This window comes from Ruegeria sp. YTSC192, from assembly GCF_059609705.1.
The window spans coordinates 1-57,421 of sequence record NZ_JBXWMG010000007.1 but is presented as its reverse complement, the minus strand read 5'-3'; the positions used below and the strand labels follow the sequence as shown (position 1 = coordinate 57,421).

Here is a 57,421-nt window from a genome sequence, read left to right as displayed (position 1 = left end):
AACAACGATGACAAAGCCAGACTCGAAACCAAGGGCCGTGTTCACCTGATTGAGCGCCCGCACGACCGGCACACCCAGGCCGTCAGCACCGACCAGAGCGGCGATCACAACCATCGACAGCGACAGCATGATAGTCTGGTTCAGACCGGTCATGATCTGAGGCAGCGCATAGGGCAGTTCGACCTTCCACAGGGTCTGGGATTTGGTCGCGCCAAAGGCCTCGGCCGCTTCAAGCAACGGGGTCGGCGTCGATGACACACCCAGATGCGTCAAACGGATCGGAGCAGGTAAAACGAAAATCACGGTTGCAATCAGGCCCGGTACCATGCCGATACCAAAGAACACGATCGCGGGGATCAGATAGACGAAAGTCGGCAGGGTCTGCATCAGGTCCAGCACCGGCCGCATGGCGACATAGAGCCTGGGCCTATGCGCCGCTGCAATACCAATGGGCATGCCAATGGCCATGCAGACCAGACAGGAGGAAAGAACCAAAGTCAGGCTTTCTGTCGTTTCTTCCCAATATCCCTGATTGAGAATGAACAGGAATCCCAGCGCCACAAACAGGCAAACTTTCCAATTGCGTTGCAACAGCCACGTGATGCCCACGAAGACGCCCACAACGATCAAAGGATGCGGGGTTTGCAACACCCATAAAATGCCATCAATCAGCGCCTCAAGAACCCAGGACAACCAATCAAAAAATGGCTCCCCTATCTCTTGAAGCCATTCAAAGACCGCTCGGGCCGTCTTGCCGACGGGTATCTTGTTGTCGGTCAGCCAATCCATCTGTCCGCCTTTCAGAGTATTCCGGGCCTGAGATCAGGCCACAAAAAAGCCCTCCGCCACTGACACGTGGCGAAGGGCGTTATAGGTTATTGACCCAGTGCTGCGTTTACTGCGGCAGCTGCGTCACCGCCATCAATGGTGGTCACGCCATCCAGCCATGCGGTGTAAGCGTCCGGGTTGGCCTTCAGCCACGCACTGGCCGCGTCTGCGGGATCTTCACTATCATCGAGGATCGAGGCCATGATCTCGTTTTCCATCGCCAGCGAGAATTCCAGATTGTTCAGCAGCGCGCCAACATTCGGGCACTCTTCGGCATAGCCTTGGCGGGTGTTGGTAAACACGGTCGCGCCGCCGAAATTGGGGCCAAAGAATTCATCGCCACCGGTCAGGTAGGACATCTCGAAATTGGCGTTCATCGGATGCGGTTCCCAGCCCAGGAACACGATCGGATCGCCCTTGCGCGAGGCACGATCGACCTGCGCCAGCATGCCTTGTTCAGAGCTTTCTGCGACTTCAAAACCAGAGAGGCCAAACGAATCGCCGTCGATCATGGATTGAATCAGGCGGTTGCCGTCATTGCCCGGCTCGATTCCGAAGATTTTGCCGTCCAAAGCATCGGAATGCTTTGTGATATCCGCGAAATCCTTGATGCCCAGCTCGGCTGCTGCGGCGTTGACAGCCAGCGTGTACTTGGCGCCTTCAAGGTTCGCGCGCACGGTTTCAACCGTTCCCGCCTCGCGATACGGTGCGATATCGCCTTCCATCGTCGGCATCCAGTTGCCCAGGAACACGTCGATATCGCCTTCGGCCATCGAGGTGTAAGTCACTGGAACCGAAAGGATCTTGATATCGGTATCGTACCCCAGAGCGTCAAGAATCGTTGTCGTTGCGGCAGTGGTCGCGGTGATATCGGTCCAGCCGACATCCGAGAATACGACCTCGTCGCAATTGGCCAATGCCGCCCCGGCAGATGCCAGAATGGCAAGGGTTGAAATGGTTGTTAGGGCTTTCACTGTAGCCTCCCTGTTTTTTTGATTGACTGGTTAGTTAGGAAAAATAAATGACATATAGTCAAGTCCAATTGTTCACATGCAACCGGATTCAGGCAACAGTTTCTGTCGCGCGCTGAACAATTCACGGATTACTTGGCATGGATTTCAGTTTGGCTACGTGCGGATTGCAGCGCAGGTTTGAGTTGCAGATGCCCCTGGGGACAGGCATGTCCTAGTTCAATATGACACGCGAATGCAATCCGTTAGCAGGTCGCCCAGGAAACCTTTGGGAGCAGCTGATCCGGTGCTACGACACCATCGAAAGATGGAACCGTCGAGAGGGTTCAGCCCCCAGACTTGCTTATTTGCCTTTCCAGACAGGATCACGTTTTTCCGCAAACGCGCGCGCGCCTTCCAGCTGGTCCTCGCTGGCATAGAGAGTATCGACTGTGCGCAGCTGGCGTTTCGTAATACGGTTCATGGCGTCCTGAAATTTGCTGTCTTCGGCATCGCGTACGACCTCTTTGATCGCGGCATAGACCAGCGGCGGGCCCGAGGCCAACAGGCGGGCGAGTTCCCATGCGCGGTCCATCAGCTGATCGGCGGCCACGATCTCATTCACCAAGCCCCAACGGTTGGCTTCCTCCGCGTCGAACCAGCGGCCCGTCAGCAGCAGCTCCATCGCGATGTGATACGGGATGCGTTTGGGCAGTTTGACGCTGGCCGCATCCGCCACGGTGCCCGAGCGGATTTCCGGCAGGGCAAAACTCGCATGGTCCGCGGCGAGGATCATGTCGGCGGACAGCGCAAGCTCCAACCCTCCGCCACAAGCAATGCCGTTTACAGCTGCGATGACGGGCTTGTTCATGTCCCGCAATTCCTGCAGGCCGCCAAAGCCGCCAACGCCGTAGTCCCCATCGACCGCATCACCATCGGCTGCGGCTTTCAGGTCCCATCCGGGGCAAAAGAACTTCTCTCCCGCACCTGTCAGGATCGCGACGCGCAGGTCCGGGTCGTCGCGGAACTCGGCAAAGACTTCTCCCATGACGCGGCTGGTGGCCAGATCAATGGCATTGGCCTTGGGCCGGTCCAATGTGACCTCAAGAATCGCGCCGTCGCGGCGGGTTTTGATCGGGTCCATATCTCAGGCCTTTCTGATGAGGGCATCCACAGCCACCGCCTTTTCGGGCGTGCAGAGGAGCGGGTTAATTTCGACCTCGCCAAGCGTGTCGGCGTTTTGCATGACATAGGCCTGAACGGCCTCAACAGCGGCAACAATGGCATCCATATCAGCCGCCGGTTGGCCGCGATAGCCTGCCAAAAGCGGTGCAATCTTCAATTTGCCCAAGGCGTTGCGGATGCCGTCGGCAGAACTGGGCACCAGCAGGGATACGGTATCGCGCAGCACTTCGGTCAGAACACCGCCTGCGCCCAGGGTCAGGACAAACCCATGCGCCGGATCGCGCACCACGCCCACAAGAAGCTCGGCCACTGTTCCGGTGATCATCTCTTCGATCAGAATTTCAGGGGTCCCAATATCCGTGGCGACATCGGCCACGTCTTCGGCGAGAACACCCAAACGTACAGCCGCGTGCTCGGATTTATGCGCAAGCCCAACACCCTTAACCGCAAAGGGCGCGTCCATGTCCTTGGCGGCGGCGCGTGCCTGATCAGCACCTGTGGCTGTACGGTTCTGCGGGATGCGCAGTCCGCACTGGGCCAGAACGCATTTGGACTCGCCTTCGGTGAGTGTCCTTTTGGCCTCGGCTGTTCCGGGCAGCGTGATCGGTTTAGCCGAGGGCGCTGTGATCTGGCCTGCCGCTTCGGTTGCCGCAAGGGCTTCGCGCAGCCCCATGAAGGGCACCACACCGCCATCCATAAGCCCCTGCGCCACATCTTCGGGAAGCAATTCCGGCAGTGTCGCGGCAACAGCAAATCGCGCGCCCGTTTCCGCGCGCACTTGCATCGCCGCACGAGAGGCGTAGGCCCAGTCGCTCGCATCCGTGGTGGGATAGTCGAGGATCGAAAAAGTCAGATCGATGCCATTGCCCGTCATCCCGGCCCAGGCCTTTGCCATCGCCGCTTCATCGCGCCAGATATAAGTGTGGTAGTCCAGCGGGTTATTCAGCGCCACCATCGGACCGAGTGCCTGTCGCAGGTGGTCAAGCTGACCGTCGCTTAGGCGCGGGAAAGATAACCCGGTTCCAACGGCCATGTCCGCAATCAGGCTCGCCTCGCCCCCGGAACAACTGATCGACGCTATGTTGCTGCCCGGAAGCGGGCCATAGCAATGCAGCAGTTTTAGCGTCTCCAAAAAATCAGGCAAGGCCGAAAGGCGCGGAATGCCGAGCCGCTCCAAAAGGGCCTGCGCACCTGCGTCGCTTCCGGCCAGAGAGGCGGTATGCGACACGGTTGCGGCCTGCGCCTGCTCGGACGCGCCGATCTTGAGCGCCACCAGAGGGACACCTTTGGAATGCGCTTTGGCTGCCAGAGCCTCCCATTCGCGGATGTTTTTGAAACCTTCGATATGCAGGCCTACAGCCGTCACACGCGGATCGTCCAGCAAGGCCGAGGCGATCTGCGCCTGACTGGTTTGCGCCATGTTCCCGCAGGCCACCATATAGGCGATGGGCAGCGCGCGTTTCTGCATGGTCAAGTTGATCGAGATATTCGAGCTTTGCGTAAGGATCGCAACGCCGGACTCGACCGGCTTGGCCCCGTGCTGATCGGGCCACAACAAAGCCCCATCCAACGCGTTGATGAAACCATAGCAATTGGGGCCAAGAATGGGCATGTCGCCCGCAGCTGCGACCAGTTGTGCCTGTAGATCGCCGCCTGTGTCATCCTCCGCCACGGCCTCGGAAAAGCCTGACGCAAAACACACTGCACCGCCTGCGCCAGTGGCGGAAAGGGTGCGAACCGCCTCAATCGTGGCATGGCGGTTGATGCCGATGAAAACGGCATCCGGCGATGCTGGCAGGTCTTCGAGACTGGCATAGGCCCTATGGCCAGCGATTTCGGTCGCTTTGGGGTGAACAGGCCAGATCTGACCCGCATAGCCCATACGTTCAGATTGCAGAATGACCTGCTGACACCAAGCACCACCGCCGATCACGGCGATGGATTTCGGGCGCAAAAGCCGGGTGAGGTCTTTGGTCATCGTCAGGCGCCCAACGGACGCAGGAGATCACGGCTGATGATGTGACGCTGGATTTCGCTGGTGCCATCCCAGATCCGCTCAACCCGCGCGTCGCGCCAGAAACGCTCGATCGGGAAGTCGTCCATCAGACCCATGCCGCCATAGATTTGCAGTGTCGTGTCGGTGACCCGCGCCAACATTTCCGAGGCATAGAGCTTGGCCGAAGCGATCTCGCGGTTCGAAGGCAGGTTTTCGTCCAGGCGCCAGGCCGCCGACAGGGTCAGCCAGTCGGCGGCATCAATCTCGGTGATCATGTCGGCGATCTGGAAGCCCACGCCCTGGAACTTGCCGATGGGCTGGCCGAACTGCTTGCGCTCGGCAGCATAGTTCAGCGCGTAATCGAAACAACGCCGCGCCCGACCAACCGAGAAGGCCGCAACCGTCAGACGGGTCGCATAGAGCCACTCGTTCATGACCGCGAAACCACCATCAACCTCGCCCAGAACCTGCGCGTCCGGCAAGCGGCAATTGTCGAAGTAGAGGATGTAGTTCTTGTAGCCCTTGTGACTGACCGAGCTATAGCCCTCGCGCACCTCAAACCCCGGAGTTCCGCGATCCACCAGAAAGGTTGTGATCCGCTTTTTGGGCCCTTTCGGCGTCTCATCCACGCCGGTTGCAATGAAGACGATGAAGAAATCCGCGTGTTCTGCGCCCGAAATGAAGTGTTTGGAGCCGTTGATGACCCAATCGCCACCATCCTTCACAGCCTGACACTTCATCCCCCGGACGTCCGAGCCCGCATCCGGTTCGGTCATCGCCAGCGCATCCATCCTTTCGCCACGCACAGCGGGCAGCAGATAGCGTTCGCGCTGTTCTTCGTTGCAGGCCATCAGGATGTTTTGCGGCCGGCCAAAGAAATGCGTCAGAGCCATGGACCCCCGGCCCAGCTCACGCTCGACCAGAGTGAAATCGAGATGCGAAAGGCCTGCGCCGCCGACCTCTTCGGGGAAGTTGCAGGCATAAAAGCCCAGGTCGATGCATTTCTGTTTGATCTCTTCGCCCAGCTCATGCGGCACCTGACCGGTGCGTTCGACCTCGGCCTCATGCGGGTAGATTTCGTTTTCGACAAAACTACGGACTGTCGAGACGATCATGTCCTGTTCTTCGGTCAGACCAAACTGCATGGTGCGATATCCTTGAATAGGTGATTGACGCAGGAAACGAGATTTATCATGGTCATGTTGTGCGAAGTTCGGTCATGATCGTGCAGAATTGGAAATTTATTGCGCCACAGGTTTAACATTCTGCTGTTCGATGGATTCTCGAACCACTGCCTTGCCAACATGGTCGAACCCCTGCGGGCAGCAAATACGCTGTCTCGGCAGTCTTTGTATGAGTGGCGGTTCTGCTCTGTGGACGGAGAACCCGTCCACAGCTCCAGCGGGCTGGCGGTGACGCCTGATGCCGCGCTGACCGACCAGCGAGGGGATATGCTCGTTGTGATGCCCTCCTACGGGTTTTTGCAATTGGGCACGCCTGCAACCCTGCGCGCCCTGTTGACGACTGCCAAGAAGCACGCACAAGTGGCCGGGTTGGATACAGGTAGCTGGCTTATGGCGCGGGCGGGATTGTTGGATGGACACCGCGCAACCATTCACTGGGATGAGCTTTCCCGGTTTGAAGAAGCCTTTCCCGCCGTGGACGTCGTGCAAGAACGTTACGTTATCGACGGACCCCGCCTGACCTGCTCCGGGGCGATGGCGGCGTTTGATCTGGCTTTGGCTCTTGTCCGCAAAGACCACGGCCCGCTTTTGTCGATGGAGGTTGCCCATCTGTTTATGAGCCGCGGTCGGAGCGACACTTATGCGCTGCCGATGAAATCCGAAGACACTCTGGTCAACCGCGCCTTGGCCATCATGCAGACGAGCCTTGAGACGCCTCTATCGATCACGCAAGTGGCGCGCAAAGTGGGTTGCACACAGAAACGGCTGGAAATGCGTGTTCAGGCGGATCTGGAAACCACACCGCAGGCGCTCTATCGTCGGTTGCGCCTGAACCTTGCGCGCAGGCTGACCGAAGAAACCGAGCAATCCATTGCCGAGATCGCCAGCCGGTCGGGGTACGAAAACGCCAGCGCCATGACCCGCGCCTTCAAGGCCGAGTTTGGGCAGACCCCCTCGGCCTTTCGCAAAAAGGTGTAACCGGACGGCCCCGCCCTAGTGGCACGACCATGGTGAGGTTTGCGGGTTCAAATGCTTCAAGGCGTCCCGGTCTGACCGAGGCGTCCTTTGTCAGTTACCGCTATTGCGGCGCTCCAGCCGCTCAAGGTTGACCACGGTCGACAGCATAAGCCGGTCATGGCTCCACCCTTCGGTCTGGCGCAAAGTGGCCGAGCCCCAGGCAAGGACAATCGCAAAAATCAAACTGAAAGACAGGACCATCACATGCAGCGGATGCCCCCTTACGGGATCGTCCGCCAAAGCGATCACGCGCTGTCGCAGCACCCGCTTCGCCTTGTTCCCCTTGACCAGCGCAACATTCAGCACCTGAGGACCCCCGCGCGAGACGGTGCGGGCACAATAGTCCAGTAGGCATTTGGCGTAGTCCACCGTATCCAGCCTGCGTCTGGCAACAATGGCCTGATCACAGCCAAGTTCGCGCAGCCGCTCGAACTGATAGCGCAGGATGTGATAGGCCGGGTTCCAGAAAAACAGCGGACGCAGAAACTCCAGCACCAATTCCCATTCAACATCGCCGGTGCGGACATGCTGAAACTCATGCGCGATTGCGAACCGCAATTCGTGTCGATCATTCAGCAGGTTGCTGGGCAGGATCACGTGGCGCCGCCGCAAGCCGCGCACGGCAAAGGGCACGACGATGTGATCCGACAGACGGACATCCACCTTGGCCGAGCGTTTCCACAGGAAGCTGTCCAGAACCGTCTGACGGATTTGCAGCGCGGCCCAGATTACGCGGATGACCAGCAGAGTCGAAACCAGCGCCAAAGCCGCAAGTGCCGCGATCGCCCAAACCGAACTGCCATCCAAAGCGGCCTCGACCCAGCGCTGGCGCGTATTCAGCAGCGTCTCAAACTGGGTTGCGGGTAGAGCAATCTCACCTCTCAGATAGGCTGCAACGGCCACGTCGCCGATAGCCATTGGCTGACCGGGCCAGATAATTTCGAACAGATGCGCCACCCCAAAGGCCAGCACGGGGCTGAGCATAAGGCAAAGTACCAGAGCCCTGAGCAGGCGAAACTGATCGGAAAAGGACAGTCGCATCGAGGTTCGCGACAGGACAAATCGGGCTGCGAACCACAACACGACCGATAGGATCAGAACAAAATTCAGTTCGAGATAGGCATCGAGAACCGGCTTAACCGCTGTCATTTTGCAGTCTCCTTTCTACCAATGCCCGAATATCCTCAAGATCCGCCTCGCTCAGACCCGCATCATCGACCAAACGCGCCACCAGCGAGGCTGGTGTGTTGTCAAACAACGTCCGCGAGAGGTTCTGAAGCGAGCGGGCCTGATACCGGTCCTTGTCCAGAAGCGGGCTGTAGATCAGGGTTTTTCCGCCCTTGCGGCTTTCGACAAAACCTTTTTCGTCGAGAATACGCAGGATCGTTGCCCCTGAAGTATAGGCCAGATTCCGTTCCGGTGGCAGGCGGTCCAATACATCACGCACCGAGCCTTCGCCTAGGGCCCAAAGCTCGTTCATGAACTCCAGTTCAACCTCGGTCAGCAGATTTGTCGTCTTTTTCTTTCGCATCGCTCTTGGTGTCGTCATGATTGGTGTGCCTGTCAGACAAGCATCCTTTCGTGTTTTGTCAAAGCCTAAACTTTCCAGAAAACGAAGAAACCCCAGCCAATGGACAGAAACAGCGGTGTCCAGACCGGTTGGCCCACGAAACCGAGCCACGCCAGAAAGATATAGGCCGCGCCCAGCAGCGTGATGAACAGGCGGTCGCCCAGCGTAGTGGTCAGGCCAAGCACACCTTTGCGTTCAATGCCGTCTCGGAACTTGAACCCCTCCAGAACGCCGATCAGTGCAATGGCCGAGAAGATGCCGACGAACAAAGCCAGTGTGGCGGGCGTCCAAGCCATCCAGAAATCAGGCCACAGCGGATCGGTCCACGAAAAGCCTTTTTCCTCTTGCTGGCCTACGCTGCCCCAACCCGCCTGCTGGGCAAATGCCACAGAGGGCAGGAAGGGAAGGATGATAAGAAGTTTGCGCATATCGAACCTCATACACGTCCCATCGCGAAACCACGCGCGATGTAGTTGCGGACAAACCAGATGACGATGGCGCCGGGGATGATGGTCAATGTTCCGGCGGCGGCCAGCAGACCCAACTCATACCCCGCGCTAGAGGCGGTGCGGGTCATCACGGCGGCGATGGGTTTGGCCTCAACCGCCGTAAGCGTCTTGGCCAGCAGCATTTCCACCCACGAGAACATGAAGCAGAAGAACGCCGCCACACCCACGCCTGCCTTGATGTTGGGCAGAAAGATCGTCACGAAGAAGCGCGGGAAGGAATAGCCGTCGACATAGGCGGTCTCGTCCAACTCCTTCGGGATGCCGCGCATGAAACCTTCCAAAATCCACACCGCCAAAGGCACATTGAACAGCGTATGCGCCAGTGCCACCGCCAGATGGGTGTCAAACAATCCGATGGACGAATAGAGCTGAAAGAACGGCAGGGCGAACACGGCCGCCGGGGCCATCCGGTTGGTCAGCAGCCAAAAGAACAGCTGTTTGTCGCCCAGAAACCGATAACGCGAGAACGCATAAGCCGCAGGCAAGGCCACACAGACCGACAGCACCGTGTTGATCGTCACATAGAGGATCGAGTTGATATAGCCCCAGTACCACGTCGGATCGGTGAGGATGGTGGTGTAGTTCTCCAGCGTAAAGGTCTGGGGGAACAGGGAAAAGCCCGACAGGATTTCGTTCGTGGTCTTGAAGGACATCGCCACCAGCCAATAGATCGGCAGCATCAGGAACGCGATATAGAGGATAGGGATAATGGAGCGCTTCTTCATTGCGCGTCATCCTTTGTCATCAGAGTGTAGAAGACCCAGCTGACCAGCAGCGTGATAGCGAAGTAGATCAGGCTCATCGCGGCTGCGGGGCCAAGGTCGAACTGTCCCAGCGCGATCTTCACAAGGTCGATCGACAGCAAGGTGGTTGAATTGCCGGGGCCACCGCCGGTCAGAACGAAGGGCTCGGTATAGATGTTGAAACTGTCCATGAAGCGCAGCAGAACGGCGATGGTCAGGACGGTTTTCATCTTGGGCAGCTGGATATAGCGGAACACCGACCATGGGCTGGCACCGTCGATCTTTGCGGCCTGATAATAGGCATCGGGGATCGACACGAGGCCCGCATAGCACAGCAGCACGACCAGCGAAGTCCAGTGCCAGACATCCATGACAACGACGGTGATCCACGCTGACAAGGGCTGTTGCGTCATGTCATAGTTGATGCCCAGAACATCATTCAGGAAATAGCCCAGCAGGCCGATTTTCGGCAGCGTGAAGATGTTCCACATCGAGCCGACCACGTTCCACGGGATCAGCATCGGCAGGGCCATCAGGACCAGACAGACCGGCACCCAGAAGCCTTTGCGCGGCATAGACAGCGCGACGATGATGCCTAGGGGCACCTCGATCAGAAGGATCAGGAAGGTGAACAGGAACTGCCGTCCCAGCGCGGCCTGAAAGCGGTCCGAGCGCAGGATTTGTTCGAACCAGCCCAGCCCTTCCCAGAAGAACTGGTTGTTGCCGAAGGTTTCCTGCACCGAGTAGTTGACCACCGTCATCATCGGCACCAGCGCGTTGAACGCGACCAATGCCAGCACCGGCAGGACAAAGAACCATGCTTTTTGGTTTTCTGTTCTCATCAGCTGCGCTCCTCGGTTGCGATCCAGCCGTCGCGGTAAACGCGGGATTGTTCTGGTTTGAATTGCAGGAAGACCTGTGAGCCCGGTTCAGGCACACTATGTTCGGTCACGGCCTTGAGGGCCGTGTTGCCGACCATCGCGCTGACCACATAGTGGCGGCCGATATCGGACACTTTGGTCACATGCGCCGGAATGCCGGTATCGCCGAAGCCCACATATTCCGGGCGGATACCCAGATCGGTGCGGCCACCGTCGCCATGGGTTGGGCCTTCCAGCATCACTTCATGGCCCTCAAACACGGCCCGGTCGCCTTTGGCGTCGCAAGGCAGAACATTCATGCCGGGGGAGCCGATGAAGTGGCCGACAAAAGTGTGCTGAGGGCGCTCGAACAGCTCAACAGGCGTGCCTATCTGCACAACCTCGCCGTCCTGCATCACGACCACCTCATCCGCAAAGGTCAGCGCCTCGGTCTGGTCGTGGGTCACATAGATCATGGTTGCCTGCACTTTCTGGTGCAGCTCTTTCAGCTTCGAGCGTAGCTTCCATTTCAGATGCGGGTCGATCACGGTCAGCGGCTCGTCAAACATCACCGCGTTTACATCATCGCGCACCAGCCCTCGCCCCATCGAGATTTTCTGCTTGTTGTCCGGGCTGAGGCCGCTGGCACGGGTGTTCAGCATATCTGTGACGTCCAGCATCTCGGCGATCTCATCTACGCGCCGCTTGATTTTGGCGGGGTCGACGCCTCGGTTCTTCAAGGGAAAGGCCAGGTTTTCACCCACGGTCATCGTGTCGTAGATCACCGGAAACTGGAAGACCTGCGCAATGTTGCGCTGATCGGGCGGCAAGGCCGTAACATCTTGATCATCAAACAGAATTTGCCCCTCGGACGGTGTCAGCAGGCCCGAGATGATATTCAGCAGAGTGGACTTGCCGCAGCCCGACGGCCCCAGCAGCGCATAGGCCCCACCGTCGCGCCACGTGACATCGACTTCTTTCAGCGCATAGTCCTCGGGGCCTTTCGGCGCGGGCATATAGCTGTGTCGCAGGTTGGAAAGCTTGATCTGTGCCATGTCAGGCCACCCTTTGGCCGTCTTGGCCGAAATACCGGCAATGCGCCGGGTTCATGTAGAAACTGTGATCCTCGCCGACCTGATAGGGATGAACCCCTGCCGCCAAGGACACCCAGTCGTCCGATCCATGTCGGAAATGCGCGCTGGAGTCCGATCCCGACAACTCGGTCACGATCACACGGCCTGTCAGTTCAACGTCAGCCTCGGATGTCCGGATCGGAGTGACGCGATGCGGACGCACAGCGACCATGTATTCGCCATCGGCCATGTTCTGAACCGCCCAGCCGCCACCTCCGGCAAGTTGCGCCTGTGTGCCCGATACTGTGATGCGGGCGACGTTGATCGGGGGGTCCGAGAATACGCGGGCCGCAGCCAGATTTTCGGGATTGCGGTAGATATCAGCCGTCGGGCCGAACTGCGTCACATACCCGTCTTCCATCAATGCGGTATGTCCACCCAGCAACAGCGCCTCTTCGGGTTCCGAGGTGGCGTAGACCACTACCGCTCCGCGTCCGGCAAACAAATCAGGCAATTGCTCACGCAGTTCTTCGCGCAGCTTGTAATCGAGGTTGGCCAGCGGCTCATCCAGGAATACGGCGCGGCTTTCTTTCGCAATCGCACGCGCCAAGGCAGTACGCTGTTGCTGCCCGCCGGACAGCTCGTGCGGGCGGCGATGTAGCATTGGGCGCAGTTGCAGCAGATCGGCGGCCTCTTCCACGCGCCCTTCGATTTCGGATTTCGCCATGCCAGCTACGCGCAGTGGCGAAGCGATGTTGTCGAAAACGGTCATATGGGGGTAGTTCACGAAGAACTGGTGGACCAGGCTGATCTGCCGCTTCTGCGTGTTCAGCTTTGTCACATCCTGCCCATCCATGAAGACCTTGCCCGAGGCGATCGGGTCCAGCCCGGCCATCATCTTGATCAGAGAGGTCTTGCCTGATCCCGTCGCGCCCAGCAGCACATTGAAATGGCCGGTCTGCAGCGTCAGGGATGTGGGTTTGATATGGATGACGTTCCCGACCCTTTTGGTCGCGTCTTTAAGTTCGATCATGTCCGTGAATTCCGATCCCGCAGCGCGATGCGCTGTCTTGGTCTTGGGATGGGGATGCCGCAATCGGCACCCCCGGTTTCAATCGCTTACTGAGACTGCCAGCGCTGAACCAGTTCGTCATAGTTGACGGTCTGGCCTTGCGGCTTTTCGTTCTCAAGCTTGGCCTTAGGCGAGCCTTCTTTCTCCAGCCAGAACGAGGCGTCCTGCGGCTCGTTCAGACGGGGACCACAGCCACCATAGACGTTGGCGGCCTCATCCGCGGCCTGCATGCGGGCCATGGTGATGTCCATTTCCTCGGCCAGACGGTCCATCGCCTCTTGCGGGGTGAAGGCGCCCGAGTTCACGTCACCGATCTGCTGCCACCAGATCTGGGCCAGCTTCGGATAATCCGGCACGTTGATGCCGGTCGGCGACCATGCCACACGGTCGGGCGAGCGATAGAACTCGACCAGACCACCCAGCTTGGGTGCGCGTTCGGTGAACGACTCGTGATTGACCGAGCTGTCGCGGATGAAGGTCAGACCCACATGGGACTTCTTCACATCAACAGTCTTCGACGTCACGAACTGAGCGTATAGCCACGCCGCCTGAGCACGATCCTCGGGGGTCGATTTAAGGAACGTCCAGGACCCCACGTCTTGGTAGCCGACCTTCTGGCCTTCTTCCCAATATGGGCCGTGCGGGCTGGGTGCCATCCGCCATAGCGGCGTGCCTTCGTCATCCACGGTGTTGTTGCCTTCGGACTTCGGCTTCACCATGTCAGCGGTAAAGGCGGTGTACCAGAAGATCTGCTGGGCCACGTTGCCTTGGCTAAGCGCTGGTAGCGACTGGTAGAAGTCATAAGACGCCGCACCCGGAGGCGCATAGGCCCGCAGCCACTCATCCCACTTGCGGATCGCATAGACCGCAGCCGGACCGTTGGCCGCACCACCGCGCGAGACGGAAGCACCTACAGGGTTACAGGTGCCCGCTTCCATGCGGATGCCCCATTCGTCAACGGGTATACCGTTCGGCTCACCCACGTCACCGGCACCAGCCATCGACAGCCAGGCGTCGGTCATACGCCAGCCAAGGTCAGGCGCGCGCTTGCCGTAATCCATGTGACCATAGATCGCGACACCATCGACTTCTTTCACGTCATTGGTGAAGAACTCGGCAATGTCTTCATATGCCGACCAGTTGACCGGAACGCCCAGATCATAGCCGTACTTTTCCTTGAACGCGGCCTTGTTGGCCTCGTCATCGAACCAGTCCTTACGGAACCAATAGAGGTTCGCGAATTGCTGATCGGGCAGCTGGTACAGCTTGCCATCCGGGCCGGTGGTGAACTGAATGCCCATGAAGTCATCCAGATCCAGCGTCGGCGAGGTTGTCGCCGCCCAGTCACCGCCCATCATGTCAGTCAGAGGATAAGCCAGTTGCAGGCGCGAGTGCGTCCCGATCAGGTCGCTGTCATTGACGTAACCGTCATAGAGGTTACGACCCGTCTGCAGCTGGGTCTGAACGGCCTGAACCACTTCGCCCTCGCCGAGGATCTGGTGGTTGACCTTGATCCCGGTGATCTCTTCGAACGCCTTGGTCAGCACCTCGGATTCATACGAGTGCGTAGGAATGCCTTCTGACAGAACGTTGATTTCCATGCCGGCATAAGGCTGTGCAGCTTCGATGAACCACTTCATCTCGCCCATCTGTTCGTCTTTCGACAAGGTCGATGGCTGGAATTCGTCGTCGATCCAACGTTGTGCTGCGGCTTCGTCGGCCCAAACGGGACCGTGCCCCGCAATGACGGCAGCCGCCGCCACTGCGGAAAGTAGATGTCTCCGCATCTGTTTCCTCCCAAAAACTATAGATTCCGGCGCAAACCGGATGGCAACCAACATCAGCGATTTATCGCGCGTCTGTCAAACTAAATTTTTAGTAATTGACGCAAAGGCAGAAATATTTCGCCTTATACCCTGTTATCGTTAAGTTTTCCCACCCTCTCGCAGGACCGCGGCTTCAAAACCTTGGCGGCAAAAGACCGGATTGAAACCACGTCACGAAGCTGACAATCGAGAAAACAGGCAACCCCGTCGCGCTTTGGATATCGGCCGCATAAGGGCACATATTGGTGCATTCCAGAACGATTGCGCCTAGTTCAGGATGGTTCTCTTGCAACCGCAGAGCCGCTTCGACATTGTCAGCGCACGCCTTCTCGACATCCAGAGACTCCTCATTCCCCAGAATTGCGCGCGTGAATTCCTGCCCCCCTTCCGTCGTCCCGATCGGCGTTCCTTGGGGCACCTGCGCTTTTCGCAAGTGGTCCTCCGTCAGAGTCGAGGCCGAGATGGTCAGGACCCCAGCACGCTTTCCGGCTGGCAGAGTGCGATTAACCATCTCAACCTGCATCAGCGACGAGGTTACGACCGGAACCGGAACGGCCTCGGACAATTCTTGCTGGAACAAGGACAGAAAACCGCAATTCGTGGTGATGCCATCCGCCCCATCGCGGACAAGGTCACGGGCCGCATCGACAAACCTGCCCAGCATACCTTCGGCCCCGCGTCGCACAACAAGATCGGGCGAGGCATCGCGCACGATCCGATACAGCACTGGAAACGGCCAGGTCGTTGCGTTGCCCATGTCGCCCGGAATGCGCGGAAAGCGCGCGTCGAGCATCAAGATACCCACCGACGCCCCGTAAATGGATTTCCCCCCTTGTGCGATCATCTGCCCCTCCTCCTGCGGTTCTGAACGTCGAGTCAGCCCGACAGTTTCACATCCCCATGCGGCTTGCCAACAGCGTTAACGGCGCGTCTGCTGCTCGACTGCCTTTGCAAACGCTTCAATCGAGGCCATCAACTGCGTTAGAAATTCTTGCGCAATGATGGACAATGGGCGGCCCTTGGCGGTGATGACCGCAAGATCCAACATCACGGGTGGCTGAAAGGGCCGGGTTTGATAGCCTGTTTCGCCATCGAATGAGACGGTGAACGGGTCTATCATGGCCACGCCCATGCCCTGCTTGACGAAGCTGAGCAGGTTTTCCGACAGGTGCGTGTGGATCTTGGTCCGCCAGTTGCACCCGGCCTTCTGAAACACTTCGCGGGTTCGACGGTGGGTTTGATGTTCGGGTCCCATCACGATGAAGGGTTCATTTTCAAGCAACTGTGGGGTGAGGACCTCGTGTATAGCCAACGGGCTGTCATCGGGGAAAGTCGCCAGGGTTTCGAACTGGAACACCCGTGCATTCAGGGTGTCGTGCAGTACAGGCATCTCGATAATGCCGATCTCGAACAGGCCCGACGTTACCCATTCCTGAATTTTCGACGAATATTGCGATTGAAAGCTGACCGACAGATTGGGGCGGGATTGCGAGAACCGCGCAATCTCGCGCGGCATGAAGCCGAAGGACAACATATGCGGGGCGGCGACCTGCAACTGGCCGGGGTGTTTGTTCTGCAAATCCGTAACCGCCTGCGCCACGTGATCCAACCCGCGCACCACAGTATCGACCTCACGATACAGCAGCTCGGCTTCGGGCGTCGGCAGCAAGCGCCCTTTGGTCCGCTCGAACAACGGCAAGCGTGCTTCACGTTCTAGCTGAGACAAAAGGTTGCTGATGCCCGGCTGCGAAATGCCAAGCACTGACGCGGCGCCGGTGACCGTTCCGGTCTCCATGATCGCGTGAAAGGCCTGCAGCTGGCGAAATCTGAGGGACATTAGATCATCATTTTTTCTGATAGTATAAGCAAGATATAGTATTTGAAATGATATTCGGGTCAAGGCAGGCTGCGTCCTGACCGGAGGTGGGATGTCTGATCTACAACAGAAAATTACGGGCTACGATCTGTGGCACCTTGCGCTGCCAGTGAGGTCACGGCGGGATCACGGCATCGGCTCGGTCGAAGGCGCGTGTGAGGTCGTCATCCTCAGACTAACCGCTGAGGACGGTACGCAGGGCTTTGGTGAGGCCTCGCCCTGGTCGGTTTTCACCGGCACGCCCGAGGCCACGTTTGCCGCGCTGGACCGTTATCTGCGCCCGCTGGTTCTGGGCGCGCGCCTGTCCGACCGGGCGGCCATCATGGCGCAGGCGGTCCACGTCGTCGCCCATTGCACCGAGGCCAAGGCCGCGCTGGAGGCCGCGCTGCTGGACCTGACTGGCTGTGTCTCCTCACTGCCGGTTTGGGCTTTGCTGGGCGGCAAGTGCCGCGATGCGATCCCGCTGAGCTGCTCTATCGCCAACCCGGACTTCGCGCAGGATATCGACCTGTTGGCGCGGTTGCGCGAAGACGGCATTCGAATCGTGAAGCTCAAGACCGGGTTCAAGGATCATGCGTTCGACATCATGCGGCTTGAATATCTGGCCCAGAACCACCCGGAAATGGCGGTCCGGGTGGACTACAATCAGGGGCTCAGCATCGAAGACGCCCCGGCGCAGGTGCGCGACGTGGCGCAGTTTCAACCCGGCTTCATCGAGCAACCCGTGCGGGCCCATCATTTTGGTATGATGGCGCAGCTGAGACAGATGACCCGCGTTCCTCTGCTGGCCGATGAAAGCGTCTTTGGTCCCGAGGAAATGGAGCGCGCCGCACGTGAGGGGATCTGCGACGGCGTCTCGGTCAAGATCATGAAATCCGGTGGCCTGACACGGGGCCAGACGGTTGCCCGCATGGCTGCCGCCCATGGGCTGAGCGCCTATGGCGGTGACATGTTCGAAGCGGGCTTGGCCCATCTCGCCGGAACCCACATGATCGCGGCAACGCCTGAGATCACATTGGGCTGCGAATTCTATCAGGCCAGTTATTTTCTGACCGAAGATATCCTCGAAACCCCTTTCGAGGTGCAGGATGGTCAGGTCATCGTGCCCGAGGGTCCCGGGCTGGGTGGCAGGCCGGATCTGGCCAAGCTCAACCACTATGCGGTTGCGAAATCGGGGGCAGCATGAGCGACAAGAAAACCATTGCCATCATTGGTGCCGGGATTGTCGGCGTCTCGGCCGCGGTCTGGCTGCAGCGGGACGGGCATGACGTGATCCTGATAGACAAGGCAGGCCCTGCCGAAGGGACGTCTCATGGCAATGGCGGGGTACTTGCGTCCTGCTCGATCGTGCCTGTGACTGTGCCGGGCCTGCTGCGCAAAGCCCCCCGCATGCTGTTCAGCCCATCTGAACCGCTATTCATGAAATGGGGCTACTTCCCCAGGCTTGTGCCTTGGCTGACCCGCTACCTGAGCCATGCAAAAGCCGAGGAGGTGGACCGGATCGCCGCCGCCCTGACCCCGATCATTGGCGACAGTTTGAACGACCACAAAGCCTTGGCCGAAGGGACCGGGGCGGAAAAATGGCTGGCCCCCTCAGATTATCTGTTCCTCTACCGTGACCGGGCACATTTCGAAGGGGACGCGTTTGGCTGGAACATTCGGCGCAAGAATGGCTTTACATGGGATGAATTGGCCGGGGAGGCCTTTTACAACTATGATCCGGTCTTCAGTCGCGACATCTCATTTGCGACCCGGTTGGCGGATCATGGGCATATCACCGACCCCGGTCGCTATGTGAAAGACCTTGCCGCCCATGTCGAGGCCAATGGCGGGCGCATTGTCCGCGCCGAAGTCGAAGATATTGCTCGCGACGCTGGCAAGGTCACCGGCGTGCGCGCCGGGGGCGAGACCATTGCCTGCGACACGGCCATCGTCAGTGCAGGTATCTGGTCCGGGCCTCTGGCCAAACGGCTGGGCATCTCGGTTCCGCTGGAAAGCGAGAGGGGCTACCATCTTGAGCTTGTCGCGCCGTCGGCGATGCCCCGCAGCCCGGCTATGGTCGTATCCGGTAAATTTGTTGCCACACCGATGGATGGGCGCATACGGTTGGCGGGTATAGTCGAATTTGGTGGGCTGGACGCTCCGCCCTCGCGCGCGCCATTTGATTTAATGCGCAAAAACGCCCGGGCCGCCTTTCCCGGTCTGACATGGAAGGAGGAAATCGAATGGATGGGGCACCGACCTGCCCCTGCGGACTCGATCCCGATCATCGGTGAGGTTCCCGGTATTTCCGGGGCCTATATGGGCTTTGGCCACCACCATATCGGCCTGACCGGCGGCCCCAAGACCGGCCGTTTGCTGGCTCAGATGATCGCGGGGCGCACACCGAACACGGATACCAGCGTCTACGCGCCAGCGCGGTTCGCAATCTGACCGAATTCGGCAAAAAGGCCGGACAAATGCATAACAATAGGGAGACTATCATGAAGAAACTTACCAGCCTTCTCGCGGCCACCGCATTAACCGCCGCTGCGGCCGCCCCGGCGATGGCCGAAAAATGGGACATGCCGATGGCCTATTCGGCCTCGAACTTCCATTCGGCCACAGGCGCTGAATTTGCCAAATGCGTAACAACCGGAACCGGCGGCGAGATCGAGATCGTGACCCACCCCTCCGGCTCGCTGTTCAAAGGCGCCGATATCAAGCGCGCAATCCAGACAGGACAGGCCCCGATTGGCGAGCGCCTGTTGTCCGGCCACCAGAACGAAAACGCGCTGTTTGGGTTTGATTCAATCCCGTTCCTTGCCACATCCTTTGATGACAGCGCCAAGCTGTGGGACGCCGCCAAGCCTTCGATCGAGAACCTGCTGGCGGAACAGAACCTGACGCTGCTTTATGCCGTGCCGTGGCCGCCGCAGGGGTTGTATTTCAAGAATGAGGTCAACTCGGTCGCCGATATGAAAGGCATCAAGTTCCGTTCGTACAATAACGCCACCTCGCGTCTGGCGGAACTGACCGGCATGCTGCCGGTAACGATTGAAGCGGCTGAGATCAGCCAGGCCTTTGCCACCGGCGTGGCGGATTCAATGGTGTCCTCGGGGTCGACAGGTTATGACCGCAAGGTCTGGGAAAGCCTGAACTACTTCTACGAAGTCGACGCATGGCTGCCGCGCAACTACGTGATGGTCAACTCGGACGTCTGGTCGGGTGTGTCTGACGCCAACAAGAACGTCATCAAAGCCTGTGCGGAGCTGGCCGAATATGCCGGCAACTGGCGCGCCAAGGAATATACCGGCTTCACGCTGCAAGGTCTGCGTGATGGCGGCATGACCGTTGGCCCGGCCTCTGACCAGATGGTGGGTGAGCTGAAGGAGATCGGCGTCACCATGACCAACGAATGGCTTGAGGCTGCGGGCGACGAGGGCAAAGCCATCGTCGATGCGTTCAACGCCGCGCAGCAATAACGCCAAATCGGGCGGCAGGTCCTTCTGCCGCCTGCGGCATCTCAAAAAACAAACCAAGCGGGGACAGTATGGCGGTTATGCGTGGGCTTCGGTCCGTTCTGGATTTCATTTATCAAGCCGCAGGCGTTCTGGCCGCACTGAGCCTGATCGCCATTTTGTTGCTGATCGTGGTGCAGATGCTGGCCCGCTGGACCGGAGAGGTCTTTCCCGGCGCGCCCGACTATGCCGGTTACGCCATGGCCGCCGCATCCTTTCTGGCCTTTGCAAACGCACTGAATCGCGGCAGCCACATCCGCGTGTCCATTCTGTTGAACGCCGTCCCGGACGGATTCAGGCGTATTCTGGAAATCTGGTGCTTCACCGTCGCAACGGCGGTGATGTGGTATTTCTGCTGGTACGCGTACCGCTTTGTCTATTGGAGCTGGAAGTTCAACGATGTCAGTCAGGGGCAGGACAGAACCGCCCTGTGGATTCCCCAATCTGCCATGCTGATCGGTGCCGTGATCCTTGCCATCGCGCTGACCGACCATCTGTTCCACGTGCTGTTCAAGGGGGATCACCGCATCACCCCCGATCTGGCCGACCAAAGTCAGGGGGAATAGTCGCATGGAAAACATCTCAATCATCATCCTGTTTGTCTTTGTCCTTTTCACCCTGCTGGGCACCGGCGTTTGGGTCGGCCTTGCCCTGATGGGCGTCGCCTGGGTCGGGATGGAGCTGTTCACGACCCGCCCCGTTGGCGACGTCATGATCACCACGATCTGGTCCGCGTCCTCATCCTGGACCCTGACCGCCCTGCCCATGTTCATCTGGATGGGGGAAATCCTGTATCGAACGCGATTGTCCGAGGATATGTTCAAAGGACTTTCGCCGTGGATGGCCCCTCTGCCCGGCGGGTTGGTGCATACCAATATCGTCGGCTGCACGGTATTCGCTGCGGTATCCGGCTCATCCGCTGCCACGCTGACCACCGTGGGCAAGATGTCGATCCCGGAACTGCGCAAGCGCAATTACCCCGAACGCATGATCATTGGCACCCTGACCGGCGCGGCAACCTTGGGCCTGATGATCCCACCCTCGCTGACGTTGATCGTCTATGGCGTCACCATCAATGAATCCATTACCAAACTGTTCTTTGCTGGTATCCTGCCCGGCCTCGTTCTGGCCTCGATGTTCATGGGCTATGTCGCGATCTATTCGAAACTGGGCAAGGACTGGCAGCCCAACATCGAAGCCAAGCTGAGCTTCCGCGAGAAAATCCACAACTCTCGCTTCCTGCTGCCAGTGATCCTGCTGATCACGGTTGTGATTGGCTCGATGTATTTGGGCTATGCGACTGCGACAGAAGCCGCCGCCTTTGGCGTGATCGGAGGGCTGTTACTGGCCGCCGGTCAAGGCTCGCTCAACTGGAAGACCTTCACCGAAAGCCTGATGGGCGCAACAAGGACCAGCGCGATGATTGCGCTGATCCTTGCAGGCGCGGCCTTCCTGTCGCTGTCGATGGGCTTCACTGGCCTGCCCCGAGGCCTCGCCGACCTGATCGCCGGGTGGGAACTGACTCGGTTCGAGCTGCTCATGGTGCTGCTGGTCTTCTACATCATTCTGGGGTGCTTTCTGGACGGAATCTCTTCGGTCGTGCTGACCATGGCCGTGGTCGAGCCGATGATCCGCGATGCAGGCATTGACCTGATCTGGTTCGGTATCTTCATCGTCGTTGTCGTCGAGATGGCCCAGATCACGCCGCCCATCGGCTTTAACCTGTTCGTGATGCAGGGCATGACCAATCACGAGATGAGCTATATCGCCCGCGCCGCCATTCCGATGTTCCTGATCATGGTGCTGATGGTTTTTGTTCTGATCTGGTTCCCGGAACTGGCCACCTGGCTGCCCGAGAACCTGCGTCAGAGCCCAAGCGGGTAGCCCCGCTTGAACCCGCTGCATCTGGCGGCCCGCAACGGCCCCTTGGTATTGGTCGCGGGGCTGGTTGCGGGGCTGCTCCTGCCCGGCCTGGCCGGACCAATGCGCCCCTTGCTGCCGCCGCTCGTCATGTTGCTGCTGTTCGTGACGATCCTGAGGATGGAGCCGAAAACCCTCATCGGCTCACTGTCAGAGCTGCGCAGCGTGATCCGCACCATTGCGACGCTTCAACTGGCGGTTCCGCTCACCCTGCTGGCCGTTGGGCAGGCCATGGGATGGATGAGTTCGCCGATCTTCCTGTCGCTGCTGATCGTCGCTGCGGCCCCCTCGATTTCCGGCAGCCCGAACATGTGCCTGATGATGGGGCACCCGGCGGAACACGCGGTGCGGCTTGTGGTGGTGGGAACCGCGCTTTTGCCCCTGACCGCCCTGCCCGTCTTTTGGCTCATGCCTGAATTGGAGGATATGCGCGCCGTCACCGGTGCCTCGGCCCGCTTGTTTCTGTCCATCGCCATTGCGGCCTCGGCTGCGATCGTCCTGCGCCTGACTGTCTTGCGAAACCCGTCCGCGTCGACGCTCAGCAATCTGGAAGGGCTAGGTGCGATCACCCTGGCTGTCTTTGTCATCGGCCTGATGCCATCGCTCAGCGCGACGGCACTGGAAGCCCCGGGCATCGCGCTGTTCTGGATCGCTTTTGCCTGCGTGATCAACTTCGGCGCTCAGGCGGCGATGTTCAGCCTATTGCGCAGGCGAAGCCCACCGGCACAAGCGACGACTATTTCTTTAATCGCAGGTAATCGCAATATTGCCCTGTTCTTTGTCGCTTTACCGCCCGAGGTCATCGCCCCGATCATGGTCTTTTTCGGAGCTTACCAGATTCCGATGTACCTGACCCCGACCCTGATGCAGCGGCTGTATCGAACGAGCGCGTTCGGACCCTAGATCGTTTTGCGTTTGGTTTGAATCGAAATACGCTGTCTCTCCCTACGGTCGAAGGCGCATTTCGAAAACGTTGCCTCAGATAAAACGCGAAACGCTTTAGTCAGACAATCATCCCCTAGGGCAACGATCTGTGGTTGCCCTAAGAATTCGCACAGGTATGGGCCGCAGCGACTATGCGTTTGGCCAGTCGAAGGGCGAAATCAAGCGGGCAGCGGGAAACGCCTGCAAGACATCGGCCTCGGCCTCTTTCAGGAAAACCAGCTTGATATTTGCCCCGGCATCCATAGTGGCATAAGCCGCAAGGCCGTCTTTGCGGGCCTGCCACAAACGGTGCAGGATCACCCAGCTTTGATCGGTAAGGTAAGTCAATGCGGGACGCGCGGCCTGCATCGTGGCGTGCATGGCCAGCGCGTTTGCTTCGGCCGTTTGACCCAGGGTTTCAAAATCTCTGTCAAGGATCGCTTTCTCGATGGTCTGACAGTCCCGTTCCGCCATCTCGGGCCAGCTTGAAAACAGAGGGCTGGTATCGACGGTGTGGTTCATTCCATCACGGGACGAATGCAGTTTCGGGCCTGTGTCTACCTCGACAATGGCAATGCGGAATTCCGGCCATGCCTGTTCGAGCAGCTCGCCGTGGCTGTCACGGCCATCATCGCGCACGCCTTTGTCCCAGCGCACAAACCCATGCCAGAGCGAGCGGCTTGCGCTGCCACTGCCCAAACGGGCGATCAGGCTCATGTCCTGCGTGGTCAGGTCCAGCCCGAAACTGCCGCATAGCGCGCGTGTCAGCGCCGCAAAGCCCGACGCGGAGGACGCCAGACCGGCCGCTGTCGGGATCGTGTTTCTGGTCGAGATCATCAAAGGCAAGTCCCGACTCCCGCGAAACAGATCCGCGAAGCCAAGCGCTTTACGCGCAAACCCCGAGGTCGGCGGCAGAGGCTGACCGTCCAGCAAAACCTCATCCGCCCCGCTCTGAGAAGGCTCAACCTTTGTATGAGACCCCCATTCTGCCAGAGAGATCGACAAGGAACTGTTGAGCGGCAGATTCAACGCTCTGTCCCGTTTGCCCCAGTATTTCGACAACGCGATATTGCTGGGGGCATAGGCGCTGAAGCTTTGAACCTCGCCCGCGTTTCGCATCGCTTGCTCAATGAGGGTCTGAACGGCGTCAGTCATGTATGATCAATCCTTCGCTGGCCAGCGTCACCGGAGTGAACCCGTCAGGCGGCGTTCCCAGGGCCAAGACGCAATCCCCCAGCCCAGAGCCCGAGATCTTGGCCGCCATGACACCCTTAGCCTGTCGCGCCGACGTGATGATCCGGTTCAAGGTTTCATCGCTCACGCCCAAATCCTCCATCCGGGTTTGATAGCTTGTGAGGGCGTCTGCGAAGGCCCCCCAATCGTGGTCGTTCGCTGCATTGATGGCATGATCGGCCAAGCCGCCCATATCCGCGTAAAGCTTCTGGAACTCAGCTTCTCTTCCGGTCATCCGGTCTGCAACCTTTTGCAACACAACCGAGGTGGGGGTCTTGTATCCACAGTATCGCAGGCTGATCGTCGGAGGATGAGGCAGTGCCACCATCTGCGGCTTTGGCGGGGCGTGGTAAGCCAGCATACCGCCCTGCAAGCTGGCCGCCAGATCGGCACCACTGCCGCGGCCCTGAATCTCCTGAATGATCTGATAGGCCTTGGCGTGAATATCGTCTAGCGGCTGGCCCGCGACGGTCAGAACCGCCCCCAGAGCGGCAATGGTCACGGCCGCAGATGACCCCAGACCAAGCGTCGGGTCAATGTCCGACGCAATCGAAATATCCATCCCGACGTCCATCGCATCCCTGTGCATGGCGATTGCGGCGAGGACAAACTTATATGGACCTGCGGCTTGCGCCTGATCCAAATCTACCGTTTGGGTTTCGGCAATCTCAGAGGAGAGACGCACCAATTGATCAGTGCGTGGTCGCAGCGTCACCGTCAGTCTTTGTTCGATCGCCGCCACGATAGCTCTGGAGCCGTAAACGACCGCATGTTCTCCGGTAATCATGACCGATCCCGGTGCGCTGGCCCGTATCATGAATAGGCCCAGTCTGAGGTATTTTCAGGTGCCTTACCCATTCCAGCCCCCGTCGAGGCCAGACGCAATGCGGACCATTGCATCTGAGGGTAGCCCGACATGAAATCGGCCATTTTGTCGTGGTCCTCCATATGTACCAGAACCACCCCGCCAAAATCACCGCGTACAGACCCCGCACCGCAGATTTTTGCCGCGCCCCCAATGCCTTCGATCTGTCTTATGAAGGCTTGGCACAGGTCCGGCACGACGCCGATCATCTCCAGCAACCGCTGATTTTCCGAAATCGCGCCGTCCGGGTCATCCCCCGAGGCTATCGCGGTCAAAAACGCGGTCGTACAGTCGCCGAAACGCTGCCAAAGGGCGTCGTTCTGCGCGTGTTCGGCCTTGACCGCACTGACGCATTCGCCGGTGCTGCTTTCGGGCCGGCCGTGCAAGACCCAGTACCAGCCGTTCCCCGTCAACAAGCCATGATCCGACGGTAACTCCGGTGCCGCAATACCCGCTTCACCTGTACGCACAAGGCCGCCTCGGACAACTGCGGCGGCATCAATCGGCCCTGCGCGCCCATGTTTCAGGCGCTCGCAAAACCGAACGCGCTCATACCTCTCTTCAAGCGTTTTGGGCCGCTCCAACAGGTTTTCAAACAACACCGTTGTTGCCGCGACGATTGCGGCAGACGACCCCATACCCGCGCCGATCGGCAGCCCGGACCGGCTGGACAGCTGTCCGGGCGCCAGTTTGCTGTTCATCGCACCAATGCCAGGGATCGCGGACCCCGGCGCTGCGAGGCTGTCATGCAACAGCGAGGCCAGAGTATAGACCGCCAGATCATCGGGACGCGTGAGGATTTTGTGGACATCCAACTCGCCGCGTGTGAATTGATCAAAGCGCTGATCCAGTGACGACTTGAACTGAGACAACAGTTTCAGTGGGTAGTATTCGCCCGAAGACAAGTTCTCGAACGCGGTCTTTAGACCTTCGCCCAAACCCAGAGGCTGAAACGACACCTCGGTATAACGGGCCACTGCCATTGCCAGCGCTGGCATGCCGTACAGAACCGAATGCTCTCCGGACAGGATCAATTTTCCGGGCGCGTGGGCCCTGACTATGTCATGCGGTCCGGTCAACGTAGATGCGCTTGTTGTCGTCAATGCTTGCCAGTCTGTAGCGCCCTTTTGCCTCGTCTGGCATGGGGGTATCTGTCCCGTCCTCGCCATTCATCGCGTGCCAGAGGGCAACATATTCATCATATGAGACGGCGGTCCGGTCCTCCAGAATTTTCTGGTGGCGGGGTGCAAACAGATGGTCGCGGTAGCCTTCGACCACCTTGGCATCAAAGAATTCGCCGGTCGCGCCGGACCCGTAGGAAAACAATCCAAGCGAATTGCCTGCCAGATCGCTTTCGCTGTTCTCCAACGTGGACAGGATCGCAAGGTACATCGACGCGGTATAGCTGTTACCGACCTGACGATTGTAGATCATCCCCGGCAAAGCGGCTTGCATATCGGCCTCGGCTTTCGCCTCTTTCGCCAGACGCAGATGCGCCTTCTCGCCCATGCGCGAGAATGGCAGGTGATAGCAGAAATGCGCAAACCCATCATAGGGCAAGCCACCATTTGCCTGATAATCGCGCCACGACTCCACCAGCGCCCCGAGATAACGCAACGCCGAGTACTTTCCGTCAACCAGGGGAGTACGCCGGTGGTTAGGGCGCCAGAAATCCATGATGTCTTCGGTAAACAGGCCCGAAACTGTTCCGATTTCCAACAGTGTCGGATCAGCCGTGACCAGCATCGCAACGGCCGAGGCCCCCTGCGTCGCCTCGCCCGAGCTGTCCAGATCATAGCGAGCGATATCCGAGGCGATCACAAGCACTTTGCGATCAGGTTTGCGCGCCACATGGGCGCAGGCCATTTGCAATGCAGCGGTGGCAGAATAGCAGGCCTGCTTCAGCTCAACATTACGCAGGTTCGAAGGCAGCCTAAGGAGCCGCTGCATATAGATACCCGCCGATTTCGATTGGTCGATCCCTGTTTCCGTCGCAAACAAGATGGTGTCGATCCCGTCTGCGCCGAATTGATCAATGATCGGCTTAGCGGCCTCGGCGGCCATGGTCACCACGTCTTCGTCGTGCCCCGGCATGGCGATCTTTTCCTGCCCGATCCCGCGTGAGAACTTGGCCGGATCAATGCCGTGATGCTGGGCCAATGTGTCCAGTGAAATAAAGCGATGAGGCGTGAAAAAGCTCATCGCGCTGATACCAGTAGAGATTACCAAAACTTTGACCTTGATCGGATCAGTGAGACATTTGCCTTAAGCTGAGATACATCGGCGCAGCCCAAAAGAAACATCGCCGTCTGAAATTCGCGACGTAGCTTTTCGATTTGCCGGATAACCTGCGCGCGCGATTCCTGCGCTGCGGCCAAAAACGGCGCGGCCATTCCGCACAGATCTGCGCCCAGAATGATAGATTTGGCCATGTCCACACCGTCTCTTAAACCGCCGCTGGCGATGAGTGTTGTTGGTTCGGTCTTTTTGACCAAGACGTCCCGAGTTTCAAGCAGACTTTCGACCGTCGTCAGGCCCCAATCCTGAAAAACCAGCCCAAGATCGTCCTGCTCGTCTGCGCGGCGGTGATATTCGATCCTGCTCCATGACGTACCCCCGCGACCAGCCACGTCGAAATGGCGAATGCCGGCGGCGTAGGCCAGCTCGACATCAGGGCCGGACAGCCCGGCACCTACCTCTTTGATCAGCACAGGCACCGGCATGTTCGAAACCAGATCGGATATCTTGCCAGACAGGTTGGAAAAGTCGCGATCCCCTTCAACCTGCACTGCCTCTTGCAACGGGTTGAGGTGCAGATACAGCCCGTCGGCCTCAAGCGCCTGAACGGCCTGCAGGCAGTGGTCTGCATTTAGCCCTGCGTTCAGTTGCACCGCGCCGATATTGCTGATCAGGGGTATACTCGGCGCAGCATCGCGCAGTTGAAAACTGCCCCTCGAGGCAGGATCCGCAAACAAAACACGTTGTGAGCCGACCGACATTGCCACCCCGGTCGCCTCGGCCGCCTCTGCAAGGTTGCGATTGATCCTGGTGATCTCGTCCCCGGTTCCGCCCGTCATCGACGAGATCAGCAGCGGAAAGCTGAGCGGCTTGCCCAGAAACCGGGTGTTGGTGTCGATTGCATCCAGATCAAGCTCAGGCAGCGCGCGGTGGGTCAGAGAGATCGCGTCAAACCCGCTGCGCCCGCGTTCGACATCAGGGTCTTCCAGAACGGCGCGCAGATGGTCCAGCTTGCGCCCGGCCACGCTTCGGTCGGCAGGTTTGGGCATGGTCATCGTTCCAGTTCCATATGGGTGCGCACCAGCTCTCCGGGGTTGGTTTGCGCGGCCATCAAGGACAGCTCACCGCACAGTACCGCACCGGCACAGATGCCAGCCAGCCGACGGGCGTTTTCGCCCGCCTCGCGTTCCTCTTTGCAGCCCATCAGGCGCAGGTTTTCTTCGACCTGATCATTGCCTTTTCCCGCCCCGACCGAACCGACGATCAGGTTCGGCAAGGTGCATGAGAAATAAAGGTCTTCACCGCGCGCTTCGCAATGAACGATACCTTGGCTGCCCTCAATGATATTCGCAGCGTCCTGTCCCGTGGCCAGATAGAAGGCCAGCAAAATGTTTGCGAAATGCGCGTTGGCGCTGCGCAGAGATCCCGCGAGATTGCCGCCAATCAGGTTCTTTTCGAGATTGAGCGCAACCATCTGCTCGGGCGTGGTGCGCAACATGCGCCGCAGAAGCCGGCCCGGGATTTCCACTTCGGCAATGACGTATTTGCCCCGCCCCAAAAGCCCGTTCGCAGCGGATGCCTTCTTGTCGGTACACAGGTTGCCCGAGATCGACGCGTAGGCCAATTCCGGCTGGTCATCCAAGACCCAATTCAGAACCGCCTCGGCCGCCTTGGTCACCATATTGTGACCCGAGGCGTCGCCGGTGGAACACTCGATCCGAATGAACAGCAGGTTCCCGGCGATCTGGCGGTTCAGCTTGATCAGGCGGGCAAAGCGGCTGGTCGAGGTGACGATCTCGGCCACTTTGTCGGTCTGCGCCTCGATCCGTTGCCAGGCTTGATGCGCCGCCGCTGCATCCTGCGCCCGAACGGCAATGGACCGTGTCATCCGCTCGTCAACCAGGGTGACCTGAATACCGCCTGCATGCCGCGACACACCTGCACCACGCGCTGTGGAGGGCCATAGTGGCGTTTCGAAGGTTGCCAGAGGGACGCTGACCTCACCGGACACCATATCTCCCCTGAACAGAATAGGCCCGACCCATTGGGTTGGAAGCGGGGTCACGAACGTAGATTTGGCGCGCACCTGGTTACCCTTTTCAGTTTCGGTCGACAAAAGCGTCTGATCCGATGAGGGGTATCACCAGACCAAAGGGCCAATGTCAAACCGCGAAAGCCAAACATAGCGGCCATCGCGGCGATCCCAACGGGTAAACTTATCCTGCATCAGCGACATGATGTCGTCACACGCGCATACAGTACGGGCAATCAGCCCTCGGACAGGCGGGACAACAGGACCTCGATCCCTTGGACCAGATCGTCATAGGTGTTGCGATCGGCCATGTACTCTCGCAATTGCTGGTTCAGCCCGCCCGGCGTGTTTAGGGATTCGACAAGATCGGCCATCGCGTTCTCGGTCTCCATCGGCGCGGCCATGATCGACCCTCCGATCAACAGGCGCAGGCGTTGGTCCGGACGGCGTTTTCAACCTCGGTCTGCGAGGCCGGTGACCTGTCGGCGGGGGCTATGACACATTTGGGAACATGCTGGCGCAGGCCACGACCGGTAAGCCGGGTCACGTGAGTGCCGTGGTCGATGCGGTCACACATTTCATTTGCCAAATTGGCCGGCAGAACATGCATGAAGGCGATGTCTGCATCACCAATGACCCGTGGGAGGGCAAAGGCCATTTACATGACATCACCATGGTCAACCCGTCTTTTCACAGGGGCGCGCTGGTCGGGTTCCTCGCCAGTACCACGCATATCTTGGATATCGGCGGGCGCGGCTTTGGGGCACCAACAACCATTGCCCGGGACGACGGGTCCCACATGCGGATCAAAGGGAAAAAGTTTAGGCCACATGGGCGCAAAGTCGTGATGGCCTTCCCGGACGGCGCTGGTTACGGTAGCGCGTCGGAACGGTCAAAACAGAAGGTGAAGCGTGATCTGGCGCTCGGTTGAATTTCAGATGAAACAGCATCTCGCCACTATGGTTTGCCAGCATCCGAGATCACCGAGGTCCTCCACACCGTTGCAAAGGGAAAAAACGAATGAGCAACCAAAGCCCGGCCCGGCAAAGCTATGACGTGGTGATCATAGGCGGCGCGATCATGGGCGCCTCGACCGCCTGGTTCCTGTCGGACAATGCCGATTTCAACGGGTCGGTTCTGGTGATCGAACGCGACATGACCTTCGCCTCATGTTCAACCGGGCATACAAACTCCTGTATCCGGCAGCAATTCTCGGCCGAGCTGAACGTGCGGATCAGCCAGTTTGCCGCCGATTTCGTGAAGAATCTGCGCGGTTACATGGGCGGTGATGACCGGGTGCCCGAGCTGTCGATTCATTCCTTTGGCTACATGTATCTGGCCGACACCGAAGGCTTTGCCAACGTGCTGCGCGACAACCAGAAGGTTCAACATGACGCCGGTGCGGCAACGCAGCTGATGAACGCGGATGAGATCAAGGCGGCCTATCCGTTCTATAATGTCGATGACATCGTTCTTGGCTCGATCAATCTGGTTGACGAGGGCTATTTCGACGGTGCGGCCCTCGATCACTGGTGGCGGCGACAAAGCCGCGAGCGCGGCGTCGAATGGGTCCAGAATGAAGTCGTCGAGATCACTCGTAGTGCCGCGGGTACCAAGATCGAGAGCGTAACACTCGCCTCGGGCGACGTCATTGCATGCGGACAGGTGGTCAACGCGTCTGGCCCTCGGGCCGCCAGAACCGCGCAAATGGCGGGGATTGACGTGCCGGTTGAACCTCGCAAGCGTTATTCGTGGATATTCAGGGCAGAACAGCCGCTGGACCGTGACCTGCCCCTGACCGTCGATCCCTCGGGCGTTCATGTGCGCGAAGTCGGAGGTGGCACGTATCAGTGCGGCGGGCATTCCGATACAGACCCAGCGGTGGAGTTTGACGATTTCAACATGGATCACGCCTTCTGGGAAAACCACGTCTGGCCTATCCTCGCGACGCGCATCCCCCAATTCGAAGCGATCAAGTTGCAAAGCGAATGGGCTGGGCACTATGCGATGAATACCTTCGATCACAACGCAATCATGGGTCCGCATACCGAGATGTCGAACTTCATCTTCCTGAACGGGTTTTCGGGGCACGGGCTGCAGCAATCTCCGGCGATGGGGCGTGGCACAGCCGAGTGGCTGACCTATGGCGAGTATCGCGCGCTTGATCTGACGCCCTTCAACTACGAACGTATCCCAGCCGGGCAACCAATCATCGAAAAGGCAGTGATCTGATGGAATTTGCACCCAACCCCTTCACGCGTGCGATTGCAAATGGCGACAAACAGGTCGGCGTGTGGGTCAGCATGTGCAGCAACACCGTAGCCGAAGTCATAGCCACCGGAGGCTATGACTGGGCGCTGATCGACATGGAGCACAGCGCAAACGACTATCACAGCGTGCAATCGCAGCTACAGGCCTTTGAGGCGTCTCAGACCACCGCACTTGTCCGTGTTGAATGGAACGATGCGGTTGTGGTCAAACGTCTGCTTGACCTCGGCGCGCCGGGGCTTTTGTTTCCGATGATCCAATCCGTAGAAGAAGCCGAACGCGCCGTGGCTGCCACGCGATATCCGCCGCGCGGTGTCCGTGGGTTTGCGGGTTCAAACCGCGCAACGGCGTTTGGGCGGATCAAGGACTATGTGACGCGTTACGAGGACGAGCTGACCGTTCTGTTGCAAGTGGAATCCCGCGCCGCCCTGGAACAGGCCGAGGCTATCGGCACTGTCGATGGTGTCAGCGGCATCTTCTTCGGCCCGGCGGATATTGCCGCCGATCTTGGACATGTCGGCGATCCCATGCACCCCGAGGTCTGGTCCGAGATCAGACAGGCCGCACAGAAACTGATCGCGCGCGATGTGCCCGTTGGCACATTGGTCACCGAGCCCAGTTTTGCGGCTGAGCTTATGAACGAAGGGTTTACCTTCGTTGCCAACGCCATTGATACCGGCCTTCTGGCGCATGCAGCTGACACAGCACTGGCAGAAACGAAAGATCACCTGAATTGAGCTTTGCCGCCTCGCGCCTTGCATCCGTGAAACCTTCGGCCCCGGCTTGGGTCAGTCAGGCCGCGAAAAAAGGCCAGCGCACGGGTAACGATGTCATGCGCCTCGGAGAACACGATTTCGACATGCCCGATGGTTCTGTCGCAAACTCCGTCCCACCTGTCAGGTTGAGGGTCGTTCTGGTGGCCTCTACTCGAAATTGACAGGAGCCGACACAGAAGCCGACGATGACAATCTCATTCAAGGGCGCGCATTTTCCGATAGACGTGATTTTGCACGCAGTTTTCTTCTACCTGCGCTACGGTGTTTCAGACCGGGATCTGGACCATGCAACGCTAAACTGGTGGGTCAGCCGATAGGCTGGCCTCATTGCTGAAACGGCGCGGTATAGAAAGCGACCTGCAGACCGTTCGTGGTGCATGGATGAAACCTATGTGAAAGTGAAGGGTGAATGGGTCTATCTTTATCGAGCGATCAACAAACACGGCAAGACCCTGGATTCCATGTTGTCCGAGCGCCGGAATAAAACCGCAGCGACGAAGTTCTTTGCCCGTGCTCGCGAGGTGAACGGATTGCCGCGCAAGATCGTCATAGACAAAAATTGGCGCAAACACTGCTGGGATCAAGGCAGTCAGCAAGATGTTCAAGAGCTTCGGTTGTCCAATCCCGATTGAGGTGATCGGGCGGAAATACCTCAACAACATCATTGAACAGGATCGCTGGTTCATCAAACTAAGGATCAGACCCATACTGGGTTTCAAATCTTTCGCTTCAGCCGCAACTGTCCCGGCGGGCATAGAACGGGTCAACATGATCCGCAAGGCTGCTTTGTTCAGAACCTCAAGCGGTTGCAGCTTGCGCGTCACCGGCGCAAGGCGGGTCTGAACCGATTTCTGGGCCTGCAAACGGGCGGCGCGCCCTGCGCGGTGCCTTACACGCGATATGAAACACCACCGTCCACGGTGATTTCGCTACCTGTGATATAAGACGCCTCATCGCTGGCCAGAAATACAGCGGCATTGGCGACATCCCAGGGTGTGCCCACACAACCCAGCGGAATGCGCGCCGCGCGCTGGCGATCCAGCACGCCCCAATCAATGGCGTCAGGGTCCTTCGAATTTTGCGCGGTGATATCGCGCGCCATGGGCGTATCTATGAACCCCGGCAGGATCGCATTGGCACGGATACCATGCCGGGCCATTTCAGCCGCGAGCGAGCGCGTCAGCCCCGCGATGGCCGCCTTGGAGGACGCATAGTTTCCGATCCCCGGTCTCGGGTGGGTCGCAGCGATAGAAGACACCGACACGATCCGCCCCCGTTGCGGGCCGGGATTGCCCAGCATCACTTTGCCCGCCGCCTGCGACAGAACGAACGGGGCCATGACATGCAGATCATAGATGCTGCGATAGTCCTCGACGGTCTGGTCAAGAACATGGCCGTGATTGGTGATCCCTGCGTTGTTGATCAGCCCCCAGATGCTGCCGGCTTGACCTGCGACCTCATGCACCCAACGCCTGCAAGCGTCGAACTCCGTCAGATCAAAGGCCGTTGCCTGCGCGTTGGCCCCCTGCTCCCTGAGGGTTTCCGCCGTGGTCTGGACCGCGTCGGCATTCAGATCCTGCAGCCAGACCTGCGCGCCCAAATCCGCGCAGGCCTTGGCCATGGCCGCGCCTCGGCCACGATACGGCGGGTGACCTCTTCAGCATCGCCGATGATGGCGCGCTGCATCACCTCATCGAGGGTCGGCTCGTTGTCGAAGGGTACAATCTTCAGGTCTGCGCCTTGCATCAGCGGCTCGGGCCGACGCATGTTGTTGGCCATACGCGCATGGATCAGAACCTGTTCGGCCGCAGAACGGGCGTCATCCTTGTCTTTGGCAACGTAGACATATCGTTGAACGGCAAAGGGAAAGTCACTTCCGCCCAAGCCGTTTTCCGTTCGCGTTTCCTGATAGAGACGCCGCGCTGTCGCCAGGATGGAATTTGGCCCGATGGCCGGACCCGTCAACGGGTTTTGTCATCAGGTTGAAAAGCGAAAATTCCATGACCGCGGGCTCCGAGTCTATCCGGGTGAATGTCCTTCCTTCACATTTCCTCAACCCCGCCAAACTTCCAAATGGCGATTCCTAGGCCACTGCAACAGGAATCCTTATGCGTGGGGCGCCTCACGCCGCAACCAGTGCAGAAACGCCTGAACACGAGGCTGGTTCAATCGGCTGTGGGGGCACAGAAAATGATAGGCAAACGGGCCCTCGACCGCCTCGAACCGAAGCGCGATCAGACTGCCATTGTCCAGAAAATGCTGCGCGATGACGTCGCGGACAACACCGATCCCGCCGCCAAAAGCAATCGCGTTCAGCGTGGCGCTGGTATCGCCGAAATAGGCGCCATGTTCGAACAAACCCGGGTTGCCACCATTGTGTTCAATTACTGCACGCCATTCACTGTTGTTGGTATCCTTGAAAAACTGGAACCCGGCCAGATCATCCACCCGCGTCACATCGGCCAGCTGATCCTGCAGCCGGGCCGAGGCCACAAGGATATGGCGTTCGCCGAACAGACGCTCCTCAAAGACATTCGGCGTGCCGCCCGGCCCCCAACGGATGGCGACATCCGCATCCTCCTGTCCGAAACCAGTGCAGGCCACGGTGGACAAGGTGATCAGGTCGATCTGCGGGTGCGCCTCATGAAACCGGGTCGCGCGGGTCGCAAACCAGGTCGATCCGAACGAGGGCAACAGGCTGACCGTCAACATGGTGCGCCCAGCGTCCGGCGCAAGATCCTGCACAAGTAAGGCTTGGCCTGACGGCAAGAAATTCGTTCTTGTGACAAAAACTGTCTAGTGCAAGCTCTGACCGCCCCACCGCTCTGAGTGCATGATGCACCCGACATATTCACCTGTCTGCAAATCCAGCCGGCTCTCTTTCGCTCTCACCGCAGTTTCATCGGCAAGGTCAAGTGTGTGGCGGCCAGCAACAACCACCTTCTGCCATGTTGCAATGCAAGTGCCAGGGGGTGAAAGACCCCCAGACCCGAGCTTGTCAGGATGGAGGGTTGAAGGGGCGCATGCCCTGGTCAGACCATACGCCCCTTCAATCTTGTGGTGCTGTGTGTTCGCGTCAGAGAAGCGCGCGCACTTTTTCAAGAAGCGCCGCGTTCACGGCGACACCTTCGGTTGCTGCGCGCTCGCGGCAAGTGCGGCGGCCATCGCCCGGAAGGCGCGCGCCATCTTGGTCGCGGAACGAGGCAATCAGCTCTCCCAGCTTCTCCTGGAACGCCCCGCCCGAGGTCGCCTGCGGATCTATCGCGATAAAGAACTGCCCTGTTTTCGGCGGGCCACCTGCCGTGCCCGAGAACGGGCTGGCGACCGACCCCAGCGTTGCGCCGGTCATCGCGGCGGCCATCAGCTCGACCGTCAGCGCGATGCCCACGCCTTTGTAGCCGCCCGATGGGACCATGGAACCCTTGAGGCCGGCCTCAGGGTCCGTGGTGGGCTGGCCGTCCGCGTCCAAAACCCAGCCTTCAGGCACAGGTTTGCCTTCGCGGGCGTGTTTCATGACTTCGCTTTTAGCGATGGTGCTGGCGGACTGGTCGATCAGCAGCGCCGCGTTTCCATCCGCGTCAGGCGCCGAGATCGAGAACGGGTTGGTCCCGACAACCGGTTTTGCCCCACCCGACGGCGCGATCGAGGCAGGCGCGTTGGTGAACCCGATCCCCATCAGACCTGCCTGGGCCAGACGCTGCGTATGCACACCCAGAACGCCGCAGTTATACGAGTTGTTGATGGCCAGAACCGCAACACCCTGTTCGCGCGCCAGCGGGATTAGCTTCTCGAACCCAAGATCAATTGCGCTGTGGGCGAAGCCGGTGGCCGCGTCCACGGTGACAACTGCCGGACGTGGCTGCGCGACCACGGGCTTGGCGGCCCCGTCAACCTTGCCGCATTCCACATGCTGCGCATAAATCGGAATATAGGCCAACCCATGCGAGGCCACACCGTCCGCTTCGGTCATTGCCGTTGCAACGGCCAGAGGGCGGGCGTTTTCCTCGGATGTTCCGGCTTTGACAAGGGCGCGGAAGGCCAGATCTTCGATCTCGGCCAAGGTCAGGGTTTCGGTGGCGGTCATTCTTCTTTCCGTTCTTGGCTATGTGCCCCTTGTCGCAAGGGGCGAAGTTTCAGTCGTTATCGCTCAGACCCGCGCCAGCGCCGCGCAGGCGGCTTTCTTCGGTTGCAGGTGCGAATGTGCGGTGGGCAAAAGCGCTGAGCCTGTTCCAATCAGTGTCGGGTACCTCGGCGCGCAGGACCGGCTCGCGGCGGCCTGTCATCTCGGCGGGAGCGCTGAAAACCAGCTTGTCCGCGTGGCGAGCCTCAAGCGCCTCGGGCGTGGCCTGCACACAGATCTGCCGCCCATCCGTTGCCAGACGAGCGCCCTGCCATTCGGCTGCAACCGGAACGCCCAAACGCAGCGCAGCACCACCCATGAAGGGAACGGCCAGCAAGGGCAGGCTGACATTTTCCATGGTGATCGAGCCGCGATCCATCAAACGCACTGCGCAGTCGCTGAGCGATGCCCCGGCGATCAGCGGGCTCATCCGGCGCGTCGGCGCATGCCAGATTTCGGCGCTCAGCGAGACGGGCGAGACGTCGATTGACGGGATACGGTCGTTCATCTCCAACAGGTCGGCCAGCAATTCGGCACCCGAAAACCCAAAAGCCGACAGCCAGCGCGTTCCCTTGGCGGCCTCTTCCGCCAGACCCCAGGACAGGCCCGCGCCGCGCGCGGCGCGTTTGCTCATAGCCTCGATTTCGTTCAAAGAATGACTCATGCAGCGGCCTCTTCAAGCTCCGGGAAAACCCAGAAATCGGCATTTTCAGATGTCAGTTCATGCGGCAGGGGCGCGTTGCCATACATGCAGATACGCACCCAACGGTCCGAGCGGGGATCGAACTTGGTCGCCCCGAAGAAGGACAGTTTGCAGCGCAACATGTCGATAGGCAGCACCCGGTCCGAGATCGTGTTGTCGCGGATCTCGGCATAGGGCGCGCGCCCTACGATCTGAACGCGGCGCAGCACGTGGCGGTGTTCGGGATGGCGCAACAGGAAATCGGCGACCTGCGCATCATCCGACCAATGGGCCAGCGCCTGAAACAGCTGCGCGGCATCCCGACCGGGAGCCAGCGGCTGCTCGTATTCCTCAATCGGTTCCTCGAAACGTTCACCCAGACGCGGCTCCAGCTTTTCTTCCGAGACATACCAGGCGCGCGCCTTGCTGGCAGGGGTGGCCCAATCGGTCTCAATGGCCCAGCCGTAAATATCCTTGAGTAGCGCCCGCAGATCACCGATCTTCATGGCCCCGGCGATGCGGAACGTGGCGGTGTTATCGGCTGCCATACCTTCGGCAAAGGCGTCGACCAACGCCCCGTAGGGTTCCAGCATCAGCGAGGCGATCCATTCTTGACCCTCAAGGGTCAGCGACTGCTCAGCCCAGGAATAGAGCGCATCCCAAGGGTGATCAGCGCCAAGATCCGCATCCGACAGATACGCCTGAACCTTGGCGATATCGGCCCGCAGGGCGGCGAGTTTCTCGATCTGGATCGGATGTTCGGACTGCCAAGTCTCGACGATCTGCATATTGCGCAACAGGACATTGCGGAACACCGCGATTTCCGCATCGCTGGCCTTTTCAACCCCGCGCACAACCTGTATCGCGCCTTCACGCGCGGCCATCCAGTTGTTGAACAGCACCGGATGGTTCAGCAAAAACGGCGCCATCCCCAGACCGGTCGAGTTGCCGATCCCCATCGATCTTGCAATCTCAGCATCCAACTTCGTGGCCTGCGCGCCGTTGGCCGCAGCGCGGGTATCGGCCATATATTGCACCAGATCGGTCACGAACCAGCGGGTCAGGTAGACCGACAGCATCTCAACCTGGAACGGCGCACGGAATTCCGGACGGTCGGCGATCATTTCGCGATCCGCAGCGCCCAGCTTGCCAGACCCGTAAACCGCAGTGGTCCGCATCAGGTAGCCTACCGCGTCAATCTTCTCGATCGAAGGTTGGCGACCTTCGGCCAGTTCGCTGACCACATGTTCCCACAAACGCACCGAGCGGTTGGCGCGGGAAACCGATAGTTCAGACCCGGTCACGCGCCCGGCTTCCTGAACGGGGATATTGTGCGAAAGACGCTCGATATCGGCGTCGGTTGGCACACCGTCAAACAGGGTAAAGGTGGCATCCCAGGCCTCGGCGATCACTCGGTCCGAGCGTTTTTCGGGCGGCAGATCATGGGCATAGGCGATCAGGGAATAAGACCGCTCCGGCCCATGCGCGGTATAGACGGCATGGCCAACGCCAGTGCTGTCAATCTCGAACGCAGTTTTTTCAAACCGCCAATTTTCCCGAGCCAGTCGTCGCGTCAGGATACGCATGAACGAAAGGCGCGACTGATGCATCGAGCCAAGACGGGCAAGGCGCATCACCATGTTCGGATCACGGCGAGGAACGTCTGTCATACGATTGTGCCTCCTCAAGTGCTAATATCTGGTCTTCTCCTGAAGTCTTCAGGCGTGTTGGCGGGCCGGATGGTCCGGCCCAGCCTGGATCGTTTAGCTCTCTTTGCCCTTCGCCAGCGTGATGCGCAGCGCATCCCAAAGCGACGGTAGCAAGATCAGCGACACCGGAACAGCGGTCACCACGATAAAGCTCTGCAGCTTTGACACACCGCCCGATCCAACTGAGATCAGGATGATGGCCATAAGGCCCATCGCGATGCCCCAGAAAACGCGCAGCGCTGCGGGTGGGTTGTTCTCGTTGCTCATGGTCGCAGAAATGACATAGCTCATCGAGTCGCCAGTGGTAGCAACAAAAATGGTCGTCAGGATCAGGAACAGGATCGAGATCACGAAGCCCATAGGCAGATTGTTGGTGATCGCCAGCAGGGCGGCGGGCAGGTTGAAGCCTTCGAATGCAGTGGCGACTGTGCCGGGGTTCTCAAGCTCCATCGCAATGCCGGTGCCGCCGATGATGGTGAACCAGAAGTTGGTCACGATCGGCGCAATGATCGACAGCATGATGATGATCGAGCGGATCGAACGACCCCGCGACACCCGTGCGATGAACATTGCCATCAGCGGGCCATAGCCCATGAACCAGCCCCAGAAGAACACAGTCCACCAGCCCAGCCAGCCGGGTTCGCCGAACAGACCGGCCTCACCACGGTACAGCGCCATCTGGAAGAAGTTGCCAACGTAAGTGCCAAAGCCCGAGAAAAACGAGCCAAAAATGAACCCGGTCGGTCCTGCGATCAGAACGAACAGCAGCAGGAAGGCCGCCAGGATCACGTTAACCTTGGACAGAACCTGAATACCACGCGACAGACCCGTCATGGCCGAGATCGTATAGATCGCTGCCAGCCCGGCAATCACGGTCGCCTGCAGGGCAAACGTATCCGAAAAGCCGAACAGATCGGCCAGACCATAGCTCACCTGCAGACCCAGGAAGCCGATCGGACCAACTGTACCCGCAACCACTGCGATGATCGAGGCCGCATCCGCAATCAGGCCAATCGGCCCGTTGATCGCCTTGTCCCCGAACACCGGGTACAGCAGCGTGCGCGGCGCCAGCGGCAGACCCTTTTCATAGTGGTAGTGCATCAGCATTACCGTGGTCAGCGACCCAAGAATGGCCCATGCGAGGAAACCCCAATGCATGAAGCTTTGGGCAATGGCCGGGTTCACGGCCTCGGCCGTTGCACCTTCGCCACCATAAAGCGGCGCGGGATAGAGGAAGTGGGCAATCGGCTCACCCGCCGCCCAGAACACGCCGCCACCGGCCAGCAGTGTACACATGACCATCGAGCCCCACTGGAACGTGGTGAACTCGGGCGCGGTCAGACCGCCCATGATGGCCCGCCCACCGGGCAGAACGCACAGCAGCAGGCCGATCAGGAAGGTGGCAAGCAGCAGCACCTGCCAGTAGAGGCCAAAATAAGTGGCCGCGACGTTGAAACCCCAATCCACAGCGCCTGAAAGCGCATCCAGATCGACAAGGGCCGCAACGCAGAACAGCGCGATAAAACCACCTGAGATCAGGAACAGCGGTTTGTTCACCCGACTTTCCTGCTTGGGGGCAGTGTTCAAAGATGCCTCAGACATCTCTCCTCCGTTTATATTAGTCAGGCCGTTTCTATCTGGAATGCGGCCATATCTTCGTTGTTTGGCTAAACTGTATCAGGCGAGCGGTTTGAAGTTCTCGTCAAAGAAACGGTACCAGTTGCGGCCCATGATGCCGTCGACCTCATCGTCGTTCATGCCGGTGGCGCGCAGGCCAGCCCGGATGTTGCCGAAATCACGGTTGTCATTGAACCAGCCCGGCATGGGCGGGAAACCGGGGGCCGAGGCTGAGCCTTCGCCATAGTCGATTTCCTTGGTCCACCGGCCAACGCGCATCCATTCCACGATGCTGTCGGGTTGGTCCTGACACAGGTCGGTGCCGATCCCCAGATGCTGCGCACCGTATTTGTCCGCTGTGCGCGCGATCATCTCGCAGAAGCTTTCCAACGTGCAGTCGGATTTGTCTTTCAGGTGGTGCGGATACACCGAGAAACCCAGCATGCCACCGTTTTCGGTCACCGCACGGATCACCGCATCGCGCTTGTTGCGCAGGGCGGGCGACCAGTCATAAGGGTTCGCATGGGTGATGGCGATGGGACGTTCCGAGATTTCAGCCGCCTCAATAGTCGAGCGGTCTGCCGAGTGGCTCATATCAATCACTAGGCCCACGCGGTTCATCTCTTTGATGACCTGCTTGCCCATGCGGGTGATGCCGGGATCCTCGGCCTCATAGCAGCCGGTCGCCAGCAGCGACTGGTTGTTATAGGTCAGCTGCATGAACCGCGCACCCAGCGTGTGCAGGATCTCGATCAGGCCGATATCGTCTTCCATCGGGCTTGGGTTCTGGAAGCCAAAAAACACCGCTGTCCGGCCGGTTTCCCGCGCCGTGTCGATATCGCTGGCCCACTGCCCCTTCATGATCAGGTCGGGGTATTGTTCAAACCAGCGGTTCCACTGTTCGAAATTCAACACCGTTTCGCGAAAATTCTCGTGGTAGGAGATGGTGACGTGGATCGCGTCCACGCCCCCTTCTCGCAACTGACGGAAAACCTTTTCCGACCAGTTCACATATTGCAGGCAATCGATCAGCATCAGACGGGGCCTGCGCTGATATAGGCGGTTTTGACCGTGGTGTAGAACTCGGCCGCCGCCTTGCCCTGCTCACGTGGACCGTACGAGCTGTCGCCACGACCACCGAAGGGCACGTGATAGTCGGTGCCTGCGGTGGGCAGGTTCACGGTGACAACACCGGTGCGCGCGTTGCGGCGGAAATGGGTCGCGCGCGCCAGCGATTTGGTGACAATACCTGAGGTCAGGCCAAAGTTGGTGTCGTTGACGACGCTCAGTGCTTCGTCGTAGCTGCCAACCTTGATGACGCTGGTGAGCGGCGCGAACATTTCCTCTCGGTTGATGCGCATGTCGTTGGTGGTGTTCAGGAACACGCCCGGCGACATGTAGTACCCATCATGCGGCATCTCGAGACGCGCACCACCACAAGCCAGTTCTGCGCCCTCGGATTTGCCCAGATCGACATAGGCAAGGTTTTCGGTCAGCTGCTGCTGGCTGACGACGGGACCCATCTGAACGCCTGCTTCCAGGGCGTGACCCACTTTCATCGCCTGCGCACCTGCAACGAGCTTTTCGACAAAGGCGTCATGAATACCCGCATGGACCACCAGCCGCGACGACGCCGTGCATTTCTGACCGGTGCCACCGAAAGCGCCACCCAGTGCCAGCGTCACCGCCAGATCCAGATCGGCATCGTCCATAACGGCCAGAGCGTTCTTCGATCCCATTTCCATCTGAACCTTTGTCAGGTTCTGGATGGCGGCAGCTGCGATACCCTTGCCGACCGGAACCGACCCGGTGAAGGAAATTGCGTTGACCTTTGGGCTTTCCACCAGCCGTTGACCGATGGACCGGCCCGAGCCCATGACCAGGCTGAACAGACCCTTGGGGATATCCTGACGGTTGATGATCTCGGCCAGCGCCACAGCCGAGGCCGGGGTGATGTTGGCAGGCTTCCAGACAACCGCGTTGCCATAGCACAGAGCGGGTGCAATCTTCCACGACGCAGTCGCAGTGGGGAAGTTCCACGGGCTGATGATGGCCACAACGCCTACGGCCTCACGGCGGACATCGACTTCGATATCGGGACGTACGGAATCCGCGTTCTCACCGATCTGACGCAGGCATTCGGCGGCGTAGTAGGTAAAGAACTGACCGGCGCGGAACACTTCACCTTTGCCTTCGGCCAGCGGCTTGCCTTCTTCGCGGCTCAACAGCGTGCCCAGCTCCTCAGCGCGGGCCATAAGCTCATTGCCGATTGCGTTCAGAACAGCCTGCTTGCGCTCCAGCCCATAGGCGGCCCATTCCCGCTGAGCGGCACGCGCCTGATCCAGTGTTGCCTCAAGCTGATCCGCGCTGGCCTGTGCAAACATGCCGACCAGATCACTCAGGTCCGATGGGTTGCGGTTTTCGATCTCACCTTCACCGGTGATCCACTCACCAGCGATCAGATTCTTTTGAATGTCAGCCATAGCCGTTTGCCCCATTGAGAATTCACTAAGCTGGTATGGACTCTTTCCCTGCAATCAATCAAACTAAAATTATTGAAGTTGACTTCAGAAAGTTTGAAGTTCGCAGTATGACACTCAAGATCGAAATGCTTCGCGGCTTTGTCGCGGTTGCCCGCACCGGCAACCTGACGGACGCAGCTGTTGTTCTGAAACGCACCCCGTCGGCGGTGTCGATGATGCTCAAGCAGTTTGAGACGCATCTGGGCGAGCCTCTGTTCGAGACGGACCGCAAGAACAAGCTGACCGCCTTGGGCGAGTTCGTGCTCGAACAATCGCAACAGGAATTGCAGCATTTCGACAATACAGTCCGAGCGATCGAAAATTTTGCCGATGCCAGTATGGGGCATGTCAGAATTGCGACGGTGCCGTCGGTGGCAGGCACGATCATACCGCGCGTTTTATCCAGAAATACCAAAGCTTACGAAGAAGTGCGGGTTGAGCTTCGCGACATGGATTCCAAGTCCGTCCTGCACGAGCTGTCGCGGGGGCGCATTGATATCGGCATCGCGACGTTGCGCGGCAACGGGTCGGGCCTGCACAGTCAGCTTTTGCTGACCGACTGGTTCGGCGTTTTGCTGACCCCCGACCACCCGCTGGCCTGTGAAACGGGCCCCATCGACTGGGACGCGCTTGAGAATGAGCAGCTGATTGCCAACAGCCTGTCCGAAAGCATCCCCGGGCCCGAGGCGGAGAAACTGCACGCGGGCTCTCGGTTTTCGGCACATAACATTACCTCTATTCTGGGCATGGTTCGGGCCGGGATCGGCGTCACACTCCTGCCGGAAATGGCGGCAATTTCAGCTGGGCAATCCGATCTGGTGTTCCGCCCTCTGGCGGATAAGACCGCAAAGCGGCAAATTCATCTGATACGCAGGGCTGATTCTGCGCTGTCGCCTGCTGCCCGCAGATTGGAAAATGACATCCTCGGAACCGTCGAGGACCTAATGAAAGAACAACGCCAATGACAGATCAGGTCGAAAAAATATCTCTGGGCATCCTGATCTTCCCGGGGTTCCCGATGGCATGCCTGACGTCGTGCATCGAACCACTGCGCGCGGCGAACGAGATCTCGGGGCAAGAAGCATTCAGCTGGTATGTCATTGCCGAACAGGACCAACCGATTCAATCCTCGGCCGGCGTGACCTTTTTCGCCGACAGCACTTTGGCCGACGCCCAATCCTTGACGCATCTGCTGTTTGCCGCAAGCCCGAACAGCGTGTTCGACAACCCCTCCAAGGCGAATGCAGCGCTACAACGCCTGATGCGCAACAAGACCCGTGTCGGCGCAATAAGCGGCGGTGTCTTCCCCCTTGCCCGCACCCGGTTGACCGGCGACAACCCTTTATCGGTCCATTGGTGCTACGAGGCCGCTTTTCAGGCCGAGTTTCCTGAAATCCCGATCCATGGGACAGTAATCTGCGAAGAAGGGGCCTTTAGCACAATCTCGGGCGCCTCTGCCGTGTTCGATCACATGCTGGCCCTGATCGAAAAACGTCTGGGCGGCGATGTCATGGCCGAGGTCGCCTGTTGGTTTCAGCACCCGTTCATTCGCAGCGGGACCGTTTCGCAAAAGGTGCCCGCAATCTCGACCGCGCAAAGTCAGGATCTTTTGCCCAAACAGGTCGCAAAGGCCATTCAGCACTTTGCAGAACATATCGAAAACCCCATCCAGATCAGCGAAGTCGCTGATGCCGTGGGCCTTTCGGCACGGTCACTGGAGCGGAGTTTCAAAAAGGCCACCGGGCACAGCCCTTTGACCTATTACCGGCGGATGCGAATGAATCAGGCACGACAATTGGTGCTGTATACGAACGACCCGATTGCCGAGGTCGCCTATATGGTCGGTTACGCCACGCCCGGAGCCTTCATGCGCCACTATCGTGAGACATTCGGGGTCACGCCGATCAGTGACCGGCGCGCCAAGAACACGATGCGGGTGGGCAGCGACGATGTGCTGCCCTCGGGCTAAGGCTCAGGCGATGGATTTCGCGGCGGCCAACAGGCCGTGATGCAGCGACGCCGCCGAAGAGCGCGGGCCCAGAACGGCCATGTGATCCCCGGCCAGACGCCACAGGAAAACACCCAGATGCTCTGCCGTGGTTCGGATCGCTGCGCCCGGTTCCATCGTGCGGACCGGGGCGCTGCTCAGCCGTTCGAACAGATCGCACAGGGCCGCGCCCTGCACATCGAACCGGCACCAGCCGTCTGTCTGCTCGGAAACCGATGCGGTGTCACCGACAATCTGCTTCAACTCGGCGGCGAGCAGCGCGTGACTGTCATACGGCGCCATGACCATCCACTGTTCCGGCCCCATCCAGAGCGTGGCATAGGGTGCAGCCTGCGCGGATTGGCCAATCTCGGGTAGGCTCAGACCGATCTTGTCGGCCAGCGTCTTTTGTGCATCACCGGCCTGATCTTTGCGCGCCGCGACCGACGCCAGCGCCTGATCCACGACCTCGGTGATGGTGATCGAACCGACAGTGTCGACACGCGGCGCGTCGCCGCCCAGCGGGGTGATGGGTTTCAGTTTATGCACGAAGCTTCTCCCCTTCCGGGTCCACGAAATGAGCGCTGACAATCTCGACCATGACTTCCTGGCCTTCCAGCGGGTTCACCAGACGCAGTTTTTCCCCCATCCGGTCAGAGCCACCTTTGACAAAACCCAACCCGATCGAGCTTTGCAGGATCGGCGAATAAGCCGCCGAGGTGACATAACCCTGATCATGGGCCGCATCGACCGGCCCGGTTGCATCCATCAGGTGGCCGCCTGCAGGCACGTCGTCCTTGGCATCCACAGGTTTCAGACCGACCAGCGCCAGCGCGCCAGGGGCGTTAAGCCCTTCACGACGGCTGAGCGTGTTGCCGATGCAGTCCTTCTTGGTACTGACCATACGCGCCATGCCAAGGTTCAGCGCTGTGGTCGTACCGTTCAGCTCATTGCCGGTCGCATGGCCCTTTTCGATCCGCATGACGCCCAAGGCCTCGGTGCCGTAGGGCGCTACATCGAACTCTTCACCCGCCTCCATCAGCGCGCGCATCAGCCCGTCGCCATAGCGCGTGGGTACCGCGATTTCATAGGCCAACTCACCCGAGAACGAGATCCGGAACAATCGCGCCCGCAAGCCACCGCAGACGGTGATCTCAGCACAACCCATGAAGGGAAACGCCTCGTTCGAGATGTCAAACTCGGGGTCCACGATCTTTTGCAGCAGTTTGCGGCTGTTGGGACCGGCCACGGCATATTGCGCCCAGGCCTCGGTGGTCGAGATCAGCTGCACGTCCATATCCGGGCACAGGCATTGGCGGACGAATTCCATGTTGCGATAGACCAGAACCGCGTTGGCGGTGGTGGTTGTCACGACGAAATGGTCGTCGGCAAATCGCGCGGCGGTGCCGTCATCATAGGCAATGCCATCCTCGCGCAGCATCAGGCCATAGCGCACCTTGCCCACGGGCAGTTTGGCAAACGCGTTGGAATAGACCATGTTCAGGAAAGCCGCAGCATCCGCGCCCTGCACGTCGATCTTGCCCAGCGTCGTCACATCACAAACACCGACCGAGTTCCGGGTCTGTAGCACCTCGCGGTCCACGGATTGCCGCCAATGGGTCTCGCCCTTGCGCGGGAACCATTGGGCGCGCAGCCAGTTGCCAACTTCGACAAACTCGGCGCCCTGTTCCTCGGCCCATTTGTGGCTGGGCGTCAGGCGGGTCGGGTGGAAATCCTTGCCCACCGCACGACCACCGAAGGCACCCATCGAAACAGGCGTATAAGGCGGGCGGAAGATGGTTGTGCCCGTATCCTGAATGGACTTGCCGGTCAGTTCGGCCATCGCCGCCAAGGCACCCATGTTCGAGGTCTTACCCTGATCGGTCGCCATGCCCAGCGTTGTGTAACGCTTGAGGTGCTCGACCGAGGTGAAGTTCTCTTGGTGTGCCAGCTTGACGTCTTTGACAGTCACGTCGTTCTGATAATCCAGCCACGCGCGTTTTGCGCCTTTGACGTGCCAGAAGGGGCTGATGGAAACCGGAGCATCCGCAGCAGCGGGCAGATCGGCCGGGGATGCCGAAATGCCGAGATCACCCAGAGCAGTCACAGCCGCCGCCGCACCGCCTTGCAGCGCCGCTTCGGTGGTCATCTCACCCTTGGCCGCACCCGCCACGATCTGGCCGACAGGCAGGCCGTCACCCGGAACAAAGGCATGGATATCCGCGTTCCAGACCGGGCGGCCGCGCTGATGGCAGGTCAGGCCCAGGTTCGGGTTCCAGCCGCCGGACATCGCCAGCGCCTCGCAATAGAGATCCGTTGTATACCCTTTCTCGGTGCGTACCTGCACCGAGGTCAGACCCAGACGGCCCGAGGTATTGATGATCTCGGCCCCTTTCAGAACCTCAGTGCCCTCTACATCCGCAGCATCCGGGCGCGTATCGACAATGGCTGGTACCTGAATACCCTGCGCCATCAGGTCGCGTGCCGTCTGATGCGCGTCGTCATTGTTGGCAAAAACCACAACCGATTGCGCCGGCGTCGCGGCCCAGCGGTTTGCGTAGGACCGAACCGCTCCGGCCAGCAGGATACCGGGCCGGTCGTTGTTCTCAAAAGCGATGGGGCGTTCGATGGCCCCGGCCGCGACCAGCGCACGCTTGGAATAGATGCGCCACAGGGTCTGGCGGGGTTTGTCCGCTTCGGGCGCGATCAGGTGATCCGCATTGCGTTCAACCGCACCATAGATCCCATGGTCATAAGCTCCGAAAACAGTCGTGCGCGGCATCACCCGCACGTTGTTCATCGACGCCAGCTCACCCAGAGCCTGCGTGACCCAGTCCGCGCCAGAGATATCGGCCAAAGCGCCGGTCTCAGCAATCAGACGCCCGCCCATGCGGTAATCTTCATCCGCCAGAATGACCTGAGCGCCCGCACGTCCTGCGGTCAGCGCCGCCGCCAGACCGGTTGGACCCGCGCCTATGATCAGCAGATCGCAATGCAGGAAGCCCTTGTCATAAAGATCGGGATCATCCTCACCGGTCAGGCTACCCAGACCAGCGGCTTTGCGGATGATCGGCTCATACAGCTTTTCCCAGAACGCCTTGGGCCACATGAAGGTCTTGTAGTAAAACCCCGCCGTCAGGAAGTTCGAGAACCGGTCATTGATCGCCATGAAATCGCGTTCCAGCGATGGCCAGCGGTTCTGGGAATTTGCGCTTAGGCCCTCATACAGCTCGGCCACCGTGGCGCGGGTATTCGGCTCCTGCCGCCCGCCCGAGCGCAGCTCGACCAGGGCGTTCGGCTCTTCGCTGCCCGCGGTCAGCGGGCCGCGCGGGCGATGGTATTTGAACGACCGGCCCATCAGGCGCACGCCATTGGCCAGCAAGGCCGAAGCCAGCGTATCGCCCTCATAGCCCTGATAGGATTTGCCGTCGAAGGTGAAGCTGAGGCTGGCATCCCGGTTGATCAGCCCGCCGTTCAGTCGATTGCTCTGTGTCATTGTGCTGCCTTCCCTGCCGCTTTGGCCACGTCTCGGGCCAGTTCGACCTTCAGGATTTCATGGGTCAGCGTGTTGCGTGTAACCACCAGCCACGACCGGTCGCCCTGTTCGTGATACCAAAGTTCGCGATGCTCGCCCGCCGGGTTGTCGCGCAGGTAGAGGTAGTCGTGAAACGCCTGCGCCGCGTCCTCGGCCTGCCAGTCAGGACGATTGATCAGCGAGGCATCGCCCAGATAGGTGAATTCCTGCGCGTCGCGCGGGCCAAGCAGGGGATGATTGATCAGCATGCTTCGACCTCCGACCCTTTGTGAATGATATTGATGTCGCGAACGCGCTGCATCCATTTGGCGCGCAGCTCTTCGCTGGTGACGCCCATGTCATAGGCGGGCGTGGCCAAAGGCTTACACGCCGTCACCTTGATGACCACAAACCCCGAGAACATCGGCTCAAGATCAGGCCAGCGGTTGGTATAAGCCGGACGCAGCGATGGGTAGCGCGCATCGTCACGCGGAACATAGCTGGCCTCGCCCTGGATCAGGACGCCCCGACGGGTCAGGATGTCGATGAAGTTGACCTCAACCTGCGGACGCACCGCGATATTGGCCAGAGTGTCCGGAGACCGCATTTCCGCAAAGCTGATCGTGGTGTCATCATGGGTCACAAACGTGCCCTTGGGCGAGACATTCGGGTTCCCCTCGGCATCCGCAGTGGCCACAAAGCCAAGATGCCAGATTTCGATCAGATCGCGTGCAAACTTGTTGATCATGGCGATGGTCCTCAGTGCAGGTTCGGCTGGGCGCCCTGCCCTTTTTCGTCGATCATGTGACCGGTCATGAACCGGTCCAACCGGTAGGCCGTGGCGGTCTCATGCGGACGGTCGGTTTTCAAAAGATGCGCAAAGCAATAGCCAGAGGCCGGCGTTGCCTTGAACCCGCCGTAACACCATCCGCCATTGAAATAGAGCCCTTCGATATGCGTCTTGTCGATAAACGGAGAGCCATCCATCGACATATCCATGACCCCGCCCCAGCTGCGCAGCAGGCGCGCACGTCCCAGTGCAGGGATCAGCGACATGCCGCCTTCGATCACATCCTCGACCACGGGCAGGTTCCCGCGTTGAGCGTAGGTGTTGTACATGTCGATGTCGCCACCAAACACCAGACCACCCTTGTCGGACTGGCTGCAGTAGAAGTGCCCCGCCCCATAGGTGATGACGCCCGGAATGAACGGCTTGAGCCCCTCGGACACGAATGCCTGCAACACGTGGCTTTCGATGGGCAGGCGCATCCCGGCCTTCTCCATCACACGGCTGGAACTACCGGCAACCGCAACACCGACCTTTTTGGCGCCGATGAACCCGCGGCTCGTGTCCACGCCCAAAATCTTGCCGTTCTCGATACGGAAGCCCGTGACTTCACAGTTCTGGATGATGTCGACGCCGCGCATATCCGCACCGCGTGCATAGCCCCAAGCCACCGCGTCGTGACGCACCGTGCCACCACGGCGATGCAACAAGCCGCCTTTGATCGGGAACCGTGCGTCGTTGAAATTCAGGAATGGATACATCGCGCGCACACCGTCGGTATCCAGAAGCTCGGCATCTGATCCGTTCAGGATCATCGCATTGCCCCGCCGCCGCGCCGCATCCCGCTGTGCATCCGTATGGACCAGATTCAAAATACCGCGCTGGCTGACCATGGCGTTATAGTTGAAGTCCTGTTCGAGGTTTTCCCACAGCTTCAGCGAGAACTCGTAAAACGGCTCATTCCCATCCAGCAGATAGTTCGAACGAATGATCGTCGTGTTCCGCCCGACATTGCCGCCGCCGATCCAGCCTTTTTCCAGTACCGCGATCCGCGCTCCGCCAAATTCCTTGGCCAGATAATAGGCTGTGGCCAAGCCGTGGCCGCCACCGCCCACGATCACATAGTCATAAGCATCCGCAGGCTCTGGGTCGCGCCATTGGGGGCCCCAGCCCTTGTGGCCGGTTACGGCCTCTTTGAAAAGTCGCAGCGCCGAGAATCGCATGTAGGCTCCTATTCGTTGCAACTTGCTTTATGCACCCGGGTTGCCCCCGATTTCAGTGTCGATTTCGGACAGAAGTAGTCTCAGATGCGACATTTGCGGACAGAGTTGGGCGATGTTGCACGAATAAGGCTGTGACCGGTGACCCCCTTTTCACAGACGGACTTATCCTGCAGGCTCTGTGATCGAAATGCCAAGAGCGGTATAGCGATTGAGCACCCCGATGCGGATCCGGAGCTCAATGACTTGCCGATCGAAGTCCCGTGCCATGAAGTCTTAGCCAAGCAGTTTGACGCAATTTATCGTGGTTTCTATGCGGCTTCGGCGGTTATTTCCAATTAGCCGCAGCCGTAGCGTTCGCCAAAGATATTTGTAGGTCCGTAGTGTTCGTTTCGCGCGACGGCTCCCGCAGTGTCGGATTTCCAAGACCGTGCATTTTTTCACGGTAGGATGATGCCGGCGGCCCCTCAGGTCGCGATCACATCGTGACATTTGCGCGTATCTTAAGCACCATCGGTAGTGACGGTGCCGATCTGTCGATCGAGTGGGATCTGTTCCAACAGGTTAGGCCGCATGTGGGCACCCACTGCCCGACAGGCGCATCTGCAGGATGCTACCGTGAGGGGCCTGTTCCGCCGCGATTCGGGATGGAAACGTTCAGCGTTTTCTGCGGCCGACACAGGGTGTTGAATTCCGAGATATCCCAGTCGAGACCAACCAGCCGCAACAGGCTCTCGATGAACCCTTTCGCCTGACGAAGAGGCCGACCGAATAGAACTTCCATTGTCAGGTAAACCTGGTTTACCGCGTCGCTGAACGCAGGCTGGCGCCCCCGTTTGCCCGTCGCAGGCGGGCGCCAGATCATCTCAGGATCAAATCAATCCGGAAGGGAGTCACGCTGCTTCAGTGCCGTGTTGTACGAAGGCCAGTTCTTGGTCTTGTATTTCATAAGGGACCAACTGCTCATGGTGTCCAGCAATCATGCTGGCCTCACAACGTGAATCACCCATCGCATTTGTGCAACAAAGCCTTGTAAACCCCCCGAGAATTTCCACAAAAAAACTGCCCCGGTATGTCCGGGGCAGTTCGGTTTGGTCCCGTCTGGACGCCAAACCCTTATTTCTTCAGGTTGGTCCAGATCTGGTCATAGACAGCCTGAGTTTTCTCGTCGCAGACCTCAATGAACACGCCGGGGCCCGCATTTGCATGTGGATTTTTCTCGGGCTTGCTCGCCAGTTCCGGGTCCAGGAACTCCTCGACACCTGTTACCCCAGCGTTGTACTGCGCATAGTTGGTTACAAGCGCGATGTTTTCAGGTTCAAGAAGGAAATCCATGAATTTCAGCGCGTTTTCGCGGTTCGGCGCATCCTTCAGCAGAACCACGCTGTCCATCCATGCAACGTAACCCTGCGTCGGATAAGCGTATTCCACATTGGCACCCTCTTCGCGGGCCTTGGCGGCAAAGCCGTCATAGATTTGACCAACAGCCGCGTCACCAGAAACCAGCACCTCCTTGGATGTGTCCGAGTTGAACGAACTCCAGTGTTGCTTGGCCTCTTGCAGCAGCGCGTCCAGCGCCTTGAGTTGGTCGCGATCCGTCGAACACTGCGGAATGCCCAAATGCAGCGAGGCCATGACCATCACCTCACCCTGAGCGTCCAACATATTGATGCGACCCTGCAATTCAGCCGGCGGGTTGAACAGGATGTCAGTGGTCTGAATGTCACCTTCATACACGTCACGATTCACTGCAAAGCTGGTAGAGCCCCACTGATACGGGATGGATGATGCGCGACCCGGATCAAAGCTGGGATCAGCCCAATCCGCAGTGATGTTGCCTTTGTTTTTCAACTCGCCTTCAGCGATGGTATCCAGCATGCCCTCACCAGCCATGATTGCCACCATGTAATCACCCGGCACGGCCAGGTCATAGGTGCCGATGGCGCCTGCTTTCAGCGTGGCCAGCATGGATTCGTTGGAATCGTACGTGTCCATGGTCACTTCGATGCCGGTTTCATCGGTGAACTTGGTCAGCACTTCCTGCGGAATGTATTCGAACCAGTGATACAGGACCAGTTCGCCTTCGGCAGCGGCAGCATTTGCGCCAACGGTCAGGGCAAGTGCCGCAACGCTGGTTTTCATCAGATTTTTCATCGTTTTCTCCGTCTGTTGGTTATTTAGTGTTGTCAGATTTGCTGACCAAATAGCTGATTGTGACCATCAGGACAGACACACCCAGCAACATGGTTGAAATCGCCATGATATTGGGCTTGATCCCTTGCTTGACCGACCCGAAAATCGCCGTGGGCAAGGTTTCGACGCCCGCGCCTTTTACGAAGTTGGTAATGATGAAGTCGTCCAACGATACGATAAAGGCAAGAATGAAGCCCGAGATGATGCCCGGCATCATCAGCGGCATCAGGATCTTGGTAAATGCTTGTCTCTTGGTGGCATAGAGATCCTGCGCAGCCTGTTCGTAGCTGTCTTCGATCCCCTGCATCCGTGCCGAGATCGGCAGATAGGCAAAGGGAATGCAGAACGCGGTATGCGCCAGGATGATGGTCATGATCCCCCGATCAAACCCGATCGAGTTGAAGAAGATCAGGGTCGCAACTGCAGTCACAATCTCCGGTACCATCAGTGGCAGGCTGATCAGACCGAATGACACCGAACGCAGCTTGAACTTGCCACCACGGACCATTCCGGTTGCCGCCAATGTCGCAAGTGTCGTCGACACCGTTGCTGCAATGATTGCGATAATAAGGCTGTTCAGAGCCGCAGTTTTGAACTTGTCGCTTTCTGGACCGGTGAATACATCCGCGTACCAGCGAAACGAAACACCTTCCCAATTCGTGATCGATTGCGATGCGTTGAAGCTGTAGATCGTCACAACCACCAGCGGCGCATAGAGCACGAACAAGCACAGAAAGGTAATTGCTTTGAAGCCTGTATACGTCTTGATGTCGAACTTTGCAGATTTTGCGGTCGCCATGATCTTACCCTTCCGCTTTCTCAGACCGGGCCTGTTGACGCGCGTAGAACATCAATAGGATCAGAACCATGGTCATCAGGATCATTGAAGCTGCCGCACCAAACGGCCAGTTTCCGGCATTGCCCTTGAACTGCTCTTCGATCAGCGATCCGATCATAAAGTTCTTGGCACCGCCCAGCAGGTCAGGCGCAAGGAACGAACCCATGGACGGAACAAACACAAGGATACAACCCGCGATGACACCCGGTTTCACCGTCGGCAACAGAATGCGCCGCAGGGTCGTCGCCTTGGAGGCATAAAGATCCGCCGCCGCCTCGGAGAGCGAGAAATTGTACCGCTCAACCGCCGCATAGATCGGCAACACCATGAAGGGCAGGTAGGAATAGAACAGGCCCAGCTGCACCGCAAAGTTCGTGTTCACGATATGGATCGGGCTGTCGATCAGACCGATATTGATCAGGAAATCGTTCAGGGGGCCTTGATCCCGCAACAGGAACTTCATCGAAACAGTTCGGATCAGCAGGTTCACCCAATAGGGGATGGTGATCAGGAACACCCACAGGGCGCGCGATTTTTCCGGACGCGTTGCGATGAAATAGGCTGTCGGGAACCCAATCGCCAGGCTCAGGATCGTTGCCGCCGCCGCCTGCCAGATCGACCGCCAGAAGATCAGGATATAGGTCCATTCGATCTTGGCCGGATCATCGCCGAACAATCCACGATCAAAAAAGAACTGATCATAGGCCGCCAAAGAGAATTCCCAGATCACGCCGCCACGAAACTCTTTCGTCAGGAAAGAGTAGATCAGCATCATGAACACGGGCGCCAGAACCAGTATGGACAGCGTCACCCATGCGGGTAACAGCAGCCATGTCCGGGCCTCTTTATATGTGTCGGTTGTTGCGGAACCACCGCTTGCTGCACCTGCTGCCATCAGTCCACCAGGAGGCGCGCGGCCCCCCGCTCCATGTTAACAAACATCTCGGTGCCTGGCTCGAAGATACGCTTGTTGCCGCGGTCAGAGTTCGAGGTACGGACAACAAAATCGGGCCCGTCCTGCAGGTCCACGATTGTGGTGATGTCGGTGCCGACAAAGATATTTTCCTTGATGCGGCCCTTCAGGCTTTCGCCCTCGGCAGGTGTTTCCGACATGAACAGACGCTCGGGGCGGATCGACAGATGTACTTTGGACCCAACGCCGACATCTTCGACCTCATTACAGGTCAACTCGTGCCCGCCACCCAAATGGCACACAGCCCGTCCGTTTTCGATATTGTCGACCGAAACCTCCAACAGGTTTGTCTCGCCGATAAAGTCGGCCACAAACATGTTATGCGGACGTTCGTAGATATCTGTAGGTGCGCCCAATTGCTGCAATTCACCCGCCGACATGACCGCGATGCGGTCCGACATGGTCAACGCTTCTTCCTGATCGTGCGTAACGAAGATAAAGGTAATCCCCGTCTCGCGCTGCAGGTGTTTCAGTTCCAGCTGCATCGCCTTGCGCAGCTTCAGGTCCAGCGCCGAAAGAGGCTCGTCCAGTAGCAGCACCTTGGGCTGTGGGGCCAGAGCGCGGGCAAGGGCAACACGTTGTTGCTGACCGCCCGACAACTGGCTGGGTTTGCGCGCCGCGAACTGCGACAGCTGCACCAGTTCCAGCATCTCGCCCGCTTTTGTGCGGGCTTCGGATTTGCTGGTGCCGCGCATTTCCAGACCAAAGGCAACATTGTCCAGAATGGTCATATGCGGGAACAGTGCATAGTTCTGGAACACTGTATTTACCGGCCGCTTGTTCGGCGGCAGGTTTTCGATTTCATCGCCATACAGGAAGATCGCGCCCTCGGTCACGTCCTCGAACCCTGCAATCATCCGCAACAGGGTGGTCTTGCCGCAACCGGACGGGCCCAAGAGCGTAAAGAATTCGTTGTCCAAGATTGACAGAGAGATTGTCTTTAGCGCTGTAAAATCGCCATAGCGTTTTACCGCATCCCGTACGTCAATCGCGATATTTTCCTTGTCAGACAATTGCGCCTCCCTGAGCATCGCGAATTTTCATACGAGTATAAACGTCAGAAGCAGACCTCTGAATAACTGACTTCCTCATCAAACATTAGGCTCAGCCTAACCTTATACGATGTGGATGGTGGTTCCTGGGGATACTGCCAGTGGGCGAACTCAATTTTACCCGAGCGTCCTTCGCAAAGAATATCTGCTTCGACGCGTCCTAATCAGTACAAAGGAAAGACTGTCTTTAGATCGGAATGGCCGCCTTGTAAGCGTCATGGGAAATTCATCTTTCGCCAAAGTGAAATCTCATGCCGCAACATCGAACCGAGTCGGATTCAATCGGAAGCATCAATCTACCCGTAGATTGCTGCTACGGCATTCAAACCGAGCGGGCGCGTCAGAATTTTCCGATCACGGGTGTGCCGCTCGCCGAGTTTCCCAGCCTTATCAATGCCCTGGCCATGGTCAAAAGTGCCGCTGCCAAGGCAAATGGGGAAATCGGGGGCATAGACCCGGCAAAAGCGCAAGCCATTGTCGATGTTTGTGATGAAATCATTCAGGGGCAGCACCACGATCATTTTGTGGTTGATATGATTCAGGGCGGCGCCGGAACCTCGAGCAATATGAATGCCAACGAAGTTATCGCCAACATCGCCCTGGGCAAGTTGGGTCACACGCCGGGGGAATACGTCCATCTGCACCCCAACGACGATGTAAACCACGGCCAGTCCACCAATGATGTATATCCGACAGCTGTTCGGTTGGCCGTATTGTTTCATGTCGCGCCCTTGTCACAGGCACTGGAACGGTTGCAAGCAGCGCTGGAAGAGCGCGCAAAAGCTTTTGCAGGTATCGCAAAAGTGGGTCGCACGCAATTGCAGGACGCCGTGCCGGTTTCACTTGGCGCGGAATTCAAGTCCTTCGCCGTTACTGTAGGCGAAGATATCGACCGCATCCGCGAGGTTGGCTGCCTGCTGACCGAAATCAATCTGGGCGGAACAGCCATTGGCACACGCGTCAACGCTGAGGCAGGGTACGACCAGCTTGCCGTCGCGCATCTGTCGACGATTTCGGGATTTGACCTCAAGCAAGCCAGCGACCTGATCGAGGCGTCCTCGGATCTGGGGGGCTTCGTCACCTTCTCGGGTATTCTGAAACGGGTTGCGGTCAAGCTGTCGAAAATGAGCAATGATCTTCGCCTGCTGTCCTCGGGTCCGCGCGCCGGGTTCGGAGAGATCATCCTGCCTGCCGTTCAGGCCGGGTCATCTATCATGCCGGGCAAGGTGAACCCTGTCATTCCAGAAGTGGTCAACCAGGTATGCTATCAGGTCATCGGAAATGATCTGACGATAACTATGGCCGCCGAGGCCGGACAATTGCAACTGAACGCGATGGAGCCCGTCGTCGCATATAACTTGCTGAAATCACTCAAGATCATGATCAATGCGGTTGATGTTCTGACCGAAAAATGTGTGACTGGCATTCGTGCCGACGCCGATCGCTGTACTGCGCTGCTGGACAACAGTCTTGTTCTGGCAACGGCACTGGCCCCGCATATTGGATATGACGCAGCCGCCAAAATCGCCAAGCAAGCTCTGGCAACCGGCCGCTCTATCCGAGAGGTCGCGAATGAAAACAGCCCTCTATCTGCAGAAAAATTGGACCAGATTCTGTCCCCGGCCACCATGCTGGCGCAAGACGCCACACAAGAAATCGAAGTGAATTAACCAAAGGAGAACGCGATGAAGGTACTTGTGCCTGTCAAGCGCGTGATCGACTATAATGTGAAGGTCCGTGTGAAAGCGGACGGTAGCGGTGT

Annotated in this window: 52 protein-coding genes and 4 pseudogenes (1 of these 56 cut by a window edge); 15 read left to right on the top strand and 41 right to left on the bottom strand. The window is 58.9% G+C overall.

The genetic code is table 11. The features are described from left to right. The 5 genes from choW to AC2FD8_RS11710 all read right to left on the bottom strand — a co-directional run. Positions 1-789, bottom strand: partial view of a choline ABC transporter permease subunit gene (choW, locus tag AC2FD8_RS11730; protein ID WP_496856306.1) — the 5' portion only. Its footprint begins 42 nt before the window's first position; 789 of the gene's 831 nt are visible here — the first part of the coding sequence; its start codon is at positions 787-789; its stop codon lies off the left edge, out of view. Positions 790-875: 86 nt separating this feature from the next. Continuing rightward, positions 876-1,802, bottom strand: a complete 927-nt coding sequence (gene choX / locus AC2FD8_RS11725) for a choline ABC transporter substrate-binding protein (RefSeq protein ID WP_496856304.1) — start codon at positions 1,800-1,802, stop codon at positions 876-878. Positions 1,803-2,142: 340 nt separating this feature from the next. Next, positions 2,143-2,922 (bottom strand): carnitinyl-CoA dehydratase, encoded by a 780-nt coding sequence (locus AC2FD8_RS11720; protein ID WP_496856302.1) that lies wholly within the window; start codon positions 2,920-2,922, stop codon positions 2,143-2,145. A 3-nt stretch (positions 2,923-2,925) separates the two neighbouring features. Continuing rightward, positions 2,926-4,941, bottom strand: a complete 2,016-nt coding sequence (locus AC2FD8_RS11715; RefSeq protein ID WP_496856300.1) for an acetate--CoA ligase family protein — start codon at positions 4,939-4,941, stop codon at positions 2,926-2,928. Between the two features lie 2 nt (positions 4,942-4,943). Beyond that, on the bottom strand, positions 4,944-6,104 hold the full coding sequence (locus tag AC2FD8_RS11710; protein ID WP_496856298.1) for an acyl-CoA dehydrogenase family protein: 1,161 nt from the start codon (positions 6,102-6,104) through the stop codon (positions 4,944-4,946). A 99-nt stretch (positions 6,105-6,203) separates the two neighbouring features. Between AC2FD8_RS11710 and AC2FD8_RS11705 the strand changes: the two genes are divergently transcribed. Then, a complete protein-coding gene (locus tag AC2FD8_RS11705) occupies positions 6,204-7,121 on the top strand; it encodes a GlxA family transcriptional regulator (protein WP_496856296.1) in 918 nt (305 codons plus the stop codon). A gap of 90 nt (positions 7,122-7,211) precedes the next feature. On the opposite strand, the gene AC2FD8_RS11700 is transcribed toward AC2FD8_RS11705, so the two are convergent. The 10 genes from AC2FD8_RS11700 to AC2FD8_RS11655 all read right to left on the bottom strand — a co-directional run bounded on the left by AC2FD8_RS11700 (position 7,212) and on the right by AC2FD8_RS11655 (position 16,650). After that, a complete protein-coding gene (locus tag AC2FD8_RS11700) occupies positions 7,212-8,309 on the bottom strand; it encodes a M56 family metallopeptidase (protein WP_496856294.1) in 1,098 nt (365 codons plus the stop codon). Continuing rightward, entirely contained in the window at positions 8,296-8,691 is a 396-nt protein-coding gene (locus tag AC2FD8_RS11695) for a BlaI/MecI/CopY family transcriptional regulator (protein ID WP_496856536.1), read from the bottom strand. Before AC2FD8_RS11695 ends, AC2FD8_RS11700 begins: the two co-directional genes overlap by 14 nt. A 65-nt stretch (positions 8,692-8,756) precedes the next feature. Then, the gene (locus AC2FD8_RS11690; protein ID WP_496856292.1) at positions 8,757-9,158 is read right to left on the bottom strand and encodes a DUF2160 domain-containing protein; all 402 of its coding nucleotides are present in this window, start codon (positions 9,156-9,158) and stop codon (positions 8,757-8,759) included. An 8-nt stretch (positions 9,159-9,166) separates the two neighbouring features. Beyond that, complete coding sequence (locus AC2FD8_RS11685; protein ID WP_496856290.1) at positions 9,167-9,964, bottom strand: carbohydrate ABC transporter permease; 798 nt, start codon at positions 9,962-9,964, stop codon at positions 9,167-9,169. After that, complete coding sequence (locus AC2FD8_RS11680; RefSeq protein ID WP_085807799.1) at positions 9,961-10,824, bottom strand: carbohydrate ABC transporter permease; 864 nt, start codon at positions 10,822-10,824, stop codon at positions 9,961-9,963. Before AC2FD8_RS11680 ends, AC2FD8_RS11685 begins: the two co-directional genes overlap by 4 nt. Beyond that, entirely contained in the window at positions 10,824-11,897 is a 1,074-nt protein-coding gene (locus AC2FD8_RS11675; protein ID WP_496856288.1) for an ABC transporter ATP-binding protein, read from the bottom strand. The genes AC2FD8_RS11680 and AC2FD8_RS11675 overlap by 1 nt, the downstream gene beginning before the upstream one ends. Before the next feature lies 1 nt (position 11,898). Beyond that, a complete protein-coding gene (locus AC2FD8_RS11670; protein WP_496856286.1) occupies positions 11,899-12,948 on the bottom strand; it encodes an ABC transporter ATP-binding protein in 1,050 nt (349 codons plus the stop codon). Positions 12,949-13,034: 86 nt separating this feature from the next. Then, a complete protein-coding gene (locus AC2FD8_RS11665; RefSeq protein ID WP_496856284.1) occupies positions 13,035-14,774 on the bottom strand; it encodes an ABC transporter substrate-binding protein in 1,740 nt (579 codons plus the stop codon). Between the two features lie 172 nt (positions 14,775-14,946). After that, a complete protein-coding gene (locus tag AC2FD8_RS11660; RefSeq protein WP_496856282.1) occupies positions 14,947-15,657 on the bottom strand; it encodes an aspartate/glutamate racemase family protein in 711 nt (236 codons plus the stop codon). A gap of 75 nt (positions 15,658-15,732) precedes the next feature. Further along, the gene (locus tag AC2FD8_RS11655; RefSeq protein ID WP_496856280.1) at positions 15,733-16,650 is read right to left on the bottom strand and encodes a LysR family transcriptional regulator; all 918 of its coding nucleotides are present in this window, start codon (positions 16,648-16,650) and stop codon (positions 15,733-15,735) included. Positions 16,651-16,741: 91 nt separating this feature from the next. Here AC2FD8_RS11655 and AC2FD8_RS11650 point away from each other — a divergent pair, with 91 nt between their 5' ends. The 6 genes from AC2FD8_RS11650 to AC2FD8_RS11625 all read left to right on the top strand — a co-directional run bounded on the left by AC2FD8_RS11650 (position 16,742) and on the right by AC2FD8_RS11625 (position 23,012). After that, a complete protein-coding gene (locus tag AC2FD8_RS11650; RefSeq protein ID WP_496856278.1) occupies positions 16,742-17,875 on the top strand; it encodes an enolase C-terminal domain-like protein in 1,134 nt (377 codons plus the stop codon). Next, positions 17,872-19,122: an NAD(P)/FAD-dependent oxidoreductase gene (locus tag AC2FD8_RS11645; RefSeq protein ID WP_496856276.1), complete on the top strand. Its 1,251-nt coding sequence runs from the start codon at positions 17,872-17,874 to the stop codon at positions 19,120-19,122. Before AC2FD8_RS11650 ends, AC2FD8_RS11645 begins: the two co-directional genes overlap by 4 nt. 50 nt (positions 19,123-19,172) lie before the next feature. After that, positions 19,173-20,153 (top strand): TRAP transporter substrate-binding protein, encoded by a 981-nt coding sequence (locus tag AC2FD8_RS11640; RefSeq protein WP_496856274.1) that lies wholly within the window; start codon positions 19,173-19,175, stop codon positions 20,151-20,153. A gap of 68 nt (positions 20,154-20,221) precedes the next feature. Continuing rightward, a complete protein-coding gene (locus AC2FD8_RS11635) occupies positions 20,222-20,755 on the top strand; it encodes a TRAP transporter small permease (protein WP_496856273.1) in 534 nt (177 codons plus the stop codon). Positions 20,756-20,759: 4 nt separating this feature from the next. Continuing rightward, on the top strand, positions 20,760-22,073 hold the full coding sequence (locus tag AC2FD8_RS11630; protein WP_496856271.1) for a TRAP transporter large permease: 1,314 nt from the start codon (positions 20,760-20,762) through the stop codon (positions 22,071-22,073). Positions 22,074-22,079: 6 nt separating this feature from the next. Further along, a complete protein-coding gene (locus AC2FD8_RS11625) occupies positions 22,080-23,012 on the top strand; it encodes a hypothetical protein (protein ID WP_496856269.1) in 933 nt (310 codons plus the stop codon). 171 nt (positions 23,013-23,183) lie between these two features. Here the strand turns inward: AC2FD8_RS11625 and mvaD are convergent, their stop codons facing one another. The 7 genes from mvaD to AC2FD8_RS11590 all read right to left on the bottom strand — a co-directional run bounded on the left by mvaD (position 23,184) and on the right by AC2FD8_RS11590 (position 29,805). Next, positions 23,184-24,188, bottom strand: a complete 1,005-nt coding sequence (gene mvaD / locus AC2FD8_RS11620; protein WP_496856267.1) for a diphosphomevalonate decarboxylase — start codon at positions 24,186-24,188, stop codon at positions 23,184-23,186. Continuing rightward, the gene (gene mvk / locus AC2FD8_RS11615; RefSeq protein WP_496856265.1) at positions 24,181-25,083 is read right to left on the bottom strand and encodes a mevalonate kinase; all 903 of its coding nucleotides are present in this window, start codon (positions 25,081-25,083) and stop codon (positions 24,181-24,183) included. Before mvk ends, mvaD begins: the two co-directional genes overlap by 8 nt. Continuing rightward, positions 25,080-26,165: a mevalonate kinase family protein gene (locus AC2FD8_RS11610; protein WP_496856263.1), complete on the bottom strand. Its 1,086-nt coding sequence runs from the start codon at positions 26,163-26,165 to the stop codon at positions 25,080-25,082. The genes mvk and AC2FD8_RS11610 overlap by 4 nt, the downstream gene beginning before the upstream one ends. A 28-nt stretch (positions 26,166-26,193) precedes the next feature. Further along, entirely contained in the window at positions 26,194-27,360 is a 1,167-nt protein-coding gene (locus tag AC2FD8_RS11605) for a hydroxymethylglutaryl-CoA synthase (RefSeq protein WP_496856261.1), read from the bottom strand. Further along, entirely contained in the window at positions 27,354-28,418 is a 1,065-nt protein-coding gene (gene fni, locus AC2FD8_RS11600) for a type 2 isopentenyl-diphosphate Delta-isomerase (protein WP_496856259.1), read from the bottom strand. Before fni ends, AC2FD8_RS11605 begins: the two co-directional genes overlap by 7 nt. Before the next feature lie 2 nt (positions 28,419-28,420). Beyond that, positions 28,421-29,455 (bottom strand): hydroxymethylglutaryl-coenzyme A reductase family protein, encoded by a 1,035-nt coding sequence (locus tag AC2FD8_RS11595; protein WP_496856257.1) that lies wholly within the window; start codon positions 29,453-29,455, stop codon positions 28,421-28,423. Positions 29,456-29,637: 182 nt separating this feature from the next. Further along, complete coding sequence (locus AC2FD8_RS11590) at positions 29,638-29,805, bottom strand: hypothetical protein (RefSeq protein WP_496856255.1); 168 nt, start codon at positions 29,803-29,805, stop codon at positions 29,638-29,640. On the opposite strand from AC2FD8_RS11590, the pseudogene AC2FD8_RS11585 reads away from it, so the two are divergent. The 4 genes and pseudogenes from AC2FD8_RS11585 to AC2FD8_RS11570 form a co-directional block, all read left to right on the top strand. Next, a pseudogene (locus AC2FD8_RS11585) lies at positions 29,767-30,209 on the top strand (hydantoinase B/oxoprolinase family protein); the annotation flags it as partial. The gene AC2FD8_RS11590 and the pseudogene AC2FD8_RS11585 overlap by 39 nt on opposite strands. Positions 30,210-30,421: 212 nt before the next feature. Then, complete coding sequence (locus AC2FD8_RS11580; protein WP_496856253.1) at positions 30,422-31,633, top strand: NAD(P)/FAD-dependent oxidoreductase; 1,212 nt, start codon at positions 30,422-30,424, stop codon at positions 31,631-31,633. Then, a complete protein-coding gene (locus AC2FD8_RS11575; protein WP_496856251.1) occupies positions 31,633-32,406 on the top strand; it encodes an HpcH/HpaI aldolase family protein in 774 nt (257 codons plus the stop codon). Before AC2FD8_RS11580 ends, AC2FD8_RS11575 begins: the two co-directional genes overlap by 1 nt. Before the next feature lie 224 nt (positions 32,407-32,630). Continuing rightward, a pseudogene (locus AC2FD8_RS11570) lies at positions 32,631-33,288 on the top strand (IS6 family transposase). A 46-nt stretch (positions 33,289-33,334) separates the two neighbouring features. Here AC2FD8_RS11570 and AC2FD8_RS11565 read toward each other — a convergent pair. The 9 genes from AC2FD8_RS11565 to AC2FD8_RS11525 form a co-directional block, all read right to left on the bottom strand. Further along, the gene (locus AC2FD8_RS11565; protein WP_496856249.1) at positions 33,335-34,066 is read right to left on the bottom strand and encodes an SDR family NAD(P)-dependent oxidoreductase; all 732 of its coding nucleotides are present in this window, start codon (positions 34,064-34,066) and stop codon (positions 33,335-33,337) included. Next, positions 34,015-34,410, bottom strand: coding sequence for a hypothetical protein (locus AC2FD8_RS11560; protein ID WP_496856247.1), 396 nt, complete (start codon positions 34,408-34,410; stop codon positions 34,015-34,017). Before AC2FD8_RS11560 ends, AC2FD8_RS11565 begins: the two co-directional genes overlap by 52 nt. A gap of 141 nt (positions 34,411-34,551) precedes the next feature. Then, positions 34,552-35,214 (bottom strand): LysR substrate-binding domain-containing protein, encoded by a 663-nt coding sequence (locus AC2FD8_RS11555; protein ID WP_496856245.1) that lies wholly within the window; start codon positions 35,212-35,214, stop codon positions 34,552-34,554. A gap of 307 nt (positions 35,215-35,521) precedes the next feature. Then, a complete protein-coding gene (locus AC2FD8_RS11550) occupies positions 35,522-36,529 on the bottom strand; it encodes an Ldh family oxidoreductase (RefSeq protein ID WP_496856243.1) in 1,008 nt (335 codons plus the stop codon). A 49-nt stretch (positions 36,530-36,578) separates the two neighbouring features. After that, positions 36,579-37,229 carry a DUF3726 domain-containing protein gene (locus AC2FD8_RS11545; RefSeq protein ID WP_496856241.1) on the bottom strand — a complete coding sequence of 217 codons (651 nt, stop codon included), beginning with the start codon at positions 37,227-37,229 and terminating at the stop codon, positions 36,579-36,581. After that, positions 37,226-38,917: a hypothetical protein gene (locus AC2FD8_RS11540; RefSeq protein ID WP_496856239.1), complete on the bottom strand. Its 1,692-nt coding sequence runs from the start codon at positions 38,915-38,917 to the stop codon at positions 37,226-37,228. Before AC2FD8_RS11540 ends, AC2FD8_RS11545 begins: the two co-directional genes overlap by 4 nt. Positions 38,918-39,010: 93 nt before the next feature. Next, on the bottom strand, positions 39,011-40,558 hold the full coding sequence (locus tag AC2FD8_RS11535; RefSeq protein WP_496856237.1) for a BCCT family transporter: 1,548 nt from the start codon (positions 40,556-40,558) through the stop codon (positions 39,011-39,013). Between the two features lie 75 nt (positions 40,559-40,633). Next, a complete protein-coding gene (locus AC2FD8_RS11530; RefSeq protein ID WP_496856236.1) occupies positions 40,634-41,608 on the bottom strand; it encodes a membrane dipeptidase in 975 nt (324 codons plus the stop codon). Further along, positions 41,608-43,056 carry an aldehyde dehydrogenase family protein gene (locus tag AC2FD8_RS11525; RefSeq protein ID WP_496856234.1) on the bottom strand — a complete coding sequence of 483 codons (1,449 nt, stop codon included), beginning with the start codon at positions 43,054-43,056 and terminating at the stop codon, positions 41,608-41,610. Before AC2FD8_RS11525 ends, AC2FD8_RS11530 begins: the two co-directional genes overlap by 1 nt. A 107-nt stretch (positions 43,057-43,163) precedes the next feature. Here AC2FD8_RS11525 and AC2FD8_RS11520 point away from each other — a divergent pair, with 107 nt between their 5' ends. Continuing rightward, on the top strand, positions 43,164-44,060 hold the full coding sequence (locus AC2FD8_RS11520; protein ID WP_496856233.1) for a LysR family transcriptional regulator: 897 nt from the start codon (positions 43,164-43,166) through the stop codon (positions 44,058-44,060). Then, entirely contained in the window at positions 44,057-45,064 is a 1,008-nt protein-coding gene (locus AC2FD8_RS11515; protein ID WP_496856231.1) for a GlxA family transcriptional regulator, read from the top strand. Before AC2FD8_RS11520 ends, AC2FD8_RS11515 begins: the two co-directional genes overlap by 4 nt. A 3-nt stretch (positions 45,065-45,067) precedes the next feature. On the opposite strand, the gene AC2FD8_RS11510 is transcribed toward AC2FD8_RS11515, so the two are convergent. From AC2FD8_RS11510 to AC2FD8_RS11465, 10 genes and pseudogenes are all read right to left on the bottom strand, one after another. Beyond that, complete coding sequence (locus tag AC2FD8_RS11510; RefSeq protein ID WP_496856229.1) at positions 45,068-45,631, bottom strand: sarcosine oxidase subunit gamma; 564 nt, start codon at positions 45,629-45,631, stop codon at positions 45,068-45,070. Next, positions 45,624-48,578, bottom strand: coding sequence for a sarcosine oxidase subunit alpha family protein (locus AC2FD8_RS11505; protein WP_496856227.1), 2,955 nt, complete (start codon positions 48,576-48,578; stop codon positions 45,624-45,626). The genes AC2FD8_RS11510 and AC2FD8_RS11505 overlap by 8 nt, the downstream gene beginning before the upstream one ends. Then, positions 48,575-48,865: a sarcosine oxidase subunit delta gene (locus AC2FD8_RS11500; protein ID WP_425084557.1), complete on the bottom strand. Its 291-nt coding sequence runs from the start codon at positions 48,863-48,865 to the stop codon at positions 48,575-48,577. The genes AC2FD8_RS11505 and AC2FD8_RS11500 overlap by 4 nt, the downstream gene beginning before the upstream one ends. Next, positions 48,859-49,344, bottom strand: coding sequence for a pyridoxamine 5'-phosphate oxidase family protein (locus tag AC2FD8_RS11495; RefSeq protein WP_496856225.1), 486 nt, complete (start codon positions 49,342-49,344; stop codon positions 48,859-48,861). Before AC2FD8_RS11495 ends, AC2FD8_RS11500 begins: the two co-directional genes overlap by 7 nt. An 11-nt stretch (positions 49,345-49,355) precedes the next feature. Continuing rightward, positions 49,356-50,606: a sarcosine oxidase subunit beta family protein gene (locus tag AC2FD8_RS11490; protein ID WP_496856223.1), complete on the bottom strand. Its 1,251-nt coding sequence runs from the start codon at positions 50,604-50,606 to the stop codon at positions 49,356-49,358. A 162-nt stretch (positions 50,607-50,768) separates the two neighbouring features. After that, positions 50,769-51,570 (bottom strand): annotated as a pseudogene (locus tag AC2FD8_RS11485) (transposase). A gap of 149 nt (positions 51,571-51,719) precedes the next feature. After that, positions 51,720-52,757 (bottom strand): extracellular solute-binding protein, encoded by a 1,038-nt coding sequence (locus tag AC2FD8_RS11480; protein WP_496856221.1) that lies wholly within the window; start codon positions 52,755-52,757, stop codon positions 51,720-51,722. 19 nt (positions 52,758-52,776) lie between these two features. Continuing rightward, positions 52,777-53,595: an ABC transporter permease gene (locus AC2FD8_RS11475; protein ID WP_496856220.1), complete on the bottom strand. Its 819-nt coding sequence runs from the start codon at positions 53,593-53,595 to the stop codon at positions 52,777-52,779. A gap of 4 nt (positions 53,596-53,599) precedes the next feature. Then, positions 53,600-54,529, bottom strand: a complete 930-nt coding sequence (locus AC2FD8_RS11470; RefSeq protein WP_496856218.1) for an ABC transporter permease — start codon at positions 54,527-54,529, stop codon at positions 53,600-53,602. Continuing rightward, positions 54,529-55,638, bottom strand: coding sequence for an ABC transporter ATP-binding protein (locus AC2FD8_RS11465; RefSeq protein ID WP_496856216.1), 1,110 nt, complete (start codon positions 55,636-55,638; stop codon positions 54,529-54,531). The genes AC2FD8_RS11470 and AC2FD8_RS11465 overlap by 1 nt, the downstream gene beginning before the upstream one ends. A gap of 272 nt (positions 55,639-55,910) precedes the next feature. On the opposite strand from AC2FD8_RS11465, the gene AC2FD8_RS11460 reads away from it, so the two are divergent. Next, on the top strand, positions 55,911-57,329 hold the full coding sequence (locus AC2FD8_RS11460; protein ID WP_496856214.1) for an aspartate ammonia-lyase: 1,419 nt from the start codon (positions 55,911-55,913) through the stop codon (positions 57,327-57,329). Positions 57,330-57,344: 15 nt separating this feature from the next. After that, a pseudogene (locus AC2FD8_RS11455) lies at positions 57,345-57,421 on the top strand (electron transfer flavoprotein subunit beta/FixA family protein); the annotation flags it as partial.

Excerpts from the sequence above, each read along its gene's own strand:
- AC2FD8_RS11720 (WP_496856302.1), bottom strand. The coding sequence starts at position 2,922 with ATGGACCCGATCAAAACCCGCCGCGACGGCGCGATTCTTGAGGTCACA.
- AC2FD8_RS11715 (WP_496856300.1), bottom strand. The coding sequence starts at position 4,941 with ATGACCAAAGACCTCACCCGGCTTTTGCGCCCGAAATCCATCGCCGTG.
- AC2FD8_RS11710 (WP_496856298.1), bottom strand. The coding sequence starts at position 6,104 with ATGCAGTTTGGTCTGACCGAAGAACAGGACATGATCGTCTCGACAGTC.
- AC2FD8_RS11700 (WP_496856294.1), bottom strand. The coding sequence starts at position 8,309 with ATGACAGCGGTTAAGCCGGTTCTCGATGCCTATCTCGAACTGAATTTT.
- AC2FD8_RS11695 (WP_496856536.1), bottom strand. The coding sequence starts at position 8,691 with ATGCGAAAGAAAAAGACGACAAATCTGCTGACCGAGGTTGAACTGGAG.
- AC2FD8_RS11690 (WP_496856292.1), bottom strand. The coding sequence starts at position 9,158 with ATGCGCAAACTTCTTATCATCCTTCCCTTCCTGCCCTCTGTGGCATTT.
- AC2FD8_RS11685 (WP_496856290.1), bottom strand. The coding sequence starts at position 9,964 with ATGAAGAAGCGCTCCATTATCCCTATCCTCTATATCGCGTTCCTGATG.
- AC2FD8_RS11680 (WP_085807799.1), bottom strand. The coding sequence starts at position 10,824 with ATGAGAACAGAAAACCAAAAAGCATGGTTCTTTGTCCTGCCGGTGCTG.
- AC2FD8_RS11675 (WP_496856288.1), bottom strand. The coding sequence starts at position 11,897 with ATGGCACAGATCAAGCTTTCCAACCTGCGACACAGCTATATGCCCGCG.
- AC2FD8_RS11670 (WP_496856286.1), bottom strand. The coding sequence starts at position 12,948 with ATGATCGAACTTAAAGACGCGACCAAAAGGGTCGGGAACGTCATCCAT.
- AC2FD8_RS11665 (WP_496856284.1), bottom strand. The coding sequence starts at position 14,774 with ATGCGGAGACATCTACTTTCCGCAGTGGCGGCGGCTGCCGTCATTGCG.
- AC2FD8_RS11660 (WP_496856282.1), bottom strand. The coding sequence starts at position 15,657 with ATGATCGCACAAGGGGGGAAATCCATTTACGGGGCGTCGGTGGGTATC.
- AC2FD8_RS11655 (WP_496856280.1), bottom strand. The coding sequence starts at position 16,650 with ATGTCCCTCAGATTTCGCCAGCTGCAGGCCTTTCACGCGATCATGGAG.
- AC2FD8_RS11650 (WP_496856278.1), top strand. The coding sequence starts at position 16,742 with ATGTCTGATCTACAACAGAAAATTACGGGCTACGATCTGTGGCACCTT.
- AC2FD8_RS11645 (WP_496856276.1), top strand. The coding sequence starts at position 17,872 with ATGAGCGACAAGAAAACCATTGCCATCATTGGTGCCGGGATTGTCGGC.
- AC2FD8_RS11640 (WP_496856274.1), top strand. The coding sequence starts at position 19,173 with ATGAAGAAACTTACCAGCCTTCTCGCGGCCACCGCATTAACCGCCGCT.
- AC2FD8_RS11635 (WP_496856273.1), top strand. The coding sequence starts at position 20,222 with ATGGCGGTTATGCGTGGGCTTCGGTCCGTTCTGGATTTCATTTATCAA.
- AC2FD8_RS11630 (WP_496856271.1), top strand. The coding sequence starts at position 20,760 with ATGGAAAACATCTCAATCATCATCCTGTTTGTCTTTGTCCTTTTCACC.
- mvaD (WP_496856267.1), bottom strand. The coding sequence starts at position 24,188 with ATGACTGACGCCGTTCAGACCCTCATTGAGCAAGCGATGCGAAACGCG.
- mvk (WP_496856265.1), bottom strand. The coding sequence starts at position 25,083 with ATGATACGGGCCAGCGCACCGGGATCGGTCATGATTACCGGAGAACAT.
- fni (WP_496856259.1), bottom strand. The coding sequence starts at position 28,418 with ATGCCCAAACCTGCCGACCGAAGCGTGGCCGGGCGCAAGCTGGACCAT.
- AC2FD8_RS11590 (WP_496856255.1), bottom strand. The coding sequence starts at position 29,805 with ATGGCCGCGCCGATGGAGACCGAGAACGCGATGGCCGATCTTGTCGAA.
- AC2FD8_RS11580 (WP_496856253.1), top strand. The coding sequence starts at position 30,422 with ATGAGCAACCAAAGCCCGGCCCGGCAAAGCTATGACGTGGTGATCATA.
- AC2FD8_RS11575 (WP_496856251.1), top strand. The coding sequence starts at position 31,633 with ATGGAATTTGCACCCAACCCCTTCACGCGTGCGATTGCAAATGGCGAC.
- AC2FD8_RS11565 (WP_496856249.1), bottom strand. The coding sequence starts at position 34,066 with ATGGCCAAGGCCTGCGCGGATTTGGGCGCGCAGGTCTGGCTGCAGGAT.
- AC2FD8_RS11550 (WP_496856243.1), bottom strand. The coding sequence starts at position 36,529 with ATGACCGCCACCGAAACCCTGACCTTGGCCGAGATCGAAGATCTGGCC.
- AC2FD8_RS11545 (WP_496856241.1), bottom strand. The coding sequence starts at position 37,229 with ATGAGTCATTCTTTGAACGAAATCGAGGCTATGAGCAAACGCGCCGCG.
- AC2FD8_RS11540 (WP_496856239.1), bottom strand. The coding sequence starts at position 38,917 with ATGACAGACGTTCCTCGCCGTGATCCGAACATGGTGATGCGCCTTGCC.
- AC2FD8_RS11535 (WP_496856237.1), bottom strand. The coding sequence starts at position 40,558 with ATGTCTGAGGCATCTTTGAACACTGCCCCCAAGCAGGAAAGTCGGGTG.
- AC2FD8_RS11530 (WP_496856236.1), bottom strand. The coding sequence starts at position 41,608 with ATGCTGATCGATTGCCTGCAATATGTGAACTGGTCGGAAAAGGTTTTC.
- AC2FD8_RS11525 (WP_496856234.1), bottom strand. The coding sequence starts at position 43,056 with ATGGCTGACATTCAAAAGAATCTGATCGCTGGTGAGTGGATCACCGGT.
- AC2FD8_RS11520 (WP_496856233.1), top strand. The coding sequence starts at position 43,164 with ATGACACTCAAGATCGAAATGCTTCGCGGCTTTGTCGCGGTTGCCCGC.
- AC2FD8_RS11515 (WP_496856231.1), top strand. The coding sequence starts at position 44,057 with ATGACAGATCAGGTCGAAAAAATATCTCTGGGCATCCTGATCTTCCCG.
- AC2FD8_RS11505 (WP_496856227.1), bottom strand. The coding sequence starts at position 48,578 with ATGACACAGAGCAATCGACTGAACGGCGGGCTGATCAACCGGGATGCC.
- AC2FD8_RS11500 (WP_425084557.1), bottom strand. The coding sequence starts at position 48,865 with ATGCTGATCAATCATCCCCTGCTTGGCCCGCGCGACGCGCAGGAATTC.
- AC2FD8_RS11495 (WP_496856225.1), bottom strand. The coding sequence starts at position 49,344 with ATGATCAACAAGTTTGCACGCGATCTGATCGAAATCTGGCATCTTGGC.
- AC2FD8_RS11490 (WP_496856223.1), bottom strand. The coding sequence starts at position 50,606 with ATGCGATTCTCGGCGCTGCGACTTTTCAAAGAGGCCGTAACCGGCCAC.
- AC2FD8_RS11480 (WP_496856221.1), bottom strand. The coding sequence starts at position 52,757 with ATGAAAAATCTGATGAAAACCAGCGTTGCGGCACTTGCCCTGACCGTT.
- AC2FD8_RS11475 (WP_496856220.1), bottom strand. The coding sequence starts at position 53,595 with ATGGCGACCGCAAAATCTGCAAAGTTCGACATCAAGACGTATACAGGC.
- AC2FD8_RS11470 (WP_496856218.1), bottom strand. The coding sequence starts at position 54,529 with ATGGCAGCAGGTGCAGCAAGCGGTGGTTCCGCAACAACCGACACATAT.
- AC2FD8_RS11465 (WP_496856216.1), bottom strand. The coding sequence starts at position 55,638 with ATGCTCAGGGAGGCGCAATTGTCTGACAAGGAAAATATCGCGATTGAC.
- AC2FD8_RS11460 (WP_496856214.1), top strand. The coding sequence starts at position 55,911 with ATGCCGCAACATCGAACCGAGTCGGATTCAATCGGAAGCATCAATCTA.